This window comes from Spirosoma flavum (assembly GCF_042686045.1).
GTDB classification, from domain to species: Bacteria; Bacteroidota; Bacteroidia; order Cytophagales; family Spirosomataceae; genus Spirosoma; species Spirosoma flavum.
Genome location: NZ_JBHUOM010000001.1, coordinates 1,095,759 through 1,153,429, shown reverse-complemented (window position 1 = coordinate 1,153,429; position 57,671 = coordinate 1,095,759). Strand labels below are relative to the sequence as shown.

51 protein-coding genes (2 of these 51 cut by a window edge) are annotated in these 57,671 nt (G+C 46.8%); 27 read left to right on the top strand and 24 right to left on the bottom strand.

All coding sequences use genetic code 11. The annotated features are described in order from the left end of the window. The 4 genes from ACFS25_RS04675 to ACFS25_RS04660 form a co-directional block, all read left to right on the top strand. A protein-coding gene (locus ACFS25_RS04675; protein WP_381497246.1) for an SDR family NAD(P)-dependent oxidoreductase crosses the window boundary here: on the top strand, positions 1-121 show its 3' portion. It extends 965 nt beyond the left edge of the window; 121 of the gene's 1,086 nt are visible here — the last part of the coding sequence; its start codon lies beyond the left edge, outside the window; it ends in the stop codon at positions 119-121. Positions 122-236: 115 nt separating this feature from the next. Then, positions 237-1,187 (top strand): TspO/MBR family protein, encoded by a 951-nt coding sequence (locus tag ACFS25_RS04670; RefSeq protein ID WP_381497245.1) that lies wholly within the window; start codon positions 237-239, stop codon positions 1,185-1,187. Between the two features lie 410 nt (positions 1,188-1,597). After that, on the top strand, positions 1,598-4,237 hold the full coding sequence (gene clpB / locus ACFS25_RS04665) for an ATP-dependent chaperone ClpB (RefSeq protein WP_381497244.1): 2,640 nt from the start codon (positions 1,598-1,600) through the stop codon (positions 4,235-4,237). A 197-nt stretch (positions 4,238-4,434) separates the two neighbouring features. Further along, positions 4,435-4,836 carry a Dabb family protein gene (locus tag ACFS25_RS04660; protein WP_381497243.1) on the top strand — a complete coding sequence of 134 codons (402 nt, stop codon included), beginning with the start codon at positions 4,435-4,437 and terminating at the stop codon, positions 4,834-4,836. A 93-nt stretch (positions 4,837-4,929) separates the two neighbouring features. Here ACFS25_RS04660 and ACFS25_RS04655 read toward each other — a convergent pair whose 3' ends face one another. Beyond that, complete coding sequence (locus tag ACFS25_RS04655; protein ID WP_381497242.1) at positions 4,930-6,405, bottom strand: MFS transporter; 1,476 nt, start codon at positions 6,403-6,405, stop codon at positions 4,930-4,932. 162 nt (positions 6,406-6,567) lie between these two features. Between ACFS25_RS04655 and ACFS25_RS04650 the strand changes: the two genes are divergently transcribed. Beyond that, positions 6,568-7,716 (top strand): acetamidase/formamidase family protein, encoded by a 1,149-nt coding sequence (locus tag ACFS25_RS04650; protein WP_381497241.1) that lies wholly within the window; start codon positions 6,568-6,570, stop codon positions 7,714-7,716. 65 nt (positions 7,717-7,781) lie between these two features. On the opposite strand, the gene ACFS25_RS04645 is transcribed toward ACFS25_RS04650, so the two are convergent. Together ACFS25_RS04645 and ACFS25_RS04640 are read right to left on the bottom strand one after the other, a co-directional pair. After that, on the bottom strand, positions 7,782-8,222 hold the full coding sequence (locus ACFS25_RS04645; RefSeq protein ID WP_381497240.1) for a hypothetical protein: 441 nt from the start codon (positions 8,220-8,222) through the stop codon (positions 7,782-7,784). A 166-nt stretch (positions 8,223-8,388) separates the two neighbouring features. After that, entirely contained in the window at positions 8,389-10,269 is a 1,881-nt protein-coding gene (locus ACFS25_RS04640) for an ArnT family glycosyltransferase (RefSeq protein ID WP_381497239.1), read from the bottom strand. On the opposite strand from ACFS25_RS04640, the gene pgi reads away from it, so the two are divergent. The 5 genes from pgi (at position 10,255) to ACFS25_RS04615 (ending at position 15,292) form a co-directional block, all read left to right on the top strand. Next, on the top strand, positions 10,255-11,913 hold the full coding sequence (pgi, locus tag ACFS25_RS04635) for a glucose-6-phosphate isomerase (protein ID WP_381497238.1): 1,659 nt from the start codon (positions 10,255-10,257) through the stop codon (positions 11,911-11,913). The two genes, ACFS25_RS04640 and pgi, sit on opposite strands and share 15 nt — an antisense overlap. 162 nt (positions 11,914-12,075) lie before the next feature. Then, positions 12,076-12,972 (top strand): PorT family protein, encoded by an 897-nt coding sequence (locus ACFS25_RS04630; RefSeq protein WP_381497237.1) that lies wholly within the window; start codon positions 12,076-12,078, stop codon positions 12,970-12,972. A gap of 226 nt (positions 12,973-13,198) precedes the next feature. Further along, positions 13,199-14,092, top strand: coding sequence for a hypothetical protein (locus ACFS25_RS04625; RefSeq protein WP_381497236.1), 894 nt, complete (start codon positions 13,199-13,201; stop codon positions 14,090-14,092). 63 nt (positions 14,093-14,155) lie between these two features. Next, positions 14,156-14,722, top strand: coding sequence for a precorrin-2 dehydrogenase/sirohydrochlorin ferrochelatase family protein (locus tag ACFS25_RS04620; protein WP_381497235.1), 567 nt, complete (start codon positions 14,156-14,158; stop codon positions 14,720-14,722). Positions 14,723-14,743: 21 nt separating this feature from the next. Then, a complete protein-coding gene (locus ACFS25_RS04615) occupies positions 14,744-15,292 on the top strand; it encodes an NADPH-dependent FMN reductase (RefSeq protein WP_381497234.1) in 549 nt (182 codons plus the stop codon). Positions 15,293-15,299: 7 nt separating this feature from the next. Here ACFS25_RS04615 and ACFS25_RS04610 read toward each other — a convergent pair whose 3' ends face one another. The 6 genes from ACFS25_RS04610 to dtd form a co-directional block, all read right to left on the bottom strand. Then, complete coding sequence (locus tag ACFS25_RS04610) at positions 15,300-15,647, bottom strand: MGMT family protein (protein WP_381497233.1); 348 nt, start codon at positions 15,645-15,647, stop codon at positions 15,300-15,302. 368 nt (positions 15,648-16,015) lie between these two features. After that, positions 16,016-17,176 carry a serine hydrolase domain-containing protein gene (locus ACFS25_RS04605; RefSeq protein ID WP_381497232.1) on the bottom strand — a complete coding sequence of 387 codons (1,161 nt, stop codon included), beginning with the start codon at positions 17,174-17,176 and terminating at the stop codon, positions 16,016-16,018. Positions 17,177-17,610: 434 nt separating this feature from the next. Then, a complete protein-coding gene (locus ACFS25_RS04600) occupies positions 17,611-18,186 on the bottom strand; it encodes a DUF3109 family protein (protein ID WP_381497231.1) in 576 nt (191 codons plus the stop codon). A gap of 107 nt (positions 18,187-18,293) precedes the next feature. Further along, positions 18,294-20,723 (bottom strand): LysM peptidoglycan-binding domain-containing protein, encoded by a 2,430-nt coding sequence (locus ACFS25_RS04595; protein WP_381497230.1) that lies wholly within the window; start codon positions 20,721-20,723, stop codon positions 18,294-18,296. A 13-nt stretch (positions 20,724-20,736) separates the two neighbouring features. Continuing rightward, positions 20,737-21,381 (bottom strand): O-methyltransferase, encoded by a 645-nt coding sequence (locus tag ACFS25_RS04590; RefSeq protein ID WP_381497229.1) that lies wholly within the window; start codon positions 21,379-21,381, stop codon positions 20,737-20,739. A 90-nt stretch (positions 21,382-21,471) separates the two neighbouring features. Next, a complete protein-coding gene (gene dtd / locus ACFS25_RS04585; RefSeq protein WP_381497228.1) occupies positions 21,472-21,924 on the bottom strand; it encodes a D-aminoacyl-tRNA deacylase in 453 nt (150 codons plus the stop codon). Between the two features lie 287 nt (positions 21,925-22,211). Between dtd and ACFS25_RS04580 the strand changes: the two genes are divergently transcribed. From ACFS25_RS04580 to ACFS25_RS04570, 3 genes are all read left to right on the top strand, one after another. After that, on the top strand, positions 22,212-22,424 hold the full coding sequence (locus ACFS25_RS04580) for a hypothetical protein (protein WP_381497227.1): 213 nt from the start codon (positions 22,212-22,214) through the stop codon (positions 22,422-22,424). 79 nt (positions 22,425-22,503) lie between these two features. Then, positions 22,504-22,800 (top strand): hypothetical protein, encoded by a 297-nt coding sequence (locus ACFS25_RS04575; protein WP_381497226.1) that lies wholly within the window; start codon positions 22,504-22,506, stop codon positions 22,798-22,800. Then, positions 22,793-23,221: a hypothetical protein gene (locus ACFS25_RS04570; protein WP_381497225.1), complete on the top strand. Its 429-nt coding sequence runs from the start codon at positions 22,793-22,795 to the stop codon at positions 23,219-23,221. Before ACFS25_RS04575 ends, ACFS25_RS04570 begins: the two co-directional genes overlap by 8 nt. On the opposite strand, the gene ACFS25_RS04565 is transcribed toward ACFS25_RS04570, so the two are convergent. Beyond that, positions 23,210-25,126 carry a S9 family peptidase gene (locus ACFS25_RS04565; protein ID WP_381497224.1) on the bottom strand — a complete coding sequence of 639 codons (1,917 nt, stop codon included), beginning with the start codon at positions 25,124-25,126 and terminating at the stop codon, positions 23,210-23,212. The genes ACFS25_RS04570 and ACFS25_RS04565 overlap by 12 nt on opposite strands. A gap of 294 nt (positions 25,127-25,420) precedes the next feature. Here ACFS25_RS04565 and ACFS25_RS04560 point away from each other — a divergent pair, with 294 nt between their 5' ends. Then, complete coding sequence (locus ACFS25_RS04560) at positions 25,421-26,200, top strand: DUF2490 domain-containing protein (RefSeq protein WP_381497223.1); 780 nt, start codon at positions 25,421-25,423, stop codon at positions 26,198-26,200. Here ACFS25_RS04560 and ACFS25_RS04555 read toward each other — a convergent pair. After that, a complete protein-coding gene (locus ACFS25_RS04555; RefSeq protein WP_381497222.1) occupies positions 26,197-27,465 on the bottom strand; it encodes a sensor histidine kinase in 1,269 nt (422 codons plus the stop codon). The two genes, ACFS25_RS04560 and ACFS25_RS04555, sit on opposite strands and share 4 nt — an antisense overlap. After that, a complete protein-coding gene (locus tag ACFS25_RS04550) occupies positions 27,462-28,139 on the bottom strand; it encodes a response regulator transcription factor (RefSeq protein WP_381497221.1) in 678 nt (225 codons plus the stop codon). The genes ACFS25_RS04555 and ACFS25_RS04550 overlap by 4 nt, the downstream gene beginning before the upstream one ends. A 244-nt stretch (positions 28,140-28,383) precedes the next feature. On the opposite strand from ACFS25_RS04550, the gene ACFS25_RS04545 reads away from it, so the two are divergent. Beyond that, positions 28,384-29,427: an aldo/keto reductase gene (locus ACFS25_RS04545; RefSeq protein ID WP_381497220.1), complete on the top strand. Its 1,044-nt coding sequence runs from the start codon at positions 28,384-28,386 to the stop codon at positions 29,425-29,427. Between the two features lie 71 nt (positions 29,428-29,498). Here the strand turns inward: ACFS25_RS04545 and ACFS25_RS04540 are convergent, their stop codons facing one another. Together ACFS25_RS04540 and ACFS25_RS04535 are read right to left on the bottom strand one after the other, a co-directional pair. Further along, positions 29,499-30,272 (bottom strand): MerR family transcriptional regulator, encoded by a 774-nt coding sequence (locus tag ACFS25_RS04540; RefSeq protein WP_381497219.1) that lies wholly within the window; start codon positions 30,270-30,272, stop codon positions 29,499-29,501. A 156-nt stretch (positions 30,273-30,428) separates the two neighbouring features. Next, positions 30,429-30,866 carry a GNAT family N-acetyltransferase gene (locus tag ACFS25_RS04535; RefSeq protein WP_381497218.1) on the bottom strand — a complete coding sequence of 146 codons (438 nt, stop codon included), beginning with the start codon at positions 30,864-30,866 and terminating at the stop codon, positions 30,429-30,431. 283 nt (positions 30,867-31,149) lie between these two features. On the opposite strand from ACFS25_RS04535, the gene ACFS25_RS04530 reads away from it, so the two are divergent. From ACFS25_RS04530 to ACFS25_RS04520, 3 genes are read left to right on the top strand one after another with little or no spacing between them, the layout of a single operon-like run. Continuing rightward, a complete protein-coding gene (locus ACFS25_RS04530; protein WP_381497217.1) occupies positions 31,150-32,586 on the top strand; it encodes a TolC family protein in 1,437 nt (478 codons plus the stop codon). A gap of 39 nt (positions 32,587-32,625) precedes the next feature. Then, a complete protein-coding gene (locus ACFS25_RS04525; RefSeq protein ID WP_381497216.1) occupies positions 32,626-35,868 on the top strand; it encodes an efflux RND transporter permease subunit in 3,243 nt (1,080 codons plus the stop codon). Further along, positions 35,865-37,010 carry an efflux RND transporter periplasmic adaptor subunit gene (locus ACFS25_RS04520; RefSeq protein ID WP_381497215.1) on the top strand — a complete coding sequence of 382 codons (1,146 nt, stop codon included), beginning with the start codon at positions 35,865-35,867 and terminating at the stop codon, positions 37,008-37,010. Before ACFS25_RS04525 ends, ACFS25_RS04520 begins: the two co-directional genes overlap by 4 nt. A gap of 50 nt (positions 37,011-37,060) precedes the next feature. On the opposite strand, the gene ACFS25_RS04515 is transcribed toward ACFS25_RS04520, so the two are convergent. Further along, positions 37,061-38,293 carry an FAD-dependent oxidoreductase gene (locus ACFS25_RS04515; protein ID WP_381497214.1) on the bottom strand — a complete coding sequence of 411 codons (1,233 nt, stop codon included), beginning with the start codon at positions 38,291-38,293 and terminating at the stop codon, positions 37,061-37,063. Between the two features lie 86 nt (positions 38,294-38,379). On the opposite strand from ACFS25_RS04515, the gene ACFS25_RS04510 reads away from it, so the two are divergent. Next, entirely contained in the window at positions 38,380-38,862 is a 483-nt protein-coding gene (locus ACFS25_RS04510) for an ankyrin repeat domain-containing protein (RefSeq protein ID WP_381497213.1), read from the top strand. 56 nt (positions 38,863-38,918) lie between these two features. Here ACFS25_RS04510 and ACFS25_RS04505 read toward each other — a convergent pair whose 3' ends face one another. Next, entirely contained in the window at positions 38,919-39,635 is a 717-nt protein-coding gene (locus ACFS25_RS04505) for an SDR family oxidoreductase (RefSeq protein ID WP_381497212.1), read from the bottom strand. Positions 39,636-39,923: 288 nt separating this feature from the next. Between ACFS25_RS04505 and ACFS25_RS04500 the strand changes: the two genes are divergently transcribed. Continuing rightward, positions 39,924-41,243, top strand: coding sequence for a glycoside hydrolase family 88/105 protein (locus tag ACFS25_RS04500; RefSeq protein ID WP_381497211.1), 1,320 nt, complete (start codon positions 39,924-39,926; stop codon positions 41,241-41,243). A gap of 184 nt (positions 41,244-41,427) precedes the next feature. Here ACFS25_RS04500 and ACFS25_RS04495 read toward each other — a convergent pair whose 3' ends face one another. The 3 genes from ACFS25_RS04495 to kduI all read right to left on the bottom strand — a co-directional run bounded on the left by ACFS25_RS04495 (position 41,428) and on the right by kduI (position 45,385). Beyond that, positions 41,428-41,865: a nuclear transport factor 2 family protein gene (locus tag ACFS25_RS04495; RefSeq protein WP_381497210.1), complete on the bottom strand. Its 438-nt coding sequence runs from the start codon at positions 41,863-41,865 to the stop codon at positions 41,428-41,430. Between the two features lie 105 nt (positions 41,866-41,970). Then, on the bottom strand, positions 41,971-44,397 hold the full coding sequence (locus ACFS25_RS04490; RefSeq protein WP_381497209.1) for a TonB-dependent receptor domain-containing protein: 2,427 nt from the start codon (positions 44,395-44,397) through the stop codon (positions 41,971-41,973). 142 nt (positions 44,398-44,539) lie between these two features. Beyond that, positions 44,540-45,385, bottom strand: coding sequence for a 5-dehydro-4-deoxy-D-glucuronate isomerase (kduI, locus tag ACFS25_RS04485; RefSeq protein WP_381497208.1), 846 nt, complete (start codon positions 45,383-45,385; stop codon positions 44,540-44,542). Between the two features lie 353 nt (positions 45,386-45,738). Between kduI and ACFS25_RS04480 the strand changes: the two genes are divergently transcribed. Both ACFS25_RS04480 and ACFS25_RS04475 read left to right on the top strand, forming a co-directional pair. Further along, complete coding sequence (locus ACFS25_RS04480; protein WP_381497207.1) at positions 45,739-46,863, top strand: glycoside hydrolase family 88/105 protein; 1,125 nt, start codon at positions 45,739-45,741, stop codon at positions 46,861-46,863. Positions 46,864-46,883: 20 nt separating this feature from the next. Then, complete coding sequence (locus ACFS25_RS04475) at positions 46,884-47,978, top strand: GntR family transcriptional regulator (RefSeq protein ID WP_381497206.1); 1,095 nt, start codon at positions 46,884-46,886, stop codon at positions 47,976-47,978. Positions 47,979-48,012: 34 nt separating this feature from the next. Here the strand turns inward: ACFS25_RS04475 and bla are convergent, their stop codons facing one another. Genes bla through ACFS25_RS04460 form a run of 3 tightly spaced genes read right to left on the bottom strand, consistent with a single transcriptional unit; the run spans position 48,013 to position 50,507 of the window. After that, positions 48,013-49,053: a class A beta-lactamase gene (gene bla / locus ACFS25_RS04470; protein ID WP_381497205.1), complete on the bottom strand. Its 1,041-nt coding sequence runs from the start codon at positions 49,051-49,053 to the stop codon at positions 48,013-48,015. A 57-nt stretch (positions 49,054-49,110) separates the two neighbouring features. After that, entirely contained in the window at positions 49,111-49,560 is a 450-nt protein-coding gene (locus ACFS25_RS04465; protein ID WP_381497204.1) for a RidA family protein, read from the bottom strand. Positions 49,561-49,595: 35 nt separating this feature from the next. Then, entirely contained in the window at positions 49,596-50,507 is a 912-nt protein-coding gene (locus ACFS25_RS04460; RefSeq protein WP_381497203.1) for an alpha/beta fold hydrolase, read from the bottom strand. 188 nt (positions 50,508-50,695) lie between these two features. Here ACFS25_RS04460 and ACFS25_RS04455 point away from each other — a divergent pair, with 188 nt between their 5' ends. Then, positions 50,696-51,085 carry a hypothetical protein gene (locus ACFS25_RS04455; RefSeq protein ID WP_381497202.1) on the top strand — a complete coding sequence of 130 codons (390 nt, stop codon included), beginning with the start codon at positions 50,696-50,698 and terminating at the stop codon, positions 51,083-51,085. Between the two features lie 78 nt (positions 51,086-51,163). On the opposite strand, the gene ACFS25_RS04450 is transcribed toward ACFS25_RS04455, so the two are convergent. Then, entirely contained in the window at positions 51,164-51,952 is a 789-nt protein-coding gene (locus ACFS25_RS04450; RefSeq protein WP_381497201.1) for an NIPSNAP family protein, read from the bottom strand. 93 nt (positions 51,953-52,045) lie between these two features. After that, positions 52,046-53,317 carry a M20/M25/M40 family metallo-hydrolase gene (locus tag ACFS25_RS04445; RefSeq protein ID WP_381497200.1) on the bottom strand — a complete coding sequence of 424 codons (1,272 nt, stop codon included), beginning with the start codon at positions 53,315-53,317 and terminating at the stop codon, positions 52,046-52,048. Between the two features lie 231 nt (positions 53,318-53,548). On the opposite strand from ACFS25_RS04445, the gene ACFS25_RS04440 reads away from it, so the two are divergent. The 4 genes from ACFS25_RS04440 to ACFS25_RS04425 form a co-directional block, all read left to right on the top strand. Next, the gene (locus tag ACFS25_RS04440; protein WP_381497199.1) at positions 53,549-55,096 is read left to right on the top strand and encodes a S10 family peptidase; all 1,548 of its coding nucleotides are present in this window, start codon (positions 53,549-53,551) and stop codon (positions 55,094-55,096) included. A 358-nt stretch (positions 55,097-55,454) separates the two neighbouring features. Beyond that, positions 55,455-55,757, top strand: a complete 303-nt coding sequence (locus tag ACFS25_RS04435; protein ID WP_381497198.1) for a DUF1330 domain-containing protein — start codon at positions 55,455-55,457, stop codon at positions 55,755-55,757. Between the two features lie 178 nt (positions 55,758-55,935). Then, positions 55,936-57,075 (top strand): amidohydrolase, encoded by a 1,140-nt coding sequence (locus ACFS25_RS04430; protein WP_381497197.1) that lies wholly within the window; start codon positions 55,936-55,938, stop codon positions 57,073-57,075. An 83-nt stretch (positions 57,076-57,158) separates the two neighbouring features. Beyond that, a protein-coding gene (locus tag ACFS25_RS04425) for a serine hydrolase domain-containing protein (protein WP_381497196.1) crosses the window boundary here: on the top strand, positions 57,159-57,671 show its 5' portion. 597 nt of this gene lie beyond the right edge of the window; the window shows 513 of its 1,110 coding nt (coding positions 1-513); it begins with the start codon at positions 57,159-57,161; its stop codon lies off the right edge, out of view.

Genomic DNA, 57,671 nt, shown 5'->3' with positions numbered 1-57,671 from the left:
CTTGTCATCTGTTCTTGATACGGTGGTTAATGGCGTTGTTGATGCCTACCAGAATACAAAGGAGAAAGCCGAAAAACTGGCCACTAAGGGAGTCGACATAGAGGAAGACGTAGTTGCCTGAACTTGATTGGAGAACCAAGAGACTTCAACGATGACAACGTTTAAAGCTTCGTCATCGTTGAAGTCTGCATTGCTAAATTACTTACAGCAGAGTTAGCCATTAGCCTCAATTCATTATGAAAAACTCATCGTTTTGGCGTATTGCCACGGCGGTCCTTGCCATTGGTAGTATTATTTACACGAGTGCATCCAGTAGTCGGTCACGACAACAAAGCAAACAGAGGAGGGAAGCCGGTCAGAGTGGGGAAGAATATGAGTATGACGTACCGGTCGAATACCAGGACGTATTCGAGAAAAACATGATCGTGCCGGCAGGTTGGGCGTTTGGTGTGGTATGGTCTACTGTTTATTCTGGCCTGGCTGCGTTGATGGTTCATCAGGCACTGCCCTCACAGGAGAATAACCCACGCTACGAGAAGGCTTTACCCTGGTGGTGGACGAGTTGGACACTTAATGCTATTTTTGGCCGATTTTTCTCCGAAAATGACCCCCGAAGTATAGTCATCTCTGATCTCACCACAAAGTTTAATCTGCCAGCAGCACTAGCCCTGCACCAGAGTTTGGAAATTGGTAAAACAGATGTCCCTTCGCCCGAGAAGTATCTCCGTATTCCTGTAAGTCTGTATGCGGGTTGGCTCACAACCGCGACCGTTGTTGGTACGCCAAATACCTTGCTAACCTTAAATTTTTGGGAACCTGATGAGGAACGCGATCAACCTGTATCAGCGGGCATTCTGAGTGCTACAGCCGGGGCGGGTTATCTAATTGCCCAGCAACTCAATGACCCCTGGTACATGCTTCCGTTTGTAGCCGGTTTCGGCGGTATTGCTACCCGACAGTGGCATAAGGAACCAATAGTTGGGTGGACAGCGGCTACTTTGGCTGCCGCTTATGTAGGTTTACTAGCTTACTGGCTTCCTAAAGGCAAATTTCACGAGTACGAACAACGAGTCATTTACGATACCGAAGCCGAAGTATTGGCAGGCCCTGTCGAAACATGGGAACCGCATCAGGCTGAGATTGCCCGCGAACGGATGAAACCAATAGAAGCTGAAGGTTTAGATTGAAAGAAAAGCCACCTTGTGAAGGGTGGCTTTTCTTTTGGGAAAACATAGCGCTCAGAAAAAACGGGGTTTGGCCTTATTACAACCTATCAAGAGAAATAGCCTTTTACCAATCATCCTGCGCCCCTCCGGTATACCTATACCCCCTCCGGTATACCTATACTAAGAAGAATACAGGCTGTAATTCCCTGTTAACGAGCCACCCCGAAGAGGTTACGTATAATCTATTGACTTGTGTCCATTAACAAAGCTGCTTACCTGTTTTGTACGGGCCGTATACCCTTTCTCAACGACATTTTGGCGGAAAAAGAGTAGGAAACTGTTCAATTTCCGCCAAAATGTCCGTAAAAATAGCTCGGCCCGTGATTTGCACGTAGATAGTTATACAGTAAAACCACCTAATCTCAACCGTCATGGATTTTAAGAATTACACCGTAAAAGCTCAGGAGGTAGTTCAGAAAGCCTCAGAAATCGCGCTTGGTAATGGACAGCAAGCAATAGAGACGGGGCATTTGCTCCAGGCAATTCTATCGGAAGATGAAAACGTAGTTGGTTTTCTTGCCAAAAAAGAGAACGTCAATTTGCGAAATACGAATAGCGTATTGCAGGCTATTCTGACTACTTATCCCAAAGTTACGGGAGGAAATAGCAACGTATATTTGAGCAACGATACGGCCGCTGCCCTAGCTAAAGCCAGCAGCTACACAAAAGAATTCGGCGACGAATTTGTAAGCGTCGAATTAATGTTACTGGGCCTGATGGGCGGCAAAGACCAAATTGCAACGTTATTGAAAGACGCCGGCTTCAGTGAAAAACAGACAAAAGCGGCCATCAACGAACTTAGAAAAGGAAACTCGGTGAAAGATCAAAACGCAGAAGCAAAATATCAGTCCTTGGAACGTTTCAGCGTTAACCTGAACGAACGCGCCCGCACCGGCAAGATCGACCCAGTAATTGGCCGAGATGAAGAAATTCGGCGGGTATTGCAAATTCTGAGCCGTCGTACCAAAAATAATCCAATTCTGCTCGGTGAACCGGGTGTTGGTAAGACCGCTATTGTTGAGGGACTTGCCCAACGTATTGTATCGGGTGACGTTCCCGAAAATCTAAAGACAAAGACCATTGTCTCGCTTGATATGGGCCTGCTAATTGCGGGTGCCAAATACAAAGGCGAGTTTGAGGAGCGGTTGAAAGCTGTCATTAAAGAAGTAACCGACTCCGACGGCCAGATTATTCTGTTTATCGACGAAATTCACACGCTTGTGGGCGCGGGGGCTGGAGGTGAAGGCGCAATGGATGCCGCCAACCTATTAAAACCAGCTTTGTCGCGTGGCGAACTCCATACAATTGGGGCAACTACGCTGAAAGAATACCAAAAATATATTGAGAAGGACAAAGCTCTCGAACGCCGTTTTCAGGCCGTTGTAGTGGATGAGCCAGATATGCCCGACGCCATTTCTATTTTACGCGGCATCAAGGAAAAGTACGAACTCCACCACGGCGTTCGCATTAAAGATGACGCAGTAATTGCCGCCGTTGAACTTTCGACACGCTACATTACCGACCGTTTTCTGCCCGACAAGGCCATTGACCTTATGGACGAAGCGGCTGCCAAGCTGCGGCTGGAAATGGATTCTGTACCCGAAGAACTCGATGAGCTAAACCGGCGTATTATGCAGTTGGAAATTGAGCGGGAAGCTATCCGGCGTGAGAACGACAAGGAAAAGGAAACAGCGCTGAGCAGGCAAATTGCTGATTTGAGTGAGCAGCGTAACGAGTTAAAAGCCCGTTGGGAAACGGAGAAAGCGTCGGTTAATGAAGGCCGGACTCTGAAGGAACAAATAGACCAGTTGCGTTTTGAAGCCGAACAAGCCGAACGCTCAGGTGATTATGGTAAAGTAGCCGAAATTCGCTACGGGCGCATTCCTGAAATCGAAGCGCAGATCAACGAACTTACCAAAGAAGGGGCAGACAACGGTTCGTCGGACCGGATGATGCAGGAAGAAGTTACCGCCGAGGACATCGCCGAAGTGGTAGCTAAGTGGACCGGCATTCCAATTTCAAAAATGCTGCAAAGCGACCGCGAGAAACTGCTCAACTTAGAGAAGGAACTCGGTAAGCGCGTAGCCGGGCAAGCTGAAGCCATTGAAGTAGTGGCAGACGCTGTTCGCCGGAGTCGGGCCGGTATGCAGGACCCTAAACGGCCAATTGGTTCGTTTATATTCCTCGGCACCACGGGTGTTGGTAAAACAGAAGTAGCCCGGACACTGGCCGAATACCTGTTCAACGACGAGAACGCCATGATCCGCATTGACATGTCCGAGTATCAGGAACGTCATGCCGTTAGCCGGTTAATTGGCGCCCCTCCGGGATATGTGGGTTACGACGAAGGTGGTCAATTGACCGAAGCTGTGCGTCGGAAACCGTACTCGGTGGTGTTGCTTGACGAAATTGAAAAAGCACACCCCGACGTTTGGAACATTCTGTTGCAAGTGCTTGATGAAGGCCGTCTGACCGATAACAAAGGCCGCGTAGCGAACTTCAAGAACACGATTATTATCATGACCTCGAACATCGGTAGCCATCTGATTCAGGAGAAATTTGCTGAAGACGAAGGCTGGAATCACTCGCTGGTGCTGGAAGAAGCGAAGTCGGCTGTGATGGAATTGCTTCGGCAGACCATCCGACCAGAGTTCCTAAACCGGATTGACGAGATTGTGATGTTTGAGCCGCTGACACAAGCCAACATTCGCAAGATTGTAGACATTCAGTTTCGCCAAATCAAGCAGCGCCTGTCAGAAAACGGTATTCAACTTGATGCCACCGACGAGGCATTGACCAAACTAGGCGAAGAAGGTTTCGATCCGCAGTTTGGTGCCCGTCCGCTAAAGCGTGTATTGCAGCGCCGGGTGCTCAATGAACTCTCGAAAGGTATCCTGTCGGGCGAAGTCAAAAAAGACTCCGTCGTGCTGATGGAGTTGAACAACAATGGCGAAATCGCCTTCACAAATTTAGACGCGAACGCAGAGATTGACCGTGCCACCGGGCGGTAACAAGTTATAGATTTCGAAAAGCCCGGCTGCTGCAAAGTAACCGGGCTTTTTATATTTACTTTCGATCAGTTCTACGAATTAGCGGACTTGCTCAACAAGTTATAACGTACCAATTTCCTCCCAAATTTGCCTGACAACAAATCGTTTGGCATTTTTGCCTTTGTCAGGGTTTATACCCCTCATAGCCCAACTTCCCCATGAACCAGCAATCACGAAGAAATTTTGTTAAAAATAGCGTTGCAGCCGGGTTAAGCGCGGGGTTGCCAATCGCCGAATTAGCCCCTAAAGAAATGTTTGTCCATCACGTACTCTTCTACTTGAAAAACACAGGCAGTGAGCCCGATAAAGCTAAATTACTGGAAGGCTTAAATAAACTAGCCAAATGTCCCACTATCAAAATGGTACACATCGGCACCCCCGCATCCACAACCCGCAGTGTAATTGAGCGGGCTTATACTTTTTCGTGGCTGTGCTTCTTTGATAGTCCAGAAGATGAAGAAAGCTATCAGAAACACCCCATACACGATGATTTTCGGAACAATTATTCCTCATTATGGGAAAAAGTGGTCATCTACGACGCTATCGGTCCAAAGCGATAAAAGTGTACCCCAACCTTCTGAAGTAGAAAAAGTATACTTCAGAAGGTTGGAGATACAAGGCAGATAATTAGTTGCTTTCGTTTATAGCGTTCGCTAATTGGCAGCACCAGACATCGGTCCGGCAGTTACAGCGACTGGTGACGCTATTTTTGGGGTGTTTCCGCGTGTAAAGGAAATAATAGCCCCTGTAAACACTAGCCCCGCCATAGTCAGGTAAGCATAGTGCATCCCCAGAAGTTGAGCGGCTGTTGATTCGGGCGTTACGTCATGAGCCAGCGCGTATCGGTTGCGGGTACTGTACCAAACGGCAGCAGCCAGCGCGATACCGACCACAAATCCCAGATTGCGCATGAAGGCAATCATGCTACTGGCAATACCGCGTTGCGCCAGCGGAGCCGCATTAAGGGCACTACTACTGTTAGGTGATTGAAATAACCCAAAACCCAAACTGACGAGAGAACTTCGCCAGATGACTTCTTTCCAATCCCAACTGGTATCCAGAAAAGAAAAAGCGAAATAACCACAAGCGGTAATCAACAAGCCGATACTGGATAGCCAACGGGTACTGATTCTGCTGGAAAGGTAGCCGCCCAATGGCGCAATAATGCTGAGTGTTAGGGGTCCTGCTAACAACACCAGCCCGGCCCGTTCGGGGTTCAGACCCAGTAATTGCTGCAAAAAGAAGGGAATCACAAACAGGTTACCTCCAGAGGCAACGAACCCACAAAAAGCCGCCAGAATAGCCGCTGTAAACGGCTTAATACGGAACAAACTAAGTCGTAGCATTGGCTCACTGACCCGCATTTCCCAGAACAGAAACAGCAGCAGAAGAACTCCTCCTACTGAGAGCAGTCCAATAACGAGTGTATTATCCCACCCATAGCGTGGTTCAGGACCAAAATCCAACCCGGTTAGCAACGTAGTGACACCCAGCAAAAATAACCCGGCTCCTAGCAGATCGAAGCGTTGACCGGTAACTTTCGGACTTTCGGGCAAGATGGTCCATGCCCGCCAAATGGCAATCAAGCCAATGGGTACGTTCACAAAAAAAATACTCGACCAACCAAATTTACCCAGCAACAAACCACCGATAACCGGGCCCGCACTGGCACCTGCCGCCACAACAGATCCCATAAGGCCAAGTGCCTGTCCCCGCTCCTGAGGAGTAAAGGCATCGCTGATAATGGCCGGGCCAATGGCATAAATCATGGCAGCGCCTAAGCCTTGAAGCACCCGAAAACTTACCAGCGACCAAAGATTCCAGGCCAGTCCGCAAAGTAGAGATCCCAATACAAACACGCAGAAACCCGTAATGTAAAGCTGTCGTCGGCCAACCCAGTCCGACAATTTACCCATGATAAGCAGCGTGCTGGTCGTCGTTAGAAGGTAACACAGCACAATCCATTCGACACTATCACCAGCATTGAGTTCGCGCCGGATGGTAGGTAAAGCAATGTTGACAATACTGCTGTCGAGCGTGGACATGAACGTACCGAACATGATCGTGCCCAGAATGATCCATTTATTGGGAGAGGATGAGGCAACAGCAGAAACTGGGGGTATTGACACAGGCAAAACAGGTTAATTCTGGAATGTAACTGGCAAAACGGGCAGGTTGTTCGGGGCAGATAACGCTATAATTGATCATATAATAGCCGTTTGCTCATCAATTACTCATTGATTTCCTATCTTACTACGCTTATTAGCCAAGCAACTCAATCATACAACCTGATGCACACATCCCGACGAACTTTTTTACAAAAAACAACCCAAAACGGGCTGGCACTTCTCTCAACGGGTAGCCTGACCGCCAATAGCCTTGATCAATTAACAACCGATACGGACCAAACTGCAAAGCTGTCAGCAACCACATCATCGGCTAAACCAGACTACGTGGTTCGGTCATTGCCCGAAAACATGGTGTATGGCTATTATGGAGCCGATGTGCCGCCAGTAGCCAAAGTGAAAGACGGCGACGTAGTCGAAATTCAGACGGTCAATCCATCGGGGGTTAGCCGAACTAACCCGGAAGAGTTTTACACCAAGAACAACTTACCTATTGATCAGCATGCCAAAGAAGTCATCGCGATCATGAAAACCGTGAAGTCCGAACCGTCCGGTATTCGCGGGCATATGCTGACCGGTCCGATTTACATCGATGGAGCGCAACCCGGTGACAGCCTTGAGATTCGTATCCTCGACCTGACCTTTCCTGCTGGCTTTGGGGTCAATAGCGTATGGCCGGGCGGGGGCGGCATTCCTGATGCCGTTACTACCCGCGAGACGTTCGTTTATCGGTACGATGCGAAACGAAAAATGGCGTCCCTCAAAGAAGGCGTTGACATTCCGCTAAAGCCATTTATGGGCGTTATGGCGTTGTCGCCACCCGCTGACATGGGCCGTCAGAGTTCAATTCCCCCGAACTTTTTCGGGGGCAATCTGGACATTAGGCACCTGGTAAAAGGGACAACGCTGCACCTACCCGTATCTGTGCCGGGTGGGTTATTCACAACCGGCGATGGCCACGGAGCGCAAGGCAATGGCGAAGTTAGTGGCGTCGCCATCGAAACGGCCATTACCCTTACCGTGAAGTTTATCGTTCACAAAGGCAAAGCACTGAAACAACCACGAGCCGAAACGCCAACCCATTTTATTGCCGTTGGTCTAGACAAAGACTTGAGCAAGGCAATGAAAAATGCGCTGACAGAAGCATGTGCCTTTATAAAAGATGAGTTAGGTTTTACATTCAACGAAGCGTTATCAATCGCCAGCACAGCCGTCGATTTTGAAGTTAGTCAGGTAGTGGATCAGACATTGGGTGTTCATGCTATGATTCCCAAATCGATTTTTACGAAGAAAAAATTCGATTATTGGTCGTGAGATTACTGACCTAGTTACTCCTGAGTCCCTTAGAAGGGGATTTAGGAGTGGTTTGAAAATCCCACTTACTTAGCCGTTACCTGCACGACGTACGTTTGGACTGTTTTTCCACTTCCAGCCTGATTCAATGGTTTCGTAGAGAAAACAACGTTTGCTGTACCTATGGTAATTCCTTTTATTTGAAAAACCGTGGGACCCGTATTGTTGCGTTTAAGTGTGTCAACGGCCTGAGCAAGTTGCTGCCTGGATACTTCTACAACTTCCTGATTATCAGATGAACCAATCAACTCTGACATCCCATTCCCCCGATTAGATAAAGAGACTTCTTTAATTTCTCCAACAGCAACCCGCAACTTTTTCTGAGTGCCAGACCCAGGTTGGCTGCTTTTATTACAAGCAATCAGGTTGGCGATAAAGAATGCAAATAAAATAAGTTTTGCTGTTTGGATCAGCCAAGCGTAATAGATTGACGCTGATGAAATTGTAGGTGTCGTTAATATAGCCATACCGGTATAACTACCTGACTACATGAACGGTTTTCAAATCAATTTATCCCCGGTCTGTGAAGACACAGACCGGGGGATAGAGTAGCCCTTTTGCCGCTCTTGTCTCTGGTAGATTGCAAACTCCCGTGACCTGTGAGGACACAGACCGGCATAGGGGACGATATTATTACTTCGCCTTCCTATGATAAAACACAAAGCCGTTTTCTTCGCCCGTTTTCCGAACGTCGGGTAGCGAATCGAGCAGAGTTGGCTCCTCGCTGGCTTTACGGATAAACAACACATCTTTATCGATTCGGCCACGTAGCAACCACGCGTCATTATAATAATTAGGGTTTGTGACAGGCGGTTTCTGCGTGTAGAAATAAGGCCCGTAACTGTGGTATCCATAAGATTTTACATATACATCCTTTCCCTGCGCCCGCTCAAAAAATCGCATGGCCGCATCCTGCGAAATCCCTTCAATCCGTCCGATAAAGAACCAGAGCGTCAGTGTAATAAAGATGGCCATTCCGACGAAAAGAGTTAATGAAGCACGGGCTATTTCGCGCTGATTGAACCAGACAATGGCCAGAATCAGAATGGCTAACAGCCATATGCCGGGCAGTACTTCCCAACCCGTCCAATTAATTTTCGCGTCTAAATTACGTTGCGTAAACGCATCCTGATCAGCATACGATTTCACTAAATCCATATGATGAGCCAGGATAGGCAGACCAATAAGGGCGACTACATAAATGCCTCCAACCAGTATCAGCCCCGCCCGCAGCCAATTATTAAACTGAATTTTCCGCTCCTCTAATTGTAATAAAGTCAGGGCGGCAAAGTAGGTCAGCGGGAAGTAACACAGCGAGGAATAATGGACAATTTTCGATTGCACAATGCTAAACAGAATCAGCACAACCCAAAATAGAATCAGCATCCACCGCCGAAATTCGCGCTGGTAGTTTCGCTCGATGAACAGCGGCCCAAAAGACCGAATAGCGAAGATTGACGCCGGGAAACAGCCAACTAATAAAAGGATAATATGGTAACCGGGAAAACCAGCATGACCAGCATCAGGTGTGCTGAATAGCCGGAAGTTGTACGCCAGAAACTCGCGCATTAATGCCGGGCCATGCAGGTAAATATCGAGACCATACCAGACTAGTGAAACGAATGAAGCGGCCACCGAAAACGCCAGGAATTGTAGGGGCGTGATGAACCACCGGAAGCGACTCAGCATCCAGTAAACGAATAACACCAAACAGACAATGAGATAGGCAACAGGCCCTTTGGTCATAATGCCTAGTCCCAGCACAAATCCGCCTACAAGAAGATAAGTCCACTCATTTTTCGGCACAAGTAACAAACTGCTGAGTCGTTCGCGTTTCCAGGACGCAAAAATCAAGTTGACTAAACCGACGAAAATAAATAGATTAAAAAAGGGGTCAATGATGCCGGAGCGGAAATATAAATGGGGCGTTACAGAGCCCAGATAGGCCAGTGACCAAAGGAATCCGAAGCGGTGGCCGTGTAATTTCTGACCAAGGTTGTAGAGATAGACCAGCGTGATAATACCACAAATGGCGTTCGGCAATCGAGCCGCAAACTCGTTGATGCCGAAGAGGTGCATCATGATTGACTGAAACCAAAAAAACAGGGGTGGCTTTTCGTAAAACGGTTTAAAATCAATATGTACATGCAGATAATCGCCCAGCACCATCATCTCACGAGCACATTCAGCGAAATTGATCTCGTCCCAATCGAAAAGTCGGACACTACCCAGAAAGGGAATAAAGAATAAGGCCCCCAAACTGACCAGAACGAGCGAATAAAAAAGTTTTTGATTCATCAAGAAACGTAGTAACACCAAAAAATTCCTCTTTACCAATAAGAAAAGAAGCGCAAAAATAGCCGAAAAAAGATTGCCGGGATTGACGATATTCGCGCCGACAACTAGCGTAGGTTCGTTGTTTTCGGTAGGTAGACGCACCAACCGGAACGACGACCCACCGACAAATGTAAACCGAGTACCGTAAAATAGAAATCCTTTATGCTCGCCAATCATCGATTCACCGATTTACCGGCTTATACCCAACTGCAAGCCCATTACGATAATTTGAAAGATCGGCATCTGCGCGATCTATTCGCCGAAGACCCGGAGCGTTTCAACAAATTCACGCGCCGGTTTGACGACATTCTGCTCGACTTCTCCAAAAACCGCATCACCAACGAAACATTTGATTTACTGGAGCAACTCGCCGAACAGGCTAGTTTGGCGAGTGCCATTAGTAAAATGTTCTCGGGTGATAAAATCAACAGGACCGAAGATCGGGCAGTTCTGCATATTGCTCTGCGTAACCGCTCCAATACGCCAATTCTGGTTGATGGTCAGGATGTAATGCCCGACGTAAACGAGGTATTGACGCACATGAAATCGTTTACGGAGCGCATCCGGTCGGGCGAATGGAAAGGCTACACCGGCGAAGCCATTACCGACGTGGTGAACATTGGCATTGGCGGTTCGGATCTTGGCCCGGTTATGGTGACAGAAGCCCTGAAAGCGTATGCTGACGACAAAAAACTGCGCGTACACTTCGTCTCGAACGTCGATGGGGTGCATATCTACGAAACATTGCAGACTGTTCGCCCCGAGACGACTCTGTTTCTGATTGCCTCCAAGACCTTTACCACGCAGGAAACCATGACCAATGCGCAAACCGCCCGGCAATGGTTTTTGGACACGGCCAAAGACGAAGCAGCTATTGCCAAACATTTTGCGGCCCTCTCGACAAATAAGAAAGATGTTGAGAAATTTGGCATCGACCCCGAAAATATGTTTGGTTTCTGGGATTGGGTTGGCGGTCGATATTCGCTCTGGTCGGCCATTGGTCTCTCGATTGCCTTGTACGTTGGCTTCGACAAATTCGAGGAATTGTTAGACGGTGCCCATGCTATGGACGAGCACTTCCGCGACACACCTTTTGACCAGAACCTGCCGGTAATTCTGGCATTAGTGGGCATTTGGTATAACAACTTTTTTGGGGCGCAAACGGAAGCTATTCTCCCTTATGACCAATACATGCACCGATTTGCGGCTTATTTTCAGCAAGGTGATATGGAAAGCAATGGTAAATCGGTTGACCGTGCTGGCCATCCAATCGATTACCAGACCGGACCTATTATCTGGGGCGAACCCGGCACCAATGGGCAGCATGCCTTTTATCAACTCATTCATCAGGGAACGAAGCTAATTCCCTGCGATTTTCTGGCTCCGGCCATCAGTCAACGGCCCATTGGCGAGCACCACAAAATTTTAATGGCCAATTATTTTGCCCAGACAGAAGCCTTGATGAATGGCAAAACGGAGATCGAAGCGGCTGGTGAATTACGCAAATCAGGCAAGAGCGAAGCTGAGACTCAGTTTCTGACGCCGTTCAAAATGTTTCCGGGTAACCGGCCAACGAATTCCATTCTATTTAGAAAATTAACCCCCCGAACACTCGGCAGCCTCATTGCCATGTATGAACACAAAATATTCGTTCAGGGTGTAATTTGGGACATTTTCAGCTTCGACCAGTGGGGCGTTGAACTGGGTAAACAATTAGCCAGCCGCATCTTACCCGAGTTACAGGACAACGCGCCGGTTACTACTCATGACAGTTCGACAAACGGGCTGATGAACGCTTTTAAAGCCATACGAAGCGAGTAGAATAACTCGTTAATTGATTGCACATTTCGGGTCATCCGGCAAATTAAATTTTTCTAAAAGTTGAAATAGTTCAAAACATTGCTCGCGGGTGGCCTGTTAATGGGGTGTAATTTCGATTACACCCTTTTTTTGTACAACATCAGTGATTTTAAACAAAACGTTATGAAACGTCAATTCTCACTTCTGGCTATTTGCCTTTATGGTGTCGGCATTGCAAATGCACAGACCACAGCAAACACTTACTCAACGACCGGTTCAACGGCGAATTCCTCGTACACGTCGCCCACGACAACCGACAGTACAAACTCGATGAACAGCACATCGCCATCGAGTACAATGTCGAACAACAGCTCGACCACGAACAATGGGTCGATGAATAACAGCGGTACGACGCCTAACAACACGTATTCGACTAACACAGCATCGTCGACGGATGGTACGACGACGACAACAACCACAACTGATCGCCCAGACCGCGTTAAGAATACGAAAAAAGATTACAAGAACTTTGTATTCGGTATTTATGCTGGTTTAAATACAACCAAGTTCAAGGGCGAAGCACTTGATGCTAATGGAAGCAGTAATAAACTGACGGGCCGTTTAGGTTATCAGGCTGGTTTCTTCGTTCGGGGTGGTGGTCGTCTTTTCGGGCAAATTGGGGCAGAATACTTTGCATCAAGCTCAAACTACTTTGTAGCAGGCTCAGGGCAAACGGCATCCAATATTAAGGACCAGATCGACATTAAGTATATCCAGGTTCCGGTGTACATTGGTTATAAGTTAGTTCAATCGGATCGAGGTATCTCGGCTGTTCGGGTGCAGTTGGGTCTTGAGTATGCTAATCAGATTGGATCAAGCAGTAACTCGTTTGGTAACTTGAATAATCTCCAACTCAAAAGCGGTACGTTCAACGGTCTGGGTCAGTTAGGCTTTGATGCGGGTCCAGTATTTCTTGATTTGACATACCATTATGGCTTTAGTGACGCTATTACCCAAAACACGGGTTTTGCAACGTCGCAACGCCGGATACTAAGTGCCAGCGTAGGATTTAAGTTCTAAATTTAGTGCTTATCCGTTCAAAGCCGCTTTCAGCCGAAAGCGGCTTTTTTGTACCTAGAATTAAAAAAAAGAGTGTAAATAATTGATTGCAATTGGAAATCAAAATAATCATAACCAACTAATCAACAGCCGTTTAGTATATCAACATATACACTTTTTCGCTAATCCATGCAAACATTCATAAGCGATGAACGGTTGTAGGAATGATTACTCAACTTGGTTTATTATGAAAACTTTGACAAAAACAATTTTGCTGGCGGCCGGTGTATGCAGTACAAGCATCGTATTCGGGCAGCAGAACTCAACTGATGATCGCTACGATCGCAATGACCGGTCATCCCGACGTGACGAGCGCAGAGATGACCGACGCGTAGACGACCGTTTGGACGAAAGGCGTGAATTTAATCGCCGGAATGAGGAAGAACCCCGTTACAATAATCAATATGAAGAACGGCGGGGAGACAATCGTCGGTCAGAACGACAATATGACGAGCGCGATTTGAGCCGGGCTTACGACGAAGGTTTCGAAGACGGTCAGCGCAACGTGGAAACGACAGAGCGTCAGGAACATCGCCAGAATTACAAACATTTTACTTTTGGCGTGTATGGTGGAGCAAACTCAACCCGATTCGAGGGGGAATCCGTAGACGGCCAGAACTTAACTGGTCGCTTGGGCTATCAATTAGGATTCTTCGTGCGGGGTGGTGGCCGGATATACGGGCAGGTTGGAGCCGAATATCTAACATCAAGTTCGCAATTCTTTAAGCCGGGCGATGGTCAGGTGAATGGAATTAAAGACATTACGTCCAACATCGACCAACGGTATCTACACATTCCGGCTTACATTGGGGTTAAGCTGGCACAGTCTGAGCGGGGGGTGTCTGGCGTACGACTGTCACTTGGAGCCGAATATGCAACGCCATTAAGCACCGACAAAAACGATTTCAACTTAGGAAATGCCGATTTTCAGGCAGCTACAATCAACGGTTTAGCTGGTCTTGGCTTCGACGCTGGTCCAATTATGTTGGATTTTGTGTATCACTATGGATTCGCCGACGTGTTGAGCAGTGGTAACAGCAAGCGCCGGATTCTAGGCATAAATCTGGGTTTCAAATTTTAAGTAACCACTTGGTTTATTCAACAGAAAGCCACTCCAAACGGAGTGGCTTTTTATCTTTACAGAATGAATACATTATTCCCCATCTTCGTTAAGGCCGAGAACCTGCATACGCTCATCGTGGGCGGAGGCTATGTCGGCTTGGAAAAACTTACGGCTCTGCTTGGTAATTCGCCGGAGGCTCGCGTTACGCTCGTCGCTTCCGAAATTCGGGACGAAATTCGAGAAATGGCAAAGCTGTACCCAAAACTACAACTTATTCAGGAGCCATATCATGTTACTAACCTGTCAGACAAAGACTTGGTTATTGTGGGCACTAATGATAAAGCGGTCAATCATCAGGTGCAAATCGACTGCAAAGGCAGGAGAATTCTCGTGAATGTAGCTGACACACCCGATTTATGCGATTTTTACCTGAGTTCGGTGGTTAAGAAAGGCGACCTAAAAATCGCTATCTCAACCAATGGCAAGTCGCCCACATTTGCCAAACGGTTTCGGGAAGTGCTGGAAGAAATCCTGCCCGATAGTTTACAGGATACACTCGACAACCTGACAGCTATCCGCAACAAACTCAAAGGTGATTTTGTGCAAAAAATGGAGAAACTAAACGAGATCACGAAGGTGTTGCGATAAATACATAGTGACCCAACATCTATGAATATCCTCGCCATATCGGGTAGCCTGCGGATCGGTTCGACCAACACATCGCTGTTACGGGCAGCCGCTGAACTTGTCCCTCCCACCGTGATCATCACTTTATACGAGGGTCTGGACGACATACCACCTTTCAGTCCCGAACGCGACCGAGACAACTCATCAGAGCCTGTTAACAAACTTCGCACCTTACTCCGGGAAGCCGACGCTGTACTTATTTGTACACCAGAATATATTCATGGAATGCCGGGTATGCTGAAAAATATGCTCGACTGGATCGCATCGTCAGGCGAGTTTGTCGACAAGCCGGTTGGCGTTATCAGCGCGGGCCCTTCGGATATGGGCGGTTCGCGGGCACACGCGTCGCTATCTTATACACTGGAGGTGTTAACAGCGCAACTCCCCGAAGGTGCATCGCTGATTGTACCTTTCGTCCGGCAAAAGTTAGATGCTGATGGCCACATTATTGACCCCGTTTTGACTCAACAATTACGAGATACAGTTGGTGCATTGGTTGAAGCTGTTCATAATCGTAGTCAGACCTTATAAGCCGTTGCTATAAAGTCAATTCAGCCGACGGGTCCCAAAGTAATGTTTTGAAGTCCACTACCTGATCGTTTTCAACCCGAACGCCCTCGTCTTCCAATAATTGCTGCATAATAGTCGGCCCGCCGAAGGAGTGCTTACCTGATAAAACGCCAACACGGTTAACAACGCGATGCGCGGGCACATCAGGGTGATTATGGCAACCATTCATTGCCCAGCCAACCATTCGGGCACCCGCCCGCAGACTTAAATAACTAGCAATAGTACCGTAAGTTGTGACGCGGCCTTTCGGTATCAGGCGTACCACCTCATAGACCTCTTCAAAATAATCGCGCTGTTCAGGTATGTTAATAGACATATTCTTTAGGAAGTGCCAAAATAGGCATAGGCACAAAGCGTACATCAAATTTCGACTAAATAGCCCATAACAAAGCAGAGAAATATGAATGTTTTTGGCGCATCAGGCAACTTTATCCATTGACTAGCAAGGCCCGAATCAGCAACCGCAGATTAGACTCAGGATCGTGAAACAGTAAGTAAAACAAACGACGCTGTTCGGGTCTAAGTAAGTAATTATATGTAGGGGTTCCGTATTCCGCGAACGACTTACATACACAAATTAATCAGGCCAGACGAATAGACGCATCGGCATCTCTTGTATAGGAAAAAGACTAAGATCAACATCTGCGTTGATGTCCTGCATGATGTAAAACCAAAACGTTCTCGTCAACTTCCTGGCTTGTCTATCTGTTGACTTAACTCTCGGAATAAGGTGGGCCACCAATCTATGTTTCCCCATTTTTTCCCAAACCGAACGATCACCGTTTGATGAAGCGGACTACAATAAATAAACTGCCCCAGATTTCCCATCGCAAAATAATCGGGGTCCTGATGCGGGCCATTTCGATACCCCCACCAAAGGTATTTATAGTATCCTACCGGGCTATCTACCCACTGTCCCAATGGCGGATTGCGTCGGGTCATATAACGGGTAGAATCAGCAAATTCTTCGAAATTTGGTTGACTAGTACTCTGGTTTACCCAGGCTTCCGGGATAATTTGCCGGTTACCAAAGCGACCTTTATTCAGGTATAACAAGCCAAACCGGGCGAAATCGCGGGCAGTAGCATTGAACCCACTTTCCATTTTAGCAAACCCCGAACGGGCACTATCAATGTTCCAGGAGGCTGGTTGTTCGGCTCCCATCGGGCTCCATATTTTTTGCGAAAAGTAAGTGGGCACAGCCATACCTGTTGCTTTTTCCAGCAAACGCCCCAACAGCAGCAAGTTATAGTTGTTGTAATGATAATATTTGCCGGGCGATTCGATAGTTTCGCAATTAAGGAGTTGTTTGCGCAGGTTCAGGCTATAATAAATGCGGGCATCGTCAGACCAGGGCGATACACCTTCATAATAGTGTAAGCCAGAGGACATACCGAGCAAATGACGAATCGTTAGCTTTGAGCTTATAGTCGTTGACAATTCCGGCAGTTGTTCCAGAATAGAACTGTCCAGACCCGGTAAAATTCCTTCCTCCAAGGCAATACCTACTAAGGCCGAAACAAGTGATTTCGATACAGAAAGTGAGGTAATAATATTATCAGCGGTATAACCACCAGCATATTTTTCATAAACCACCTCATTTCGATGAAGAATCAGAAATGAAGCCGTACCTGACTGCTGAAGGAATCGCTCTAATACCTGTCGAGACGTTTTTCCTTCATACAAAATAGACACAGGACTCAAGTCCAATGGCTGACCAACAGGCAGGGGCATCACCAGTCCTGGGTTATTCAAGACCGGAAGTTTGGGAAATCGTTGGTGGTCGTCCAGATTTGGCAGGTTCCAGGCGATGCACCGGTATACATACGATAGCGTGGTGTACATTTTCGCTTACGAAGCCGACGGTTCATTCATTCAAAAACAGACTATCAAGTAAAGCCACCCGCGCTTTACCGATATTCTAATACGTGAAAATAATTACCAATACTAGACAAACCAGTAAAGTCAGTCGCAAAATAGAACCATATTCTTTTTAATAAGCAAGTGAGCGTCAAATAAATAGCACTGAAATCAGCTCAGTAAGGCGAGAAGGTCAGTTCAACTATATAAAGCGACTTAGATCTACTATCTTTCCATATTCAAAGCACTGTCAATCAATAATCTATAAAAGCCAATAAGAGTATAGACTGGCCATGTTTTCTTTTACAGGATCAGCAGTTATTAATCGCTACTTTGAACGATATTGCTTATACGTTTTTGGTAGAATACCAGCCTAAAGTAGCTTAAATCAAGTTATACTTGCCTTCTATAGACTGCGATTATTCTGCAACATTTTTCTCTTCAATTGCTTTCGATAAGCGGCCATACCATTCTTCGCCATACGCCCGGACAAGGGCTTCACGGACAAATTTATAGATAGGCACGTTTAATTGCTCCCCCAGACCACAAGCGGGTCTACAAATAGGCCAACGGTCGTAGTTCAGCGCATGAAAAGACTCATATTTAGTTATTCTGATCGGGTACAAATGACAGGAAATGGGTTTTTTCCAATCCACTTTGCCATCGTTGTAGGCTTCTTCAATACCGCATTTCAGAATTCCCCGATTGTCCCAAGTAGCATAAACACACTCCCGCCCACCAACTGTATTCGTCACAAAGCCACCGTCACCATCAGATTCATAGCCACCTTTCTGCTCAATAACCCGGATGCCTTCCGGCGATAAATAAGGTTTTATATCTTCGTAAATGCGGTCTAGAATAGCAGGCTCCGCTCCCTCTAAAGGTGCCCCCATATCGCCTTCTACACAACAGGCACCCTTGCACTTGTCTAGGTTGCAGACGAAGAATTTTTCGGCGACATCGTCGCTGATACAGGTATTATCAATGAGTATCATATATGTAAAGATACACAGTGCTCGACAAATTCTGATTGTTAAACCTAATTATACAAAAAGCCGCTCCAGACAAGAGCGGCTTTTTGTATAACGAAGCAGCAAAGCGCCTACGGCTTTACAATCTTAATTTTTTGCCCTTGCTTAACTCCAATATCTGTCAGGTTATTCCACGTTTGGATTTGCTCGATGCTTACGCCGTAAAGCTTGGAAATACGAAACATCGTTTCACCTTTCTCTACAATATGATAGGTTACGTCCGATTGCGACTCTGATTTAGATGCCGTTTTTGCAGTTACAGATGGCTGCACAAGCCGACCTCCGGGTGTGAGTTTGACCGCTAACTTCTGTCCAACCTCAAGCTTTTCGGGCGTTGTCAGGTTATTAAGTGCAAGTAACTCGTCAACGGTCAGTCCATAAAGTTTCGAAATGCTGTAATACGTTTGGCCCGGTTCAACGGTATGCGTCGCAGCCAACCGATTAACTGTGCTAGACGGTGTGGGACGAGTTGATACCGAACTAGAAACCTCTTTTGGCTCCGGGCTGGTTATAACGGGCGTTGCAGGGCGTGTTTCCGTTTTAATAACAGCAGGTGGTGCCGGGCGAGGGGGTGCTTTCGTTGGTGGAACAGCGTTCGGAATAGTTAACGATCCATCAGCTTGCTGCTCACGCGGCCCTTCATATTTGCCTGTTTCGGGACGGCCCATATCAGCATCAACAGCCGGTTTAGGTCGTGGACTACTTGCGTATGTATCCGTGGGTTTAGTTCTTGGAGCGGGCGTTACCGAATTGTCGTTAGGTCTATCACGCTCTGGAGTTGTAGCAACTGGTATAGTCTTCGTCGATTGGGGTCCATCAGGCGTTCTGACAATAATCACCCGTTGCGATCCATCGGTATTTTCTGAGCGAGTCGTGGCGGTGGGCACAGGTGCAGAAACGGGCGCTGTCGGTTGAATAGACGGACGTTGAGGTTCGGCCCGTTGGGGAGTCGCTGGTTCTGATGTACCATCGTTCGGTGTAATACCCCCTCCTACTAACTTAGGCTGATACATTTTCCGTTCCGATGCATTGCGCGGCACACCATCGCTGCCATTTACCGAACGCGGAGTCCGGTCGGTTGGCGTACCCGAGACTACATCCTGGCGAGTTGGGGGCGTAGTTGAGGCCACCTCCTGGCGAACCGCGGGCGTGGGTGTTTGATCGTAAACCGGAGGAGTTGGCGCATTAATAATTTCGATAGGTTTATTAATGGATCGTCGTTCGCGGAGCCACATCACCCGGCCAGTAGCCAGTTTCTGTATTCGGTCTAAGCGGTTATAACGCATTAATTTCTTAAGCCGGATGCCGTAACGCTGCGAAATACTACGCGACGTTTCATCTTCACGAACGGTGTGAAATGGAACCAGGGCTTTTTTGCGCTTCTTTGCTAAATAGTAAATATCGTTGACCAAGACGGGGTCTCGATCGCTCATATCGTTATAACGCAAGAAACTCGACAGGCTAATTTTAGCTTTTCTCGCTAACGAGCCAGCATTGTCACCCGCCTGCGCCTGAATACCGGGCAACCCGTTAATTTCGTACAAAACAGGGTCGTTCTTGCTGCTCAATCCTGTTGTAACCCGGCGTAATACAGGGAAACCAACGTCGTTTTGAACAAAATCGGGTGTTTTCTTCGAACTGACACTCACAATTTTCTGCCGAATATCATTGATCTGATCGCTTGCTACCGGCACAGCCATCACATAGGCTTTGTCAGTTGGTACGCCATCACCCAGCACCCATCGGTTGTATTTGCGGAGTTCAAATTCATCGACGCCCAACTCTTCAGCAATGGATTTCATGGATTTTCCTCCTCCATTCGGGTATTCGATGAGCGCAAACCGATTGCTTGTCTGGTGAAATTTCAGGGCATTTTCAATGGCAATTTTATGCGCAAAGAATCGCAGAATATAGCGGTCGGTACGGCCATCCAACGCTATCTCACGGGCGTAAGACCAGTCGGGCGGAATAAGTTTGGCAATGCCACCCGCTCCCAGATAGTAGGAATAAAGCGAGGCCACCCAGTTATTAAACTGAGCATTGTTCTTTTTTAGATATTTGGCTGCTCCATGCGTAGAACTGGTAATGCTCTTGCGCTCGTCGATGTCGTCATCCACACGCATTCCATTATCAACGGCGGTCTCACGTTTAAACTGCCAGTAACCTACTGCCGTCGACGATGATACAGCATCGGGCGTGAGTGAACTTTCCTGAACAGCGAGATATTTGAAATCGGTCGGGACATCTTCGTCAATCAGTATGGACTCAATCATGGGAAAGTAAAGCACCACCCGGTCAAGTTTAGCCGTCCAATACTGTCGGTTAGCCAACAGTGCATTAACATCCTGTTGCACAATACGCCGAGCGTCGGGGTCTAAGCGTACCGAAATATCAGCAAACGTTACCTGTTCCGGCACGACCGGAACCGATAAAGACTGCCCTGATACGATCAGGCTTACGAGAAGAAAGAAAAGGGTTAGGGGATAGGTCAGTTTAGTCATTGTCATTAGTAAATCAGTTTCGTTTTCTAAGCATCATAATTCCGTCTCGAACGGGTAACAACACATTTTCCACACGCGGGTCGTCATGAACTTTTTGATTAAAGGCCAATACAGCAAGTGTATCTGAGTCTGATGGTTTTATCGACTCAACAATCTTGCCACTCCACAAAACATTATCGACCAGGATAAACCCACCTGGCCGCAGCTTGTCAATTATCAAATCGAAATAGGTTGACATATTTCGTTTATCAGCGTCGATAAACACCAAATCAAACGTTTCGTTGAGGGTTGGCAGTATGTTTGCGGCCATCCCAAGTTGAAAATCGATTTTCTCGTTCAGGGGTGACTGCCGCCAATAAGATCGGGCAAAATCTTCGAGTTCTTCGTTGTGGTCAATCGTGATAAGTTTACCGTTGTCGGCTAGCCCTTCGGCGAGGCAAAGGGCCGAATAGCCCGTGTAAGTACCGATTTCAAGAATACGGTGAGGACGAATCATCCATGAAATCATCGACAGAAAGCGGCCCTGTATGTGTCCCGACAGCATTCGGGGGGCCATTATATGAGCGTGGGTATTTCGGTTAAGCCGACATAGTAACTCGCTTTCGGGCGAGGTGTAGGCATCAGCGTAAGCGGTTATATCGGGGGGTAAAAAATCCATTCGGCTATTCACCTGTTCGCCAAAGCGGCAGGTTAGGGCTGGTTTTAGTAAAAGTAACGGATAGATAGAACAAATTTATAATGACCGGGGCTAAATCCGATTCTTCGAGTCAATCAAAATAGTTACCGGACCATCATTGAGTAGCGAGATTTTCATGTCTGCGCCAAACTGACCGGTTTGAATTGGTTTACCTAATTCGGCTGATAACTGCATAATCATTGCTTCGTAAAGTGGGACGGCAATTTCTGGCCGGGCGGCTTCGATGAAACTGGGTCGGTTCCCTTTTTTGGTACTGGCATGAAGAGTAAATTGGCTAATTAGCAGAATATCACCGCTAACGGCGGCTAAGTCAAGATTCATTTTACCAGCCTCATCGCTAAAAATCCGCATCCCGACAATTTTCCGGCTTAACCAGTCCACATCGTCGCGGGTATCACCATGGGTAATACCGAGCAGGATGAGAAAACCAGTTTCAATCCGGCCTTTCACCTGATTGTCTATCACAACAGAAGCCTGAGAAACACGTTGAATAACGGCAATCATAGAAGAACGCGCTGGGAACTTGGTAAAAGTAGGCACTGGTTGTGGATAGTCTGTTGCTTATACTATTCAGCGGACCGTTTCCTCAAAATTATCAGAACAGTAGCCTACTGCTAGACTACTTTTACAAAGATTCAGCGTTTTTACCCGAACAGAAAATCAAATTTGGCAACTTATTTGCTCATAAATTAAAAAAAATACGCAATCAGTTTAAACCCTTTTATGGAACATGGGTCATAGGTTATAGAATTACATTATTAACTTTGACGCCCTTCACGGATTTGGGACTTATGCATAAGACATTTCTTCTATTCATTATTATCATCGGTGCGTCTGTGGCCTTTTTCGGCTATTGTGCCGTATTGATTGACTGGATTCGGGATTATTCGAGTGGTGTTTATCGCCATGATTATCTTGAAGCCGTACTCGAATCGGGTGCTTTAGTACTTTATACTTACTTTGGCATAAAGTTTTTCAATCGGCACGTAAGCTCGTTGCGATAATTTAAGGCCCGCTAAATAAATTTACCCTCAATCGACACGGAGGAGTTGGAGGAAAAAGCTCCATAATTGTATTACATACATGTGGTGGAGGAAAACTAAGATATACAGTAAGCAAACGCTAAAAGAGGCCAATCTGGACCCAGTTCCTTTTGTAAAAGAACGTGTACGAAGCGAATTTGCCCGTACAGTTCTGGAACCGTTACCCATTACTCAAACTGACCAGGGCGATCACGTTGAATTTCAGGCCGATGCCATCGTTTTAAGCCTTCCACTATGGCAAACGATAAAGGCAAATTTAACGGATCTTTCAGACACTGGTTCTCCTACTCAGCGCGACACCATTGCTAAAATTATTGATTCAATTGAGAATGAGTAGCCACGAGTATGTGCACAAATTCATAGTTTGCGGGCTTCTGCTGCTCTCGGTTTTTGCCTGTCAATCGGGCCAGAAAAACGTAGACAATGATAAGCCAAATGCCGTCCATGATTTGCTTATAGACCGCATATCCTGGAAAACCAGCCCCGCTTCCCAAGCTGGAGACACACCAATCAATCTGCACCGCTTTACAATTTCGAATACGTCGCCACGCTATTCGTACAGTCAAATTGAGGTTCGATTCGATTATTATGACCGCGACCACCATAAAATCGACTCGTCAAGACAGACAGTCAAACGAACGCTCGAACCGCGCGCAGCCATCGCCATTGGTGAGCTACGCGCTGGTTCAACCAAATCGGCAACAACTTCCGCAACAGTCACGGTTGTAACAGCGGTTGGCAGCGAATTACCTCACTAGCGCCGGTCCCCGAAGGTATTTATCCAAAAACTCTTTCACCGCTTTGTACGCGGTGATTTCGTTTTCTTTTTTCACGAAACCGTGTCCTTCATTAGGAAACGTGACGTACTCTACCGGCACCCCATTTTTTTTCACATTCGCCACAATCTCGTCCGACTCAATTTTCAGTACGCGCGGGTCATTGGCTCCCTGAATAACCAGAAGTGGCTTTTTGATGCGTTCGGTATGAAACAATGGCGACTTGTTGTATAGCGCAACGGAATCTGTTTTAGGATGACCAATTTCCTTGAACATGGCCTCCCGCTGAGGACCCCACCATTCGGGCATGCTATTTAGCGTACGGAGCCAGTTAGCCACCCCAAAAATATCGACGCCAACGGCAAACTCATCGGGTGTAAAGGTCAATCCTGCCAACGTCATATAACCACCATAAGAACCACCCATTATACCAATTTTAGCCGGATCAACGTAGCCCGTTGCCCCCAGAAACTTCTTCGATTCAACACAATCTTTCAGGTCAGCATCACCATGCTTGCGGTCATCAGCAGCAAAAAACGTTTTGCCATATCCCGAACTACCCCGGTTGTTCACAGCTAGCACTACATAACCGCTGTTAACCAAATACTGCACCAAAGGCGAATACGTGAGACGCGTTTGTCCGCCCGGTCCGCCATGAATAGACAAAATAGCCGGGAGTTTTTCGCCAGATTGTACATCTTTGGGTTTGTAAAGCAATGCAGGAACCTCCATCCCATCGAACGATTTATAGCGGATTACTTCACCCGCTACCAAATCCTCAGCATTGATTTCGGGATTCAATCCCCGCACTAGTGGGGTTGCTTTCCCCGATTTGAAATCATAAGCATAAAGCGTTGCGGGCGAATTGGAACTATTGACGAAGAACGTCATCCGGTCTTCGCTATCAGTGATGGTCACACCCGTTACATCGCCACCGGGCAACGCGGGCAACTTAACAGCCTGATTGGTACGGGTATCAATGATTTTCAGTTCAGTACGAGCGTCGTTATTAACGGACAAAACGCGATAACGACCCCGGTACGAAAGGTCATCAGCTACAATATCCCAGTTTGCTTTATCAAGTATTGTGCTCTGTCCCGTGGCCAAATCATAGGCTTTCACGTACGAAAATTCTTTGCCTTCGTCCGTCGAAATCAGGAGTGTCTTGCCATCGGGAGTGAAGCTTTCAGGGCCATTTATAACTTCGCCTTCATGTTTTGTGAGTAGTTTGGCTTCTTTCGTTTTTGTGTCGTACAAATACGCATCACCATTGGCACTGGTAATGGTTTTGGCAAGGGCAATATATCGTTTATCGGGCGATATAGCACCGGGGAAAAAGCCGCCTGGATTTTCATAAATCAGGGTTGGTTTCAGCGTAGCTACGTCCATCTCATACACATCGAAAGCCGCCCGGTTTCGCTGGTTAGACTGATAGAAAAAGCTCTTGCGGTCGTGACTTAGTCCACCAAACTGAAATCTAGCTTTTTCGGCAGGCGTCAGGTCTTTTACGGTTCCATCTTTTTCGCGCAAGTAAATGTGATTCAACTCATTACCACCCTGATCACTGCTGTATAATATCCGACCGTCGGGCAGGTAACCAATAGCGAAAATAGCATTGGTTTTTGAGGTTGTTAGTTGTTTTGGCTGGCCCGCTCCACTAAATGGAATTTCGTACAGATTAAACACGCCATCCTGGTTGCTACTGAACAAGACCGTTTTTTCGTCGGGCGAAATATCGGACCCGCCAAAGCGGATGGTTTTCATGAACTGTTCAATGGTGTACTTCCGGACAGCAACGCGCTTTGGGGCGGGTCCGCCAAAGACCATACCAACTGGTACAGATAGGCTTAGAACCAACAGTGTTCGTTGTATAAATTGGTTTTTCATATAAAGGAAGTTTGAGGGGAAGTGAACTTGAAACCGAATTAAACTACGGTAACCCGAACAAATTTGACGATTAAATCCGGTCTTATCAGCTACAGGCGACTATTTTACAAACGAATTGAGGTAAAGGCAACTACGTACGTCTAGTCGTACCCACTGGTTTCTTTACAAACCTGACACGGTTACAAAGCCTTGAAAACACTCAGTTCAGATTATTAAATTATTATGAGTTTGAAGGGTAGCATCACATATTATTAATATCGGGTATTTTTGCGGTAAAGTAACAAGTTAGTAGTTGTGACCCATCACCGATTTATTCTGATAGCCAGTCTGTTCGTATTTAGCTTCAGCCGTACCCTTGCCCAAACATCACTCACACCATCAACAACCTGGGGAACCTGGCTAATTGGCACCATTCAATTGCCCGCTGGCGAGAAAAAATGGGGTGGCTTTGCCGAAGTACAGGCCCGGGCAAATGGAGTGGGTCGCCAGTTTTTTTACAATGAATTGAAAGGGGGAATCAGCTACGACCTCGACCGTAATTTTTCGCTTATGGTAGCTGGTGGTCACTATGCTACGTACGATTATCAGGCACTATCTGACGGGCCACTTAACACCGAAAAGCGCCTGTGGGAACAACTTATTATTAATCAGTATCTGACCCGGCTAAAATTTGAACAACGATACCGGGTTGAGCAACGGTGGTTCAATTTTCGCGACGGTACCCAGCCGTATCGCAACCGTATCCGCTACCGGCTCAACATGTTTATACCTCTTAATAACCGCACCATTACGGCCAAAACTACCTTCTTGTCGATATACGATGAGATTTTTCTTAACCCAATCGGGCCAACGTTCGAGCGGAATCGGATTTATGCTGGCGTAGGCTATCAGTTCGACCAGCAATGGATTTTGCAGATCGGTTGGGTGAATCAGACCAATTATAATGCGGCTACGTTTGATCAGGGCATATTTACCCCTCAGTTGGCAACCGGCAAAAACAACCTGGTAGTAGGATTGACCTATCGGCTCAAACGTCGAAATACGTCGGAGAGATTACCCTCGCAACCAGATTAATCCAACACGCGGGTAATACAAAATCTGTGGATACCTTCAGTCTCGTGATACTCAATAGTCAGGCCGTAACTGTCGCAGATTTGCCGAATGATGGATAGCCCTAAACCAACCGAGTCGGGGCCTGTACTTTCTTTTTTAAATCGCTCGAAAAGCCGTTCCGGAGAGGATATCAACTGACCACCCGTGTTACTCAAACAGAGTTGATTGGCCGTCGACCTTAACTCAATTCGGCCACCTGTCTGATTGTGCTTGATAGCGTTATTAACCAGATTTGTAACCAGAATATCAGCCAGCGTTGCCGGAAGCAACACCTCAAATGGAACCGCTATTTGTTGGTGAATCGATAGTTGCTTGAATGATAACACCTCCTCCATATTCGTTAATTTCTCGGCCAGCAGACTCGACAAATTAACAGGTTGACTATCGCTGAATTGCCGGTTCTCGATTTTTGCCAGCAATAACAATCCCTGATTTAGCCGCGATATACGCCGGGACGCTTGATAAATGCTCTCAATCCAATGCGTTTGAATTTCGGTTAGCTGCTCATTTTGAATGAGTTGTTCCACTTTGGCATTGATGAGCGCAAGGGGCGTTTGCATTTCGTGAGAGGCATTTTCGGTGAACTCCTTAAGGCTACGGTAATCCTGCTGCATTTTGTCAGCCATTTTCTGAAATACATCATTCAATTCCCGGAACTCAGTTATTTCTGGTTTTTCCAGTGCCATGGACGTACCGCTGCTTAAATCGAACCCTTTTATACGCGCCAATGTATCGTAAAACGAATGCCAAAGCCGCCCCGACAGCTTGCCTTGAAACCAGAAGGTGCCGACCAATAACAACCCCAAAAAGATCATCATAGCAACGGTCATAACTTCGATAAGTCGGTAGGTTTGAATTAGGGATTTACGAATTTCAACCCGATGAATAACACCTTGAATAGGTTGGTAAAACGTGAGTTGACGGAAGGGAATGAGTTCGTTGTCGTACCGATTCAGAATCAGTGTATCCGAAAACTCTTCTGGGTGGGCTTCATTGCGACGTACGGGTATAACTTCAATTTTATTTTCCACAAAATAGGGAATGTTCGACCAGGCATTACGGGCGCGAACATAGGCCTCAAAATCGCGTTTTTCGACCCGTAATCGATTTTCAACTTCATCATAAATCACCAGCCGAATAATCTGGTAAAAGGCGACCGCAGTCAGAAGGTAAATGACCAGCGAAAAAGCTAGATAAATCCGGTTGGTTTTGGTAAGGAGTTTCAAGGCTGACTGAATTTATAGCCGATACCGTAAATGGATTGTACGTAATCGGCGGCTCCTTTTTCCAGCAATTTTCGACGTAAGTTTTTGATATGCGAATACACCATATCAAACGAATCGGCCGAGTCAATGTTGTCGCCCCAAAGGTGCTCAGCAATAGAGGCTTTGGTCAGCGCTACATCAACATTCGAGAGAAAATAGAGCAGCAAATCATATTCCTTCCGAGACAGCGTGGTAAGCTGCCCATTCACAAAGACCTTGCGCGTTTGAGGCACCACAACAATTTCCTGAAATCGGATTTCGGTATGTCCGCCAAACTGCCGCCGACGCATCAACGACTTAACGCGGGCGTTCAGTTCCGACAGGTGAAATGGCTTCGTGAGGTAATCATCGGAGCCAATTTCCAGCCCTTTCAACTTATCTTCCAAGGCATTACGGGCCGAAATAATAATAACGCCCGTAGTAGCAATGAGCCGTTTAAGTGCTTCAATTATCTGAAACCCGTTACCATCGGGCAGGGTCAAATCAACGATTACACAGTCGTAGGTGTACAAGTGTATTTTTTCTTCAGCCTCCCGGAATGTGGCCGCCGTTTCGCACACATATCCGTCTTTCACCATGTACTCGGTGATACTCTCAGCTAGCCCTTGTTCATCTTCTACGACCAGTACTTTCATTGCGTTATCTGCTCTAATGCGTCGCTAAAGTAGGCGTCAATGTTGGAAATATTTAGGATGATTTTATAGGTGTTTTGCTAAAAAACAAGAGTCTAACCTTAATATGTCTGATTTTGTCACAGTGCGAATACTCTTACGCTTACGGAACTCCCAGACTGGAATAAGCGTCTAAGCGGTTAGTTAACAAAAGCTATACGCTTTCGTTAGTGTGGAACGAGTTCATTAAGTAAAATAGGACGACACAATGGAATATAGGCAGCTAGGAGCATCGGGGTTAAACGTCCCAGTATTGAGTTTTGGTACGGGTACATTTGGTGGTGGCAATGCCTTTTTCAAAGCATGGGGCACGACACAAGTTGATGAAGCTACCCGGATGGTGAATCTTTGTCTGGATGCGGGATTGACCTTATTTGATACTGCTGACGTGTATTCACAGGGTTTATCGGAAGAAATTCTCGGCCAGGCACTAACTGGACTTCGCGACAAAGTATTGATTTCCAGCAAGGCCACGTTCAAGATGGGCACTGGCCCTAATGATTATGGCTCCTCTCGTTTTCATTTAATAAAATCCTGCGAAGACAGTCTGCGCCGGTTGAAAACAGATCACATAGATATTTACCACATGCACGGTTTCGATGGAAACACACCCGTCGAAGAAACGCTGAGTGCGCTGAATAATCTGGTGCAAAGTGGCAAAGTGCGCTACATTGCCTGTTCTAACTTTTCGGGCTGGCACCTGATGAAATCGCTTTCCGTATCAGAGCGTTACGGCTGGTCAAAATACATAGCCCATCAAGCGCACTATTCGCTGCTCAGCCGTGAGTTCGAATGGGAATTAATGCCTCTCGCCCTGGATCAGCGCGTGGGCACAATTGTATGGAGCCCGTTATCGGCTGGTCGGTTAGGGGGGAAATATCGTCGTAATCAACCATTACCCAGCGACAGCCGTATTGCGCAGGGTGGCGGAGAAGGTCCGGTGGTTCCACCCAAATTTTTGTATGGCATTGTCGATGCCCTGGATGAAGTAGCAGCCGAAACCGGCAAAACGGTAGCGCAGGTAGCGCTCAATTGGGTGCTGCAACGCCCTACGGTTTGTAACGTCGTTATTGGTGCCCGAAACGAAGAACAATTAACCCAAAATCTGGGTGCTGTTGGCTGGAATTTATCGATAGACCAAGTCAAAAAATTAGACACTGCCAGCAACCGGGAGCCCATTTATCCCTACTGGCACCAGCGCAAAAATCCAACCCTCAACCCTCTTCCTGACTTATATCGGGAACGGCTTTAAGGCAACGTACAAGGCTAGTTCGTTATGTTGGGCGTCACCCAGTAACGAACTAGCCTTGTACGCTAACGCTCTCATTTCAGCAATTGTGTATCGGCAAAGTAGATCATGGCCTTGTTCAGAAAAGCCGCGTATTCGGGATTTCCCTGACCATTCTGGCTCGTGTACCGAGGGTCATCAATGTATAACTTTGCCAGTCCTTTGTACGCTTCAGCCATATTTTTCTCTTTACAAACCGACTCGCCCCAGAATCCCTCAATGTTCGCATAATGCCGGGAAATTTGGCGTTGTACGGCTTCACAAGTTGGGTCCATTGTGATCATAGTGACCAACGTTTGGGCAATGTTTTGCTGGTCAGCTTTTAGCTTCTCAAAACCCGCTTTACCCGTCTGTACCAAGCTTTTCTCACTGGCTTCCACTTCCTCGGTACCGTATTTCTCAACGGCTTCCTTTCGATAGTTTTTTCCTTTGGGGAAGCCTTCGTATAACTCTCCAGTAGTTAACATAACTCGTTCTCCTTTTAGGGTTGAAATCGTTTTGTCAATCGTAACGAGCAATGTCGATAGTCGGTCTCTCCGGGCTACCAAAGCCTGCTTATGACTTTCCAATGCCGTTAGCATCGTAAAATCCGGGTCGTCCAGAATACCAAGGATTTCATTAAGCGAAAAATCCAGTTCCTTATAAAAGAGAATCTGCTGTAGCCGAATTAACTCGTTCTCGCCATACATCCGGTACTTAGCCTCCGTACGAACAGATGGTTTTAACAGACCCAGGCGATCATAATGGTGCAGTGTGCGCACACTAACACCGGCTAGTTTCGCCAGCTTATTCACGGGATATTGTCTCATAAACGCCACATTCTCTGATTGACGAAACAAAGGTAGGCTATGACGTAAGGGTAGAGTCAAGAGAAATTTTGACTTTTTTTTTACAGGCGTTTCTGAAACAACTATCTAGTTAGGCAACTGATAGCAAATTAGGTAAATGCTGGCAGGGAGAAGAGGTTATTGGGTATATTCCCACTCCCATACAGTACCATCTTCGTCGTCCCAAACGGTGCCGGAACAGACAAACCCATTTTTCTTCAGGATTCGCGTTGACGGATTATCCGGCAAAAATGTCCGGGCCGTAACCTTGACGGCAGGGTCAGTTTTCAGAGCCAGTATTACCAGTTGTCGGCATAATTCGGTGCAAATACCTTGCTGTTGATAGTGAGGAAGTATACCATAGGCTATTTCGACCCGACCATCTTTGGGCTTACCCTTAAAGGCTCCACTACCCACTAAGTTGCCATTAAGCTGGGCATAATAACCGATCCACGGTGGCGTGTACCCTATTCTGTTAAAAAACTCAACAGACATAGAAAGACTTGACTCGCAATCGGGATGATGGAGGAATTGGGTATTTTCCTCAAGCGTTTGTTGGATTGGCAGTAGTTCCATATGAGGAATATCTGTTTATAATCGGGCCCGCCGAAAGCAGAGCTACTGGCCAACAGTATAGTTTGCTTGCTCAAATTTACTGTTTTTATCAATTTCCATCAATGCCATGCACAATGGCATTAATATACCCATTTCCCTTGAACCTCCACCCCTCTTTACCAATCAGCAAAAACCAGTCAAATTCTTCTGTCTATTTCGCTTTTCCCAAATGTTTCCAGAATTGAGATCGTGTTTTGCAGACACTTGACCGTAAGTCAGATCAATCGCGGCCAGGTTATTATGAATGAAACACTCTCGTTTTCGTTATGCCTCACAAGAACTTCCAGCCAATTTGGGGTACGGAAGAAAAGCGGGCAGTCTGCTCATGCTGACAATGGGCTTGCTGGTCTTTCAGGCACAGGGCCAGGTGCTGAATCTGAATCAGGTGGTGGAACAGAGCGTCAGGCAATTTCCGTTTTTGAAAGCTAAACAGGCCGAAATCAGCAGTGCCGAACGACGCGTACAAGCCAGCCGAGTCGATCTGCTGCCTACCCTGATTGTGCAGGACCAATACACTTATTCAACCAGCAATAGTCTGAACGGCTCGTTTTTCCCGAACGAAGGAACCAATATTTCAACATCGGGTGGGGTTCGGGCAACGAATGTCTCGCAGGCCAGTTTCGGAAGTTTCACAAGTGCTTCTATCGAATGGCGGACTATCACGTTCGGACGAATTAAGGCCAACATTGGTATTGCTAAAGCTGACCTTCAGCGTAGTCAGGTTGATTACGAGAATGAAGTTTTTCAACATCAGACCCGCACCATTGACGCCTATCTGCTTTTGCTGATTAATCAGAAACTGGTTCAGATTCAGCGAAGTAATCTGGACCGGGCGCAAACCTTCAAGCAAGTAGTCGATGCGGGCGTTCGGTCGGGAATGCGGGCGGGTGTCGATAGTTCGTTAGCCACTGCCGAAGCCATTCGGGCCAGATTGCTCCTGTTAAGTAGCCAGCAACAGGAACAGGTGCAACGACTGCGACTATCGGAACTGGCCGGCCAACTTCAGACCGCCATGCAGGTAGATAGTATGCAGTTCTACACGACCTTGCCGAACGGGGCTTTTCTATCCGACTCGATTTCTCCGAAAAACCCTACGTTACGGTTATTTCAGTCGCAGATTAATTTGTCGGCGGCCCGCAGCATGGCTACACAACGGTCGAGTATGCCAACGATCTCATTGGTCGGGGTTGGCAATGCACGCGGATCGGGATTTTCTAATCAGGGCGATATTTTCCAAAGCAATCAGATTAATGGCCTTGGCTATCAAGTATCTAATTATTTGGTAGGCATTGTGGCCCGCTGGAATCTGACCAACCTACTTCGCACCCGGCAAGACTACCATGCTGATCTGTTTTTGGTTGAACGGTCGCGGCAATTGTTTAACACGCAGCGATTACAGATTAGCCGTCAGTATCAGGAAGCCGAAACCCAATATCAGGTAGCGCTCGAACAAGCCCGGCAGGCACCTATTCAGTTACGAGCCGCCCGGCAAGCCTATAATCAGGCGAAGTCCCGCTATGAAAGCGGCCTGAGTGATTTAGTGACTTTGCTCCAAACCGTCGTTACACTCAACCGCGCCGAAGTTGACGGCTACGTAGCTGTTAGCAATGTCTGGCGGTTTTTGCTCCTGAAATCAGCCGCCGAAGGCGATCTGTCACTATTCATGAACCAAGTGAAATAAGGTTTCAAGTTTGCGGCTCTACAATTTACAGAAACAACTATGTATCAACTCATTCGTTCCGCGTTACGAAAACCAATTTCGGTGGTCGTAGCCGTCATGGGGCTCCTGTTTTTTTCGGTGATGTCGCTGTTTACCATTCCGGTAGACATATTTCCGAGCCTCGACTTGCCCACGATTTACGTCGTGCAACCCTACGGGGGTATGGCTCCTGACCAGATGGACGGCTTCATTGCGACCCGTTATCAGGACCACTTTCTGTACGTGTCCGGTATCCGCGACATCGACGTAAAAACTATTCAGGGATTATCACTTGTCAAACTCTCGTTTTATCCCGGAACGGACATGGCTCAGGCCGCTGCTGAAGTTGCCAATAACGTTTCGCGCGCTAAAGCTTACATGCCTGACGGGACTGTGCCGCCCCAGGTTGTCCGATTCGATGCCAGTTCAGTACCGGTTGGGCAGTTGGTATTTGAGAGCAAAAGCCGGTCGCTGAACGAAATTCAGGATTATGCATCGTCTCGGGTACGGCCAATGTTTTCGCGGATTCCCGGCGTATCCAGCCCACCACCGTTTGGGGGTAACCAGCGAACGGTGATCATCAAGGTAAATCCGCAATTAGTTCGTAGTTATCAGCTGACGCCAGAAGAGGTTATCAAGTCAATTGTATCCAATAACCAGCCCTCGCCAGCCGGAAATATTCGTATCGGCGAGAAGACACTGATGACGCCGGTTAACTCGCTGATAAAGCAGCCCCAGGATTTCTTAAACATTCCTATTCGAGTAGGTTCGGGAACGACAGTGTTCGTTCGGGATATTGGTACGGTTGAAGATGGTGCCGATGTAACGGTGGGTTACGCGCTGGTAAACGGTCGTCGGGCGGTGTATATTCCAGTTGTAAAAAAGTCGGATGCTTCTACGTTGGATGTCGTTAGCAACATTCGTAAAGCCCTACCCGCCCTTCGCGCAGCGGTACCGGAAGATGTCAAGATTTCCTACGAGTTCGACCAATCCGTTTATGTCACCAACGCCCTGAAAAGTCTGGTGACGGAGGGTATTCTCGGCGCGGTGTTGACCGGCTTGATGGTACTGCTTTTCCTGCGCGACTGGCGTAGTGTGATCATTGTGGTCGTTACCATCCCAATCTCGATTCTGTCGGCGGTGATTATGCTGAATCTATGCGGCCAAACCATCAACATCATGACCCTGTCGGGACTGGCGCTGGCCATCGGTATTCTGGTTGACCAGGCTACAGTGACCATTGAGAATATTCACCAGCATTTGGAAACGGGTAAGCCCAAGGCTGTCGCCATTTGGGATGCCTGTAAGGAAATCGTTTTTCCCGAATTTCTCATTCTATTGGCGATTCTGGCTGTGTTCGCCCCCGCTTTCGTGATGAGTGGCGTACCGCGTTCTATGTTCCTGCCACTGTCACTATCGGTCGGGTGCGCCATGATTGCGTCGTTTCTGCTCTCGCAAACATTCGTGCCCGTATTGGCAAACTGGTTGCTCAAAAGCCATCCGGCCCACGAAAGGGCGCCACACGAAGCACCCACGCTGGCTCTCGATGCGCAGGAACGACATGCCATGTTAGAAGAGGGCGCGCACTCGGTTAAGAATGCTACTGGTTTTGAGAAGTTTAAACAACGCTATTCAGTTGTCCTCGAAAAAGTTTTGAATCGCCGAGGACTGATTGTTGGTGGATACCTGGTTGGTAGCATCGCCACCATCATCGTGTGCTTTATGGTGATCGGAACCGATATTTTACCCCACGGTAACAGTCATCAGTTTCAGATGCGACTACGCATCCCTGACGGTACGCGAGTTGAGCGAACCGAAATGGCTACGCTGAAAGTGCTGGATATTATTAAAGATGCCGTTGGACCGGATAACGTCGAAATTTCGTCTGCTTACGTCGGTACGGTACCATCCAGTTATGGTACGTCCAACATCTTCGTTTTCAATAGTGGCCCCCACGAAGCCGTTTTGCAGGTGTCGCTAAAGGAGGAGCATCCGGTGAAAATGGATGATTTGAAGGAGGAACTTCGGGCGCGCATTGCCAAAGCATTACCAGCAGCCAACATCTCGTTTGAACCAATCGAGTTGACCGAAAAAATTATGAGTCAGGGAGCTTCCACGCCTATTGAGGTGACGGTTGCCGCTAAAGACCTGACCGAAGCCGGACGGTTTGCCAACAAGATTCGGAAACGGATGGCGAAGATTGATTTTCTACGCGACGTGCAGATTGCCCAACCACTGGCTTATCCTGTTCTGAACGTAACAATGAACCGCGAACGGGCTGGTCAACTGGGTGTTACATCAACACAAGTGGCCCGGTCGATGGTAGCCGCTACATCGTCCAGCCGTTTTACGGATAAAAACCTGTGGCTCGATGAATCGAAAGGGTTAGCGTATCAGGTGCAGGTACAGATTCCAGAGTATCAGATGAGCAGCGCCAGCGACATTGGCAACATTCCCCTGAAAAGTGGCGAAATGCATCCGCTATTGTCAGATGTGGCAACGTTTTCAGAAGGCACAGCACCGGGCGAATATGACCGCGCCGGACCAAATCGACTTGTAACGATCACCGCTAATTTGCAGAAAAAAGATCTTGGTTCGGCGCAAAAAGCCGTTGAGAACGCCATTAAGGAAGCAGGTGAACCGCCCCGTGGTGTACTGGTCGAAATGGGTGGACAAACCAACCTATTGACTGATACGCTAGGTAGTTTGCAAACCGGCCTTTTGGTGGCTATCGTGATTATTTTCCTGTTACTAGCCGCTAACTATCAGTCATTCAAGCTGTCGTTGGTAATTCTGGCTGCTATTCCTGCCGTGGTAGCCGGGGCACTGCTGATGTTGCTAGCCTGTGGTGCTACGCTGAATTTACAATCATACATGGGCTTGATTATGTCCGTGGGTGTGTCGGTAGCCAACGCTATTCTGATGGTGACTAATGCGGAGAATTTACGGCTAGAAATTGGCGATACCCGAAAGGCCGTAGTCCTGGCCGCCAACAGCCGGATTCGCCCGATTTTGATGACCAGTATTGCCATGATTGCCGGGATGGTTCCGATGGCCTCGGGCCTTGGTGAAGGTGGCGACCAGATTGCCCCACTTGGTCAGGCTGTTATTGGCGGCCTGATTGCCTCAACGTTAGCGGCTCTTCTGATCCTGCCTTGTGTATTTACCCAATTTCAGGCAAAAGCCTCTGTCCAGTCTGTTTCCCTTGACCCGGATGATCCGGAAAGCAAATTCTTTAATCAACCATTGTCTCCTTCCATATGAAACCGCTTTTGAACCTAATCGGGTCTGCCTACATTGCTATTGGCCTTGCCGCCTGCTCGTCGGCCAGCAGCGATAACAAACCAGCCACTGCGAAAGAGCCTGACATACAACAGGTTGAGATAGCGACTGTACAAGCTTTACAACCTAGCAATCGGGTTACCCTGCCGGGCGAACTAAAGCCCTGGAACCGGGTGAATATGTATGCTAAAGTGAAGGGTTTTGTGCGCGATATAGCCGTAGACCGAGGTACGCTGGTTCGTAAAGGGCAAGTGCTGGCTCGGCTTGATGCTCCTGAAGTAATTTCAGAACTTAGTCAGGCACAGGCACAGGTTCAGTCGCAGGAGGCTACACTAGTAGAACAAACAACGCGTTCCCGCGCAAGTCGGCTTACCTATAATCGGTTGGTGCAAACGGCTAAAATGGAAGGGGCCGTATCAGCCAATGAACTAGATCAGGCGCAGGCCAGAATGCAGGGCGACAGCGCAATGGTTGCCGTGGCGCGTGGTACGGTGCAAGCTGCCCGCTCAAATTACCAGGCCAAAACTGAACTTCGGCAATACCTCACCATTACGGCTCCCTTCGACGGTATGGTGATTGAACGGAATATCAGTCCCGGTGCTCTGGTTGGGGCGGGCGATAGTGGCAAGCCCCTGTTCGTACTGGAAGATAGCCGGACGTTGCGTTTGACCGTAGCCATCCCCGAAGCGTTTACTAATCAGCTACAAACAAAAAGTGCCGTTTCGTTCACGGTCAACGCAATGCCCAACCGCCATTTCAATGCGAAACTGGCTCGTTCTGCACAAAGTTTAGTGGAAGCTAATCGGGCCATGATGGCTGAATTCGATGTTCCCAACACAGGGCATGAACTGAAGGCAGGCATGTATGCCGAGGTAATGATGCCTGTGGAAAGGTCTGATAAAACAATGTTCGTGCCGACGACCTCCGTGGTCAGTTCGAGCGAGAAAATGTTTGTGATTAAGGTGAACGACAATCGGGCGCAGTGGATATCCGTTCAAAAAGGCAATGTCGTAGATAGCTTAGTGGAGGTGTTCGGCGATTTACAGGCGGGCACGTATATCGTTAAAAAGGCTTCGGAAGAAATTAGGGATGGACAGGAAGTTAGAGCGGGAAAAAATAAGTAAATTGATAGCTGCATCGGGGTTTAGACCCCGATGCAGCTAATTCATTCTGGCTACTTTGCCTTTGTATGAATATGTTCGGGACGCGGGCCAACGCCAATCAAATAAGCGGGGAAACGGCGAACTAATGGTACGTGTCGAAACAGCCAGACAATATACGGCGGAACGACAGTGTTTTGATTTCCTGAAGCATTGATCAGCCGCTTATGGACGAAGATTTGGCCTGTCTGAATAATTCGAACCGGCCACAACCTCCGACGCTGAATGCGGTCTAACTCCTTAATGGATACAGGCCCTTTTTGAAGCGAAGCAGTCAACTGGTTTGCGGTAGCGACGGCATCCTGAATAGCCATATTAACCCCTACTCCACCGGCTGGCGACATTGCATGAGCCGCATCACCGATACACAAAAGACCGGGGCGATACCACTGCCATAATCGGTCAATTTTGACGGTTAGCAAACTGATCTGATCCCAGGAAGTCAGTTCCTTAACAAAGTCGCCTACAAAGGGAGCCAGACCACGAATGCTCTCCTGCAAAGAAGTTATCCCTCGTTGTTTTATGGTCTCGAATTGCCCCTTAGGAATGAGGTAACCACATTGATAATAATCTTGCCGGTCAATCAGAACCATAAATTGCCCGGATTTAAAATAGCCTAACGACATCTCCCCAAGGGCGGGATCTTTAGGAATACGCATCCAAAGTACATCAATTGGTACGCCAAAATCCTGCACTGACAAGCCCGCTTTTTCCCGTATAATAGAATTTCGCCCATCAGTGCCCACGACTAAGTCGGCCTGTATTGTCAATTCACCCGTTGGTGTGGTAGCCCGCACCCCAACAATCTCCCCATTCTCTTCGATCAGGTCAACTGCCTTCGTTTCCACGTGCAGATGAAACGTCGGGAATTTTTTAGCGTTATAGGCCAGGAAATTCAGGAAATCCCATTGAGGCATAAAAGCAATAAACTTACACTGCGTTGGTAAGTGCGCAAAGTCGGCAATAGGTATCTCTTGTCCTTCAATGGTTGCCTGAACTGCCCGAAGTTCCTGATGAGGTAATTTGAGAAAATCATCTAACAGACCCAACTCAGCCAGCAATTCCAGCGTTGACGGATGAATAGTGTCGCCACGAAAATCGCGTAGAAAGTCTCGATGTTTTTCCAGAACTACCACCTCGACACCCGAACGAGCCAATAAAAAACCCAGCATCATTCCCGCTGGCCCACCGCCGACAATACAGCACCGGGTTTTTATATTTTCCTGATTTTGCCCGGGCTGTGTCATAGATGACTTTTTTTCAAAAGAAACAATCCATTTTTAATTGTTTACTTATCTGTTGACAATTAAATTTAAAATTTCACAGCTTACTTATGTCTTTTCACTCAGATCGCCCCGAAGATTTGCTCTTTGATGCCGCTCGCAAGGGCGACGTTGTCTATATAAAACAACTACTTGATAGCGGAATTGATGTTAATGTAGAAAATGGTAAAGGTTTTACACCCTTAATTCTGGCCGCCTACGATGGTCATCTCGATGCCGCTAAACTATTAGTAGAGGCTAATGCCGATGTAAATGCGCAGGATGTGAGTGGTAATACGGCCTTGATGGGCGTTTGCTTCAAAGGCTACGCCGACATTGCCCGCCTGTTGATTGAACGCGGTGCCGATGTGGATTTGCAAAATGGCAATGGCGGTACAGCGTTGATGTTTGCTACTTTATTCGGTCGAAATCAGTTAGTCAAGGTCATGCTAGAGTATGGCGCGGATACATCGATTAAGGATGTACGCGGTTTGACGGCGCTTGACGTAGCGATTCAACAGGGTAATGAAGAAGCGCTGCAATTACTTCAGTAAGAGTAGGCTGATGTGTTTATAGCGCAAGGCTAAAGTCTTGCGCTATAAACGTTTATTTATTTTCCGCCCGGTCGTGTCGGACGAACCTCAATTTTGCTGGGTAGCGTACGGGCGGGCATGTGAATAAGATCGGAAACGATTTGCCCAATATCTTCGGGTTGAATTTTCCAGGCATCTGCATCACTTGGCTGATGGTCGTTAAAATAAGATGCCACAGAGCCGGGCATGATCGTCGTTACTTTAATACCTTCACTGCGCAAATCGAGCATAATGGCTTGCGAGAAACCGACCAGACCAAATTTACTGGCGTTGTAGGCCGCTGCTTTCTCGAAGAAATTCGTACCCGCCAAACTAGAAATCGTAATAAAATAACCCTCCGTTTCTTTCAACGTAGCTAGTGTGGCTTTAGCCGTATAAAACACACCCGTCAGGTTAATGTCGATGGTTTCGTGCCACTGTTCAGGGGTTAATTCCTGAATGGGAGCAAAATGTCCCACACCTGCGTTGGCGATCACATAGTCGATTTGATGCCATTTCGCCAATACAGTCGCTACGGCCTGATTTTGGGATTCCAGATCGCGCACGTCGGCGGCAATACCGAGAGCGTAGCCCTCCTTAATTTTATTGAGCGAAGCCGCAGCTTCGTCGGCACTTTCCTGTGAGCGACTGGTTATGGCTACTTTAATACCTTCTTTGATAAGCACTTCGGCAATGCCGTAGCCAATGCCTTTTGAGCCGCCCGTAATGAGGGCGATTTTACTAGTATCTGCCATGAATGAAACGATAATTTAATGAGCAAACGAGGTAGGTCGTCTACAAAAACAACCTTATAGGAGGCATGAAAGTTTTGCTAGCCTCGGCACGAACCTATTTTGAATCCATTCAGGAGAGTGCATAACGGAACGTAAGTAGAGTTTGTACTATTTGGCCTATACTATACGGTCAACCAATCTTCAAGACCCTATCCTTAACCTTTTACTGCCGCCATTATCATGTTCTTTCACCCATGTAAAACTTGCCTTTCGGCCCGCCCAATTGGTTTTGTTCTCATAAGTCTACTTATGGGTAGCACGCTACATGCACAGCCAGGTGCCCCCAAAGCAAATGACTCTACGACACCCCTACACTTACTACAACCCGACTACCCGATACCCTACGGCCAGCCCAAACTAGAGGATGTGACGGGCGTTTTGCGTCGAATTTATGCCTATCTGGAGGCTAATACACCTACGCAACTCATTGACAAGGAGACAAAGAAAGACTTGATAACGGGTGGAGCATTTAATCCCAATGCTATTTTCAAACCCGGTGATTTTAGATTAATTAGCTACGAATGGGGCGTTACGTATGCTGGCATGTTACTGGCCACTGAAGCAACCGGCGATGCCCGTTATGCTGACTACACAAATAAACGCCTTCAGTTTATTGCCGATCAGGTTCCGTATTTTCGCAATCAGGTAACTGCCGATCCAAAGGCAAACACACCCATGCGGGCGGTACTGGCACCCCACGCCCTCGATGATGCCGGAGCCATGTGTGCGGCTATGATTAAGGCCAGCCGCGCCGGGGGTGTTAAGGCCAACATGCGGCCAATGATTGACAATTATATCAACTATATTCAGACAAAAGAATTTCGCTTGGCCGATGGCACGCTGGCCCGTAACCGACCGCAACCCAACACGCTTTGGCTTGATGACCTCTTTATGAGTGTTCCCGCTTTGGCGCAGATGGGCAAACTAACCGGCGATCGCGCATACTATAATGAAGCGGTAAAACAGGTCACGCAGTTCTCGAAACGGATGTTTAATCAGCAGAAGGGGCTATATATGCACGGCTGGGTTGACGGAATGACGGTACACCCGGAGTTTCACTGGGCGCGGGCCAATGGCTGGGGCATTCTAACTGCTGTAGAATTGTTAGACGTTCTTCCCACTGATCACCCCGGTCGGTCGGCCATTCTGGACTTACTGAAAGCCCATGCGAAAGGATTGGCCGCGCAACAATCGGGTTCGGGATTTTGGCACCAGTTACTCGACCGCCATGATTCGTACCTGGAAACATCGGCCACGGCCATTTACGTTTATGCCTTTGCCCACGCCATCAATCAGGGTTGGCTCGACCCATTGGCCTATGCTCCGGCAACGCTGCTCGGCTGGAATGCGGTTTCGACTAAAATTACGGAGAAAGGCCAGATTGAAGGCGTCTGCGTTGGTACGGGTATGGGCTTCGATCCGGCCTTTTATTATTATCGCCCCATCAATGTCTATGCGGCTCATGGATATGGACCAGCCCTACTGGCGGGTGCCGAAGTAATTAAACTGCTAAAGAATAAGACGTTTGAAATTAATGATAGTTCGCTACAATTGACGTTGAAAAAATAAGCATTTATAGACCACAAAACTTGTTGATAACCAAACAGGTGAGTTCAGGAGAGTTAATTCACCTGAACTCACTTTCTTTGATAAATATCATCATAGGTTATTACCAAACAAGCCCGCCAGACTTCTGACGGGCTTGTTTTTTTCACTAAACTCAGCTTCAAATATCAGGTAACTGATCGTATAATTAAATTTTCACCGCCTGACGAGCCAGTAATTTCCAGTTCCCTTTCTGCTTAACCCATACCAACAAAACTGCCAGTTTTGCCGTACCTGGTTTCCCGTCGTTCGCGGTTTCGGCCATCAGTTTATGCCGAACGAAGGCCGTATTGTCTACAATAGTAATTGTCTGTTCGGTTAGGTCGATAGTCTTAAAATCCGATGAGCCACTAACGAGGGCATCAACAAAAGCTTTTTTGTCTTCTAGTTTTCCACTCGAATGTCCATAACTCAATTCATCGGAAGCTAGTGCTTCTAACTTGCTCTTATCAGGGTCAATCATCAACTGCTTCAACTGATCAACAGACTGACCAACAGCCGCTTGGTCTTTATTTTGCGCCATTCCATCTATGGTTAGCAGACTACATATAGCAACTAGCGCAAACAAAATTGTTTTCTTGTACATCGTCGGTAAGGGTTACTGTAGAAATTATTAATTGAGGGGCAATGACTAGCGACACCACTTTACTAAAAGCTAAGTCTGATTTTTTTTACCGTAAGCTGGGCCAAATTAAAATTCCCCTTCACCCACCTCTTTCGCTTTCTTCTTAGCTTGGTGAAGCCGGTAATTGAACGTCAGATTAATTTGCCGTAAGCGTCCCTGCGAGTTACTTTCGGTATAAAAATTAGCGCCCTCAGTGATCGAGCTATAACGCCGGGAATTAAATACATCAATTACATTAAGCACCAACGTGCCATTATTTTTGAGAATATCCTTACTAAGAGAAAGGTCTAAGGTAGCAATTGCCTGCCGGGTACCCTGTGGCGTTTTTTGCGGTGCTTCATAATTTCCCCGCCATTGAAAGTCCGTATTTTTCAAAATCGTAAAGCGGGACGTAAGGCGCGTAAACCAGCTGTAGGTATCGCTCTGGTAACTTGCATCTAGATTTCCACCGTTGGTAACAGCCCGGAAAAAATTAACGCTGCCGTCGAGTTTCCACCATTTATAAAGCGCATACGACCCGGCAAATTCGGCTCCGTAAGAGTCTTCCGTTGCTAAGTTTTCAGGACGCGTAGTTGAATTCCCCAGTTCATCGACCCGCCGAATCCGAATAATTTTCCCCGTTGTATGTCGATAATAAATCGACGAACTCATTGACCCTTTTTCCACGTATTTTATATGACCAATCTCAAACGCATTTGTGAATTCGGGATTTAAATCAGGATTCCCACTAAAAAAATTACGGTTATCGCTGAAAGTCATAAATGGGCTCAAATCGTTGTACTGAGGCCGACGAACCCGGCGGCTATAACTGATTTGCAAGGCATGTTGGCGAGGCAAATCGTAGGTAGCGTGTACACTCGGAAACAAATTGGCGTAACTGCGGGGATTAACATCATTCGTTTGTTTAAGCGTCGTTGTTACGTCGGTCCACTCCGCCCGCAGCCCCATTTGGTAGGAGAATTTCCGCACCTTGTTGCCCACAATTCCGTACAACGCATTAATTTTTTCGACATACAGAAAATCATTGGTCAAGCCGGGTAACGACGTCCAACTATTATCCGAATTCTGCTGAGTAACCGCATAGTTATTGGTCATATTTCGGGAACTCAGGCGCAGGCCCCCTTCCAGTTTTCCATCTTTGGCAAACGGCTGAACATAATCGACCTGTACTAAAAGTTGCTTTTCGGTTTCGTCGTTGATAGCCCGTTGCAAAACGGTTGGTATTACTGACGGGCTACCATCCGGCAGAAATGTTTTTTGCGCAAAATATTGATCCGACTTTTCCCAGTTATCTAGGTAGCGCACATCGGCGGTGAGTTCGTGGCCTTCACGGGCGAACATTTTTTTATAGCTCACGACGTACTCCGAATTTGGCTCGGTTTCGGTCTCATCCTGCGTTCGGTTTATAATGTCTTTCAGTACATTATTTGTGTTGGGTTGGTAATCTAGATATTGAATATCTGAAAAGCGTTTGCCCTTACTTAGCCGCCATGTGTACGAGGCTGTCAGAATACTTTTGGGATTGAAGAAATAATCAATACCTGCACGAGCATTGTTATTTCGTCCGCGCTGGCTACTCGTTGAATTTTGTCGATACGCAAATGTCGTATCGTTGCTATATACTTCCTGATACAACGAACTCCGACCGGGCGTGTTTCGAAAGGAAGCCGTATAATTGACAAAGAAATTTAAATTTTTGCGACGATAATTGATGTTGGCGGCTGCCCCAAAATTACTGGGATAGCCCGTAATTACATCGAACGAGCCATTGAATCCTTCCTTTCGTTCTTTCTTCAGAACGATGTTAATAATACCGCCCATACCTTCGGCTTCGTATCGTGCCGAAGGATTTGTAATCACCTCAACCCGCTCAATCATACTGCCTTGCAGTTGTTGCAGGCCGCTTCCTCCTTTAAAACTAACTAGTCCAGACGGTTTTCCATCAATCAAAATACGAACGCTGTTACTCCCTCGCAGACTAACATTTCCGTCGCCATCTACAGCAACCGAAGGAATATTTTTCAGAATATCAGAGGCCGTTCCTCCCGCATTTGCTAAGTCTTTACCAACGTTAAATATACGTTTGTCTAAGGCTAATTCCATCTGGCTTTTCTCGCCCACTACCACCACTTCATCCAGCCGTTTGGCGCTCGCCACAAGAACTAATGTACCAACTTGTTTATCCTGTTCACCAATTGTAATGACCGGAACAATTTTCTCCCGATAGGATACTGCACTGACTTTCAAATAGTATTGGCCAGGTTTGGCTTGTACCGCAAACGCCCCGGATTCGTCAGCAATTACGCCGGTTACCAAAGAAGAATCTGCGGTTCGATGCAAAGAAACGGTAGTAAAAGGAGTCGGTGCTTTTTTCTCGTCCACCAGCGTACCCCGTATCCAGGATTGGCGTTGCGGTGTAGCCGTTTGGGCGAGCGCCATTACGGGAAACAAAAAGAAGAAGAGAAACGTAACGTTTGTAAAAGTTTGATGCATAGTTGAGAAATTAGAGTTGACAAATAAGCGTGGCCCGGTTAGCCAAGATCATTAAATTAGTAAGATGGCCGACTATAAAATGGCCCCGCAACGTATTGCCAATGGCCTTTTGATTCTAATCATCGTGCTTGGCCCAACTGCTTTATCGTAATTCGGTTATTGGACAAACATCCATATCGCCGTAGTCCAGATTCTCACCGGCCATGCCCCAAATAAAGGTATAGTTCGACGTGCCAGAACCAGCATGAATCGACCAGTTAGGCGAAATAACGGCCTGCTCGTTTTGCATCCAGATGTGGCGCGTTTCCTGAGGTTCACCCATAAAATGACAGACCGACTGCCCTTTGGGAATGTCGAAATAAAAATACACCTCCATGCGCCGGTCGTGGGTGTGAGCAGGCATAGTGTTCCAGATGCTGCCCGCCTTCAACTCGGTCATACCCATCTGCAATTGACAGGTTGGAAGCACGCTATTAACCAGTAATTTATTGATTATCCGATGATTGGCCGTTTCCATACTACCTAACTCGACAACTTCGGCTTGTTCCCGAGACACTTTCCGGCTTGGATAGTTCCTATGAGCCGGAGCCGAATTGAGGTAAAATTTAGCCGGGTCACTGGCATCATCTGATAGAAATTCTACCTGACGAGTCCCCTGGCCGATATATAATGCTTCTTTGCGAGCCAGGTCAAACGTTTCACCGTTGGCAATGACGCGGCCCGTCCCACCTACGTTAATTATGCCCAATTCGCGCCGTTCCAGAAAATAGGCAGCCTTCAAATTTGCTGGCGTTTCTAATGTTATTGGCCCATTAACGGGCATAGCCCCCCCCGTAAGGTAACGGTCGAAAAACGAGAGTACCCAGGGACACTGATCAGCGATAAACAGGGTTTCAATCAGGAAATGCTGACGTAATTGGGCGGTATCCATTGCCTTTACTTCTGTTGGCGAAGTAGCAAAACGGCTGTCAAATGAAGCTGTACTCATCGGGAATTCTAAACTATCAGATTCGTTAAAGTGCAATAATGCAAGATTGTTTCCACAGAGGTTTCCTGTACTGGCAGAAATTTGATCCTTCGTAATACTTTTAGTAGAACTGCGGGTCTTTTCTTTAGAAAGAGTCAGAAACGGCCCATGTATACCCCTGTTTCTAAAAAAACCTTCACAGTTTGTTTATTTAATACCGGATTATAGGTAAACTAACACCAGGCGAGATTTTCAATAGCTTGCAACTCTCTCATAAATATGCTCGAAAGGGTAATGTGGGTAGATTCTAACAAAAAATGGCTTGTTGGCGGAGACAACTCTCCACAAGAACAGCGTAAATAAATCCGTTCACAATGGTTAACCTATTCCGTAATAAATTATTTATAGCAGTCAGTTTGCTCGTCATAATAGCCGGTTTTGGTTTTGGTCCTGCCGATACACCTATCTTCTCGGCGGCCTACATCAAAAATATAATGCACAAGACGGCTACATGGCAGTTGAAAAACCCGAAACATAAAACAACTGACTGGACTAATGGGGCATTTTATGCGGGCGTTTTTGCGGCATATGAAACAACAAAGTCGCCGGAAATTATGGACTCCCTAATGGCGATGGGCGAGCGCACCAATTGGCAACCCGGTAACCGATATGACCATGCCGATGATATTGCTATCTGCCAAACATACATCAACCTGTACCGGATTAAGAAAGATCGACGGATGATTCAGCCCACAATCGATACGGTCCAGAAAATGAGTCGTTTACCGGGTCGGGAAGTAAAAAGTCATGGCATTACGTGGTGGTGGTGCGATGCTCTGTTTATGGCACCACCAGTACTGGGCCAATTAGGAAAAACGTTGAAAGATCCCTCCTATTACGCACTAAATGATTCGCTTTTCCGACAAACCTACAACCTACTTTATAACGAAGACGAGCATCTTTTTGCCCGTGATGCGACCTACCTCGTAAACTCAGCTGGTGAAGGAAAGCGTGAAAGCAATGGCAAAAAGATATTCTGGTCGCGGGGAAACGGCTGGGTTATGGGTGGCCTTGTGCTACTTTTACAGGAATTACCCGCCAATCATCCATCCCGAAACTGGTACGTAAATCTATACAAACAAATGAGTGCGCGCTTGCTTTCCTTACAGCAAGCCGACGGTCTTTGGCGGTCCAGCCTGCTCGATCCAGAAGCCTATCCGGGTGGCGAAGGAAGCGGTTCGGGATTTGATTGTTATGCACTGGCATGGGGAATCAACCATGGCCTTCTGGACAAGAAAATATATTTGCCCGCCGTTCAGAAAGCATGGGTAGGCTTGAACACATTGGTTTCGCCGGAAGGACGAGTGGGCTGGGTACAGCCAATTGGTGGCGATCCAAGGCGTAATTTCAATGCCGACAGTTGGGAAGTTTACGGAACGGGCGCGTTTTTGTTGGCCGGTTCAGAAATCATTAAAATTAAAGATTTGGTAAAGCGATAAGCCTTAAATACGAAAACGTTATGATTGCAAAACATACGTCTACTGGTCATAACCGTCGTCAACACGAGGATAATAATGATGTTTACTGCAACTCTTTGGAACCACTTTATAAACTCCAGTTTAATCCGAAAGATAAAACGCCCAAGTATAAGCAGATCGTACAGTCGGTTATTACCGATATTGAACGGGGGGTGTTAAAGAATAATGAGCAATTACCATCCATTAGCGAATTGAGCGTTGAGTATTATTTGGCCCGTGATACGGTTGAGAAAGCATACCGCGAACTTCGGGAACGGGGTTATATTACGTCGGTGCAGGGCAAGGGTTATTATGTGCAAACAAGTACGAATACCAAATTAAAGATTCTTCTCGTCTTCAATAAACTCAGTTCATACAAGAAGATAATTTATTACGCTTTCCTTAAAGCCCTCGGCGATAAAGCCACCGTTGATCTTCAGATTCATCACTATAATGCCTTCCACTTTCAAGAAATAATTGAAAAGAATCTGGGCAAATACAATTACTATGTTGTCATGCCGCATTTTACTCAGGATTTGGATAAAGCGGACTATATGAAAGTACTGGAATCAATACCATCCAACGAATTGGTACTGCTCGACAAGGATGTATCAGAGTTGGCAGGCTCACCCCTGAGCATTTACCAGAACTTCGATAAAGATATTTGTGGTGCTTTAGAAAATGCGCAGGATTTGCTGAATAAATACAGTCGGATGGTACTGATTTTACCCGGCGATGGCAATCACCCAATCGAAATTGCGCATGGATTTCGTTCGTTTTGCATCAATTACAATAAGGAGTTCACTATTAAAGAAAGTGCAATTGATGAACACTTGCAAAAAGGCACCGCTTATGTAGTTATTGAGGAAACGGACTTGTCAGAAATAGTCAAAAAAGTCCGCCAGTCGAACTATGAACTTGGGCACGAAATCGGCGTTATTTCGTTTAATGAAACAACCCTTAAAGAGTTGTTAAACATTACAGTTATCACCACCGATTTTGAAGCAATGGGCTACACAGCAGCTTCATTGTTGCTGGACAACAAGCGTATTAAAGTTAAAAATCCGTTTTATATGATTCGGCGCGGGTCGTTGTAATCGACCATGAATAAAAGGGGGAAATAATTAACGGCTACAGAAAAAGAAAGTAGTCGTAAATCGTTCTGGTTACTTCAGCGATGGCCCGTTCCCGCACCGGCCCGTCTTTGAGCGATGACTTCACAAAAACGGAGATGGCAACGTGACCAGCATTTCCCGGCAACGTGATAATATCTACATCATTGGTCGTCATACCAATTGTGCCGGTCTTATGCCGAACTTCGGTATCGGGCGGCAGGGCTCCTTTTAATCGGGCTAGTCCCGTTTCGCACCGCTTCATAATGTCAAGGATCAGGGCTTGACTGGCTGGTTTCAAAACGGGTTGAGTATATAACTTAACTAATAACTGCGTCATGGCTTCGGGCGTCGATGTGTCTCTGATATCGTTATCGAACACGACCGAACTTGCGTCAATCTGTTCTTTTGTCCGCACTTTTGAGAGCGAGTCGAAGCGAGCTGGCGACCAGGGTTGATGTATGTCCATCGGAACACCAAGCCAATCAGAAATCAGCCAGGCCGTTGGGCGATCTACCTGAAGACCGGTAATACCCAAGCGTTTCATGCAGGCATTTACGGCGGCTGGACCACCGGCCAGTTTCAGGCAAACATCTGTCGTGCTGTTGTCGCTGATAAGCAGCATCAATTCGAGCAAACTCCTGACCGATAGGGAGATGCCTGGATTTGGTGTATTGGGCCAACTGAATCGCTCAGACAGCATGCCACTACCAGGATGCTGGTCGTTCTTGGTGAGCGGTATCATTTGGTCAAGCGTGATACTACCACTATCAACGCGGGTCAACAACTGAGTAGAAATGGCTACTTTATACGAACTGGCCATTGGAAATCGGTCTTTCCCATTTTGGGCAATCGTCTTTCCACTCTCAATGTGCGTGGCATATATGCCAACTTTACCGCCAGACAGATTCGATAGTCGCTGCAGTTCCTGCTCAAGCCGAACCGGAACAGAAAAAGCGGGTTCAGAAGCAGTGGCTTTACCCGTTTTAGGCTTCTGAGCAACCGACAAATGAGCAAAAAAAACAAGCGTGATGGCAAGAGTTTTTGTATAACTATTCATCGATAAGTAGTTTACAGTAAAGCAGTCTACGATAGGTTGCAAAATCTTGCGTTTGTTTTATTTCTGGGGCACGGCGGCTGTCATAGTCATTTCAACACTGGCTCCAAAAACCAATTTCGCTACGCCTACCGTCGTGCGGGCGGGGTAAGCGCCTTCCTTGAAAAATTTCCTGTAAATGGCGTTCATCTTCGGAAAGTCGTCCATGTTGCTCAGATACACGGTTACACTTACCACATCATCGAGCGATGTACCAGCAGCCTCCAGTACTATTTTAATATTCTGAATGGTTTGTGCGGTTTCGGCTTCAACCCCACCCGCTACTAATTTGGTAGTTTGCGGATCAGTACCGACTTGCCCCGACACAAACAGCAACCCATTACTGATAACGCCCGGACTAAAAGGATACGGATTTACCGAAGTTTTCCCAAGTTGAACGATTTTCTTGTTCTGACCGAATCCAGAAAGGCAAACACTGAAACTTAGGAGGCAAAAGAGAAGATACTTCATAGCGAACGTAAGGTTATTAGAGGTGAATAATGGAGTTATTTTGACAGAAAAGTATTTAAAACGGTGTTGTATTCGTCTTTCGCGTTCAGGTACGGGAAATGCCCTTTGTTATGAAATGTATGTACCTGCGCTGTAGTATAATATTGTTTTAATTTGGTGCGCAGATCGGGCGAAACGAGCGGATCGTTGTCCGATTCGAAAATTAGCAAGGGCACAGCCGTCTGCTTTCCATCTATGGCTTGGAATTTATCAATAACGCAGTTGTATCGGGCAATGAACTGCGCTTTCGACATGCGGCCATACGTGTTTTCAAGCAACTGAGCCCTTGCCAGCGGGTTGTTTTCGGAAGCGGGTAACACCTGATCAAACAAATTTTGGCGTACGCTATTCATTACCAGCCACTCCGGTAGCCACGATGCGACCGCTATTTTTGTCTTATTTTTTTCTTCGAGGATATCATTATTCGGAAACGTATTGCCCAGAACTGCTTTTTCAACCCGTTGCGGATACGTCGCCAGTAGATACTGCGTCAGATAACCGCCGAGGGAACTGCCTACCAAAATCACTTTATCTATTTTTTCTTTATCGAGAATGGCCGTAATTCCTTTACCCAAATCCGATAGGTTATCAACTGGCGGATATGTAACGCTTACCACGCGATACTCATGACTAAAAGCATTCATCTGCTGCCACCAAAAGTCATAGCCGCCCGTCATACCGTGCAGAAATAAGATGGTTTTTGGCCCACCTCCCTGCACTATATACGTCCAGTCGTAGCCTTGCGAGTTGATTGTCAGCGTCGGTAATTTTCGAAATGCTGCCAAACCATTAATTGGTGCTTTATCAACGCCGGTGTACAAGTCGAGTGCGTCTTTTTTGGGTACCGGATAGAGGTAAACCGCAACAATAACGAGAAGGGGAATAAGCCAGAGTAAACGTTTATTCATGTATAGTCAAGGAGAAGGAATACAAGGTACGTCAGTAAAAATAAGTACTTCAGTGGATTCTACACATGTTTCCCCGTTTCTTTCATCTTTTGTTTCGGAAAGTTCTATAGCGCTCGTTTTCTTATATAATGAAGCCAGGGAAAGACGATAAATTTGCGTACTGTGTCAAAATCAATTTACCAAAACTCATGATAAAACGTAGCCTATTATTTCTTGCTGCACTCTGTTACTGGAGTCTTTCTCAGGCTCAGGTTCCTAACGAATCACAAGCAGGGTCGGACAGTATTATGATCACGATTTTCCTGAAACATCAGCAGGACAAAAGCCTGAAGCAAATTCAGGAAATACAACAGAAGAATAAATTCCTTGAGATGTTTCCGCCGAAAGAAGCACGCGTTATATCCTGGTACGTAATGATGGGAATTGGTCAGGTTGTTACCGTCAGGATTCCAGCTAAAAACCTTAGAACATTAAATCTGACAATTGAAAATGGGGCTTGGGGAGCTTATAATACCGAGTTCTACCCGACCTACGATTTTATTCCTGTCTGGCAAAACTCGCTAAAGAGTAAGAAATAGATAGGCTCTGGGGTAAATAAAAAACGCATGTGTATCTGTCAATACCAGATACACATGCGCCTTAAAAATGACTGTGGCTTAAATTTCTGAATAAGCCGTTGGATGTAATAGATAAATATCGGCTCGCAGGAAATTATGCGCGTATTCTGGCAGCGCATTTAATGTTTTCCAGGCGGGATCGGCACTAAATGCTTTCCAATGGGCATCGCGCTCGGCTTTGCTCTCAAACGATGTCATGTACATCATACTCGGCAACTTAGCGCCCGCTTTCACCTGACCACAAAACACCGTGTTAAAACCTAACCGCTTGAATATGTCCAGTTCGCCGTTGTTGAACTGGCTGATTTTGTTTTCGTGCAGTTTCTCTGTAGCGGCTTCATAATTCCGAAGTTCATAGATGCGGTCGGCTTGACTGGCCTGTAATTTCGGCGCAACCAGCGTTGGCATTCCGGCAAAGGACTCCATCAAAACAGACTCAAATCCTTTATAAACCGGGTTATTGTACTCGGCGTTAAGGTAATCCTGCCCAGTCGATGCATATTGTTTGTCCTTCGCCAGCGTTTCCGAAAGGGCCATGAACTGATCTAACGACTTGAACGGAATTAGCACGTACACCAGCGAATCGGCTTCAGTAGCAGGCTTAAAAATACCTACTTTCCCAACACCAGCCCGGTGCAGAGCGGGCAAATAAGCCTCCTTGAGATACGTTTCCAGACGGTCCTTCTGGGGGCTGTCTTTGAGGTGATAAATCTTGAGCTGGTAAAATTCACGTTTAGGCGCGAAACTAAACCCCTGACTGGCACTGATAATGAACGCGCAAAAGAACCAAAGGATAAGCGTATTTCCGGTTTTACGATTAGTAGACATTCTAGATGAAATGATTGTATAGAATAAGAAAGCAACATACCCCGGAAAACTCACAATGCTACCCTAAAGTTTTGCCTGATTAATTTAACTCCGCTATCTCGTTAATCGGTAGATGTACAAAGCGGCACGTTGAATCAGCAACGGAAATTCTTTCGTATTCATGGTTTCTTCGATGCTGTGAGCGCCCTTACCTGATGCGCCCAAGCCATCCAGGCAGGGCATATATTGCGCAACAAACGACACATCGCCTGCTCCGCGTGCTCCGGGATCAAAGGCGCTTACGGGACCAAGCCCCATATCCCGACTGAGTTTGTCCACTTGTTTACGCAGCTCATCGTTAGCGGCAGACGGTTCCATACCCGGAATGCCATCGACAAATGAAATGGTGGCTTTGGTGAGGGGTAGACTTTTATCCACGATTTCACGCATTTTGGTTCGGGCATTTTCTTTCTGGGCTTCGGTCAGAAACCGCAGATCACCTTTGACTAAAGCCGTCCCGGCTACAATGTTTGTTTTGCCAATCGTTTCGGCTTTGGCCGTTTTTTCATCGTAATGCACCTCCGAACCGCCCACGATTAAACCAGGGTTGAACGTCAGGTATTGTTCCTGACCTAGCGTCCGCCGAAACTCGTTCAGAATACGAACGGCTTCATAAATAGCACCGTACCCCAGGTCGCTGAAAATCCGCGAGGAATGACCCGTTCGGGCTTTTACATTAAGTGTCCAGCCACTCGAACCCCGACGACCCGTTGTTACACTACTCAATCCCTGTGCGGTTTCAAAGGCCAGGGCTATATCACATTTCTTCGCCCGCTCAATAAAATCACGGCGGCTTTCCGGACCAGCAGAACTCTCTTCATCGCCCGTGAAGTAGATAGTGATCGATGTATCATCAAGCAATTTTTGGGCATTTAAGGCTTTCAGCGCAGCAATCACGACTACATCGCCCCCTTTCATATCGGCAACACCCTGGCCCGACGCTGTCGAATCGTTGACACGAGTAAACGGATCCATTGGTAGGCTCTTTTCAAATACGGTGTCTAAATGGCCAATCAGAAACAGTTTTTTACCCTTCTTACCCTGCCGTGTCGCCACTAAATGACCGGCCCGGTTAAGCGAGTCTGGCAAGGTGACCCACTCGGTTTTGAACCCCAGCTTGTCGAACTCGTCCGACATCAGTTTTCCAACTGTTCGCACGCCTTCTTTATTGAGGGTGCCACTGTTGATGTTAACGACTTTTCCCAGAAACGCTTCCGTCTCCGGCATCTGCTTTTTCACCGTGGCGATTACGCCCATTTCAGGTTTTGACAGTGACTGGGCCGAAACAATATGACTAACAAGTAAAAAGAGGAAGAGATATTTCATGAATAAGGTTGATTGAGCTAACGGGCTAAAATACGGAAAGTTAAACGGCAAAAGCATGAATGTTCGGTTAAGTACAATTTTTACTATGTTCACTTCTACTACTCAATAAAATGAAGGAGTTTACGCGCTATATCCAAATACTATTTTGCCATTCTGCCTATCTTCACTCAAAAAATGGGTGCCCTCCCAACTTATACTTCACGGCTACGGTCTTTGACCACCTTAATACGCATGAAACAAGCTTTCCTGATTTTATTCATTTGTTGCTGCACGCTCACCAGCACGTTCGCACAAAAGCCGGCCACCACCGAAAAACAAACCCCTAAAGAAGACAAACCGGCCTCGCTCTCCCGCACGTTAACTATTGATTCGCAGGTCGTCACTAACGGTCAAGTCACCATAAAAGGCCAGCGTGTACCGTATAAAGCTACTGCCGGTACCATTCCGGTCTGGGATGAAGAAGGCAAAGCCGTTGCGGGTGTATTTTTCACCTATTTTGAACGATCCGACGTTGCCGACCGCGCTTCCCGTCCACTGGTTATTTCATTCAACGGTGGCCCTGGTACGGCCTCGGTCTGGATGATGATCGGCTATACGGGTCCGCGCATTCTGAAAGTTGATGACGAAGGGTATCCTATACAGCCCTACGGCGTTAAGGACAATCCTAATTCAATCTTAGACGTTGCCGATATTGTGTATGTTGACCCGGTTAATACGGGCTTTTCACGACCCGTTAATAAAGATGTACCCTCAGCCAAATTGTTCTTTGGTGTGAACGCCGACATCAAATACTTAGCCGACTGGATTAATACGTTCGTAAGTCGTTATAATCGCTGGGCGTCGCCCAAGTACTTGATCGGCGAAAGCTACGGCACCGCCCGTGTATCGGGGCTGGCGCTGGAATTGCAAAATGCCCATTGGATGTACTTGAATGGGGTAATTTTAGTATCGCCGACGGGCTTAGGTATTGAGCGGGATGGACCAGCCGAGGGTGTCCTGAAGCTACCTTATTTTGCCGCAACGGCCTGGTATCACAAAGCTTTACCTGCCGATTTACAGAAGAAAGATTTAACCGACGTACTACCCGAAGTCGAAGATTTCGCTATTCAGGAATACCTGCCTGCACTGGCATTGGGCGGCTCATTGAGCGACCAGAAACGGAAGGAAATTGCCGCTAAAGTAGCTCGTTATTCGGGCTTGTCGGAAACCGCTGTGATGCAACAGAATTTAGATATACCGGTAAACTTTTTCTGGAAAGAACTGCTGCGCGACAAAGGCCAGACCGTTGGGCGATTAGATTCACGCTACTTAGGCATGGACAGTAAAGATGCGGGTATCAGTCCTGATTATAATGCTGAATTAACTTCGTGGCTCCATTCGTTCACACCCGCCATCAATATGTTTATGCGCGAAGAACTCAATTACAAGACCGATCTGAAATATTACATGTTCGGCCCTACGTTTCCCTGGGACAATACCAATAACCATACCGGCGAAAACCTGCGACAGGCTATGGCGCAAAATCCCTATCTGCATTTACTGGTTCAATCGGGTTATTATGATGGTGCCTGCGATTATTTCAATGCTAAATACAACCTGTGGCAGATGGATGCTGGCGGCAAGTTAAAAGATCGGATGGAATGGGAAGGCTATCGAAGCGGCCACATGATGTATCTCCGTAAAGAAGACCTCGCCACCAGCAACGAACGGTTACGGAAATTCATCCAGAAAAGCACGCCCAAAAATAGTGCGCCAGCGAAGTATTCAGGGAGTAAATGAGGTGAATTACGAGTTACTGATCGTGAACGGTCATCTCTTAAAAGCTACTTGTGCTATTTAGCAAAATCATAAGTAAAAGTCTACTTATTGACTTATGCGTTGGTAAGTAGAAAAACAAGAGTAGTCTCGTTTTTTAGTGAATCGCTAAACTATAAGTAATTAACTATCATCGGCTTATAGTTTAGCGATATTGTGTATACCAGCTTGTTAGATGAGGCCAGAAGCCGTTATTTATAGGGCAGGTTTCGTGTAACAGGTTACCCGTTTGCTGGGTTAAACGTAGGTCTCTATGCTGGGGATCCAGCTGATAAGACAACTGCACTGATTGAATTAAACGCACAAAAAATTCTCTGCTAATATGATTTACTTCACTCAGTTGATTTACGTTAAAGAAGGTCAAGAAGCCGTGTTTCATCAATTTGAAGAGGTTGCCATTCCACTAATCGAGAAGTACAATGGTCAGCTTTTATTACGAATACGGCCTACTGATGACTCCTATATTGAACAGCATATCGACAAACCTTATGAGATACACCTTGTAAATTTTGACACTGAGCAAGACTTTGCCGCCTTTAGCCAAGACGAAAGTCGTAAGCAGTTTTTGCATTTAAAAGAGCAATCTGTTCAAACAGCCATCCTATTTCAAGGAGTAAAACTATAGTATGATTCATCGGTGACCAATTAAACACCCGGCAGGTTAAGTTTAGTAAATCGGATGCATGAGGGGTAGTAACTCACTCGGCGCAGGCAGAATTTCGCTGACAATGGAAATAGGAATGCCAGCCGCCGAGACTGTAGAAAGCAAACATATGTCTGAATTCTTTTATAGCAACGTCTCTATGTTTTCAGAAAAACCGAACATCTTCACTCAGTTCAGGCACGAACTTCACCGCTTCCCCGAAGTTTCAGGTCAGGAAGTTGAGACCCAGAAACGAATAAAAGCCTTTGTCAGACAGTTCAATCCAGTTACTATCAGCGAAGTAGGCGGAACTGGATTATTATTGCAATACGGTCATGACGATACAGGTCCCGTTACGTTGATCCGGGCAGATATTGACGCGTTACCAATTCAGGAGGTCAACACATTTGGGCATAAATCACTTATCGAAGGTGTTTCGCACAAGTGTGGGCATGATGGACATACGGCTATCCTGGCCGCTCTCGCATCACTCTTAGCCGAATATCCTATCGGGAAAGGTCGGGTGTATTTGCTTTTTCAACCAGCCGAAGAAACAGGCAAAGGGGCTGAAGCCGTTCTAAACGATCCCGCCTTTTCGGCTATTCGCCCCGACCGGGCATTTGCCCTGCACAATTTACCGGGCTATAAACAAGGAACAATCGTATGTAAACCGGGTTCGTTTACGGCATCGGTTCTTAGTATGATCGTAACGTTTACAGGCGCAGTATCGCACTCCGCCGAGCCCGAGAAAGGCCTTAATCCGGCTTACACGATGGCCGATTTTACGTTGAAAAGTAGAGCGTTGCAGCAGCCCAATCCACAATCCGATGACTTTGCGTTGATAACCCCAGTCTACACTACAATGGGCTCAACATCCTATGGTATATCAGCCGGTTACGGGGAGGTTCATCTGACACTCAGAACCCGGAACGCCAAAAAAATGGAAACTCTGACGGCTCAATTAGTAGCGTTGCTAGCAGAGCTTTCTGCGGAGAGCGGCATCGACGTAGACACCGCCTATACAGAATCGTTCTTTGCCAACGAAAATGATAATGCGGCATTTGAGCAAATCAAACAAAGCGCATTAAAGTTAGAGTATGACTTTGTCGAAAAACAGGAACCCTTCAAATGGGGTGAAGATTTCGGACTCTTTACTCAACATTATCCCGGAGCTATGTTTGGCATCGGTAATGGTGAAGACTCGCCAGCATTGCATAATGATGACTACGATTTCAATGACAATCTTATTAAACCGGCTGCTCAGTTATTTTTAGAACTAATTGATATTCAGCATAAGTGACGCAAAAGGATGAGTACTATTTTTATACTTTTCTAACGCAAAGACCAACCACCGTAACACTCACTTCTCCTTCCTCTAACTATATGACTTTCTTATCTGTACCGAAGGCGCGTACCATTCCGCTTTTACTAATCGCGTTTTTAGTAGGTTTCTATCCGGGTTGGGCACAGCTTACAAATCAGGTTTCTACCGACAGTGTCGATGAGATTGTCCTGGCTCATATGAGCAAAAAACACGTTCAGGGTGTTTCAATTGCGGTTGTCCATCGGGGAAATGTGACGCTGGCAAAAGGCTATGGGATGGCCAATGTCGAACTAAATGTACCAGCAACTCCGCAAAGTGTATTCGCCATCGCGTCTGTCAGCAAACAGTTTCTGGCAACGGGCATTCTGATATTGGCGCAGGAAGGCAAGCTGCAACTCGACGACGATATTCATAAATATTATCCGCAGGCACCCCAAACCTGGCAGGGCATTACCTTACGTCATCTGCTGTCTCACACATCCGGGATTGTCCGGGAGGCTCCCGCTTTTGATCCCGCCAAAATACAGCCAGACTCAGTGATCGTTCAGTCAGCATTTCCCTTGCCTCTACAG

Coding starts and splice junctions, on each gene's coding strand:
- ACFS25_RS04475 (WP_381497206.1), top strand. CDS start 46,884: ATGATTGCAAAACATACGTCTACTGGTCATAACCGTCGTCAACACGAG.
- ACFS25_RS04540 (WP_381497219.1), bottom strand. CDS start 30,272: ATGAGACAATATCCCGTGAATAAGCTGGCGAAACTAGCCGGTGTTAGT.
- clpB (WP_381497244.1), top strand. CDS start 1,598: ATGGATTTTAAGAATTACACCGTAAAAGCTCAGGAGGTAGTTCAGAAA.
- ACFS25_RS04525 (WP_381497216.1), top strand. CDS start 32,626: ATGTATCAACTCATTCGTTCCGCGTTACGAAAACCAATTTCGGTGGTC.
- ACFS25_RS04575 (WP_381497226.1), top strand. CDS start 22,504: ATGTGGTGGAGGAAAACTAAGATATACAGTAAGCAAACGCTAAAAGAG.
- ACFS25_RS04445 (WP_381497200.1), bottom strand. CDS start 53,317: ATGAAATATCTCTTCCTCTTTTTACTTGTTAGTCATATTGTTTCGGCC.
- ACFS25_RS04435 (WP_381497198.1), top strand. CDS start 55,455: ATGATTTACTTCACTCAGTTGATTTACGTTAAAGAAGGTCAAGAAGCC.
- ACFS25_RS04430 (WP_381497197.1), top strand. CDS start 55,936: ATGTTTTCAGAAAAACCGAACATCTTCACTCAGTTCAGGCACGAACTT.
- ACFS25_RS04480 (WP_381497207.1), top strand. CDS start 45,739: ATGGTTAACCTATTCCGTAATAAATTATTTATAGCAGTCAGTTTGCTC.
- ACFS25_RS04640 (WP_381497239.1), bottom strand. CDS start 10,269: ATGATTGGCGAGCATAAAGGATTTCTATTTTACGGTACTCGGTTTACA.
- ACFS25_RS04440 (WP_381497199.1), top strand. CDS start 53,549: ATGAAACAAGCTTTCCTGATTTTATTCATTTGTTGCTGCACGCTCACC.
- ACFS25_RS04600 (WP_381497231.1), bottom strand. CDS start 18,186: ATGATACTCATTGATAATACCTGTATCAGCGACGATGTCGCCGAAAAA.
- ACFS25_RS04515 (WP_381497214.1), bottom strand. CDS start 38,293: ATGACACAGCCCGGGCAAAATCAGGAAAATATAAAAACCCGGTGCTGT.
- bla (WP_381497205.1), bottom strand. CDS start 49,053: ATGAATAGTTATACAAAAACTCTTGCCATCACGCTTGTTTTTTTTGCT.
- ACFS25_RS04565 (WP_381497224.1), bottom strand. CDS start 25,126: ATGAAAAACCAATTTATACAACGAACACTGTTGGTTCTAAGCCTATCT.
- ACFS25_RS04605 (WP_381497232.1), bottom strand. CDS start 17,176: ATGTACACCACGCTATCGTATGTATACCGGTGCATCGCCTGGAACCTG.
- ACFS25_RS04660 (WP_381497243.1), top strand. CDS start 4,435: ATGAACCAGCAATCACGAAGAAATTTTGTTAAAAATAGCGTTGCAGCC.
- ACFS25_RS04450 (WP_381497201.1), bottom strand. CDS start 51,952: ATGTCTACTAATCGTAAAACCGGAAATACGCTTATCCTTTGGTTCTTT.
- ACFS25_RS04520 (WP_381497215.1), top strand. CDS start 35,865: ATGAAACCGCTTTTGAACCTAATCGGGTCTGCCTACATTGCTATTGGC.
- ACFS25_RS04505 (WP_381497212.1), bottom strand. CDS start 39,635: ATGGCAGATACTAGTAAAATCGCCCTCATTACGGGCGGCTCAAAAGGC.
- ACFS25_RS04545 (WP_381497220.1), top strand. CDS start 28,384: ATGGAATATAGGCAGCTAGGAGCATCGGGGTTAAACGTCCCAGTATTG.
- ACFS25_RS04630 (WP_381497237.1), top strand. CDS start 12,076: ATGAAACGTCAATTCTCACTTCTGGCTATTTGCCTTTATGGTGTCGGC.
- ACFS25_RS04455 (WP_381497202.1), top strand. CDS start 50,696: ATGATAAAACGTAGCCTATTATTTCTTGCTGCACTCTGTTACTGGAGT.
- ACFS25_RS04535 (WP_381497218.1), bottom strand. CDS start 30,866: ATGGAACTACTGCCAATCCAACAAACGCTTGAGGAAAATACCCAATTC.
- kduI (WP_381497208.1), bottom strand. CDS start 45,385: ATGAGTACAGCTTCATTTGACAGCCGTTTTGCTACTTCGCCAACAGAA.
- ACFS25_RS04570 (WP_381497225.1), top strand. CDS start 22,793: ATGAGTAGCCACGAGTATGTGCACAAATTCATAGTTTGCGGGCTTCTG.
- ACFS25_RS04610 (WP_381497233.1), bottom strand. CDS start 15,647: ATGTCTATTAACATACCTGAACAGCGCGATTATTTTGAAGAGGTCTAT.
- ACFS25_RS04620 (WP_381497235.1), top strand. CDS start 14,156: ATGAATACATTATTCCCCATCTTCGTTAAGGCCGAGAACCTGCATACG.
- ACFS25_RS04465 (WP_381497204.1), bottom strand. CDS start 49,560: ATGAAGTATCTTCTCTTTTGCCTCCTAAGTTTCAGTGTTTGCCTTTCT.
- ACFS25_RS04625 (WP_381497236.1), top strand. CDS start 13,199: ATGAAAACTTTGACAAAAACAATTTTGCTGGCGGCCGGTGTATGCAGT.
- ACFS25_RS04615 (WP_381497234.1), top strand. CDS start 14,744: ATGAATATCCTCGCCATATCGGGTAGCCTGCGGATCGGTTCGACCAAC.
- ACFS25_RS04550 (WP_381497221.1), bottom strand. CDS start 28,139: ATGAAAGTACTGGTCGTAGAAGATGAACAAGGGCTAGCTGAGAGTATC.
- ACFS25_RS04595 (WP_381497230.1), bottom strand. CDS start 20,723: ATGACTAAACTGACCTATCCCCTAACCCTTTTCTTTCTTCTCGTAAGC.
- ACFS25_RS04500 (WP_381497211.1), top strand. CDS start 39,924: ATGGGTAGCACGCTACATGCACAGCCAGGTGCCCCCAAAGCAAATGAC.
- ACFS25_RS04670 (WP_381497245.1), top strand. CDS start 237: ATGAAAAACTCATCGTTTTGGCGTATTGCCACGGCGGTCCTTGCCATT.
- ACFS25_RS04580 (WP_381497227.1), top strand. CDS start 22,212: ATGCATAAGACATTTCTTCTATTCATTATTATCATCGGTGCGTCTGTG.
- ACFS25_RS04490 (WP_381497209.1), bottom strand. CDS start 44,397: ATGCATCAAACTTTTACAAACGTTACGTTTCTCTTCTTCTTTTTGTTT.
- ACFS25_RS04650 (WP_381497241.1), top strand. CDS start 6,568: ATGCACACATCCCGACGAACTTTTTTACAAAAAACAACCCAAAACGGG.
- pgi (WP_381497238.1), top strand. CDS start 10,255: ATGCTCGCCAATCATCGATTCACCGATTTACCGGCTTATACCCAACTG.
- ACFS25_RS04645 (WP_381497240.1), bottom strand. CDS start 8,222: ATGGCTATATTAACGACACCTACAATTTCATCAGCGTCAATCTATTAC.
- ACFS25_RS04530 (WP_381497217.1), top strand. CDS start 31,150: ATGAAACACTCTCGTTTTCGTTATGCCTCACAAGAACTTCCAGCCAAT.
- ACFS25_RS04495 (WP_381497210.1), bottom strand. CDS start 41,865: ATGTACAAGAAAACAATTTTGTTTGCGCTAGTTGCTATATGTAGTCTG.
- ACFS25_RS04510 (WP_381497213.1), top strand. CDS start 38,380: ATGTCTTTTCACTCAGATCGCCCCGAAGATTTGCTCTTTGATGCCGCT.
- ACFS25_RS04590 (WP_381497229.1), bottom strand. CDS start 21,381: ATGGATTTTTTACCCCCCGATATAACCGCTTACGCTGATGCCTACACC.
- ACFS25_RS04460 (WP_381497203.1), bottom strand. CDS start 50,507: ATGAATAAACGTTTACTCTGGCTTATTCCCCTTCTCGTTATTGTTGCG.
- dtd (WP_381497228.1), bottom strand. CDS start 21,924: ATGATTGCCGTTATTCAACGTGTTTCTCAGGCTTCTGTTGTGATAGAC.